The sequence below is a fragment of the Hyphomicrobium sp. NDB2Meth4 genome, assembly GCF_900117445.1.
Lineage (GTDB): Bacteria > Pseudomonadota > Alphaproteobacteria > Rhizobiales > Hyphomicrobiaceae > Hyphomicrobium_A.
Genome location: NZ_FPEJ01000001.1, coordinates 282,417 through 337,968, shown reverse-complemented (window position 1 = coordinate 337,968; position 55,552 = coordinate 282,417). Strand labels below are relative to the sequence as shown.

Here is a 55,552-nt window from a genome sequence, read left to right as displayed (position 1 = left end):
ACTGTCGCCGGAAAAGCAACAGAATCAGGGCGGTCGCGAGAAACAGGCCCGCGAGGACACCCCATGCCAGCCCGGCCTGCTCGAGGTAGACATTCTGAGAGACCGGATCAAAGCACCGGCCTTCTTCGTTGAAGCAATCGCGCCAGCGCCAATAGCTGTCGTAGTAGAGCATGGCGGACGCAAGACCCAGCCCCGCAAGGCAGAATGCGAACACGTATTTGATCCACCGCATGGGGCAAGCATTCTGCCACATGGCGGCGGAGCTAGGGCAGGGTGTCTTCACGCCTGGGCCGCAAACCTGTAAATGACCGGGCGGCGGCCTTGCCGTCTGCCACTTGTACCTCCAGCAGCCGTCAGAGCCCTTCATGCCAGCCGCCACGGGGCGCCACGACCACAGCCGCGATACCAACTGGTTCGGTCTTCTGCTGACCGGCTTGATGGTGCTGCTCGCACTAAGGCTGGTCGCCCTTTACCTCAACGGAACGGACCTGTTCTTCGACGAGGCCCAGTACTGGGCGTGGAGCGAAGAGCCGGCGCTGGGATATTTCTCGAAGCCGCCGCTGATCGCCTGGGTGATCGGTGCCGCCACAACCGTATGCGGTATTGGCGAAGCATGCGTGCGGGTGCCCTCGCCAATTCTGCATACGGCGACGGCATTGGCCGTGTTCTGGCTCGGGCGGCGGCTTTACGATGCCCGCATCGGCGCGCTTTCGGCGCTGGCGTTTGCGACGCTGCCGGGGGTGTCGCTGTCGGCGGGGCTTATCTCAACCGACGTGCCACTGCTGCTGTGCTGGGCGCTGGCGCTGGTCGGGTTCTGGGGATTGCTGGAGAGCGAGGAGGTCTGGCCGGCGCTGCTGCTCGGCGTTGCGTTCGGTGCGGGCCTCAACGCCAAGTATGCGATGGCGTGGTTCCTGATGTGCGGGGGCGTCTATCTGGCGGTGACACCGGAGCGGCGGAATATCCTGCGCGACTGGCGGCTCTATCTGGCCCTGGGTATCGGCGTGGCGATGATCGTGCCGAACCTCGTCTGGAACGCTTCGCACAAGTTCGCGACGTTCGCGCATACCGCCGACAACGCCAATTGGGGCGGCTCGTTGCTGCATCCGAACAAGGCGCTGGAGTTCTTCGGTGCGCAATTCGGCGTGTTCGGGCCGATCTTGTTCGCCACGTTCCTCGTCATCCTGTGGCGCGCCCGGCGCGAGCGCCTGCCTAACCAGGATCGCTATCTGATTGCGTTCTCCGCGCCGCTGATAGCCGTGATCATCGTGCAGGCGTTCCTTTCGCGCGCGCATGCCAATTGGGCGGCGCCAGCCTACGTCGCTGCGAGCGTGCTGGTGGTTGCGACGATGGTGCGGGACGACGCGTGGGGGTGGCTGAAGGCTTCGTTTGCGCTGCACGCGGTGATCATCGCGCTACTCTTGTTCGGCACCTCGACTGCGGGGCGCCTGGAGCTGCCGGTAAAATCCGATCCTTTCGCGCGCACCCTGGGCTGGCGCAACATTGCCGAGGCGACGCGGGCAGAGCTTGCCAAGGCTGCGGCCGCCGGCAAACCGTTCGCTGCGGTGCTGAGCGATGACCGGGCACTGACGGCGGAGCTGCTCTATTACATGCGCGATGAACCAACGCCGGTTCTTGCGTGGCGGCCGGGTGCGCCGCATGATCACTTCGAGCTGACGCGTCCGTTTACGGCCTCGACGCCATCCCCGGTGCTGCTGGTGCGCGCTGACGGCGGCGCTGGTTCGGCGGCGGGATCGTTCTCAACTGTTGAAAAGATTGCCGAGCGCACACTCCCAGCCGGCAAGAACGCCGAGCGGCATGTGACGTTCTACTCGCTCGCAGGGTACAAGGGGGAATGACCTCGCCAAAGCCGCCCCCCCCGGGCCGCGCGCATCCTGCGGAGGATGCCGCGGCGCTCTCACAGACATTCGTGCTCCTGGACAACAACTCGGGATCGGGACCGCCGTCGCTACTGTTCTCCGATCCGGTGGAGATCGTGTCGGCGTGGAACCCTGAGGACGTGCCGCAGGCGATGAAGCGCATCGAGGACGGCGTCGCCTCGGGGCTTTATGCGGCGGGCTTCTTTGCCTTCGAGCTCGGCTATGTGATGGAGCCGAAGCTGGCGCCGCTGATGCCGGAAAAGCGCAACGTGCCGTTGCTATGGATCGGCCTTTACAAAGCGCCGATCGAGATGACGAGCAGCGAGGTGGAGCACTGGCTGGCGACGCACACGCGCTCGGGCTCGTTCCGCTTCACCGATGTTTCGCTATCGTGGAGCGAGGCCGAGTACGTCGAACGCTTCAACGAGGTGATCGACAAGATCCGCGCGGGCGACATCTACCAGCTCAACCTGACGTTCAAGTCGCGGTTCAAGCTGGCGGGATCGCCGCTGACGTTCTTCCTCGATCTGCGCCAGAAGCAGCGCGTAGCTTACGGCGGCATCGTCGACACCGGCGAGATGACGGTGCTGTCGGCTTCGCCGGAGCTGTTCATCGAGCAAAACGGTCGGACGATTTTTACGCGGCCAATGAAAGGTACGGCGCCGCGCGCGGGAACCGAGGAGGCGGATGCGGAGGCGCGGCGCGAACTGGCTGCGGACGTCAAGCAGCGCGCCGAGAACCTGATGATCGTCGACCTGATGCGCAACGACATCGGGCGCATCTCGGATATCGGCAGCGTCGAGGTGACGGACCTCTTCACGGTCGAGACGTACAAGACGCTGCACCAGTTGACGTCGGGCGTGCGCGCCAGGCTGCACGAGGGCGTCGGCATCGGTGAGCTGATGCGGGCGATCTTTCCGCCGGGTTCGGTGATCGGTGCGCCGAAAATCCGGGCGCAGGAGCTCATCCGGCAACTGGAGACGGAGGCGCGGGGCGTCTATTGCGGCTCGATCGGGTATATCTCGCCCAAGGGGCAGTCGCTGTTCAACGTGGCGATCCGCACGGCCGTCGTGTTCCGTAACGGCGACGGCGAAATGGGCATCGGCTCGGGCGTCGTGTTCGATTCCCAGGGCACGAAGGAATACGAAGAGTGCCTGTTGAAGATGAAGTTCCTCACCGATCCGGTGAAGCGCTTCGATCTGATCGAGACGCTGCTGTATGATGCGCAAGAGGGCGGGTTTGCGCTACTTGAGCGACACATCGAGCGGCTGGCGACGTCGGCGCGCTATTTCGCATTCGTGTATGACGACGGGCTGGTGCGGGATGCGCTGGCTCAAGCGGTGGAAGGGAAGTCCGGGCGCCAGCGGGTACGATTGCTGCTGGCCGAGGACGGCAAGGTAACTGTTACGGCAACGCAGCTGCCGCCGGCCGATGCCAGTGCAGTGATGCGCTTTGCGCTGTCGTCGTCGCAGGTTGATAGCGCTGATCTGTTCCTGTTCCACAAGACGACGCGCCGCGAACTCTATGATCGCGAGAGACAGGAATATGCCGAGCGCCTTGGCACCGACGAGGTGATCTACACCAACGAGCGCGGCGAGCTGACCGAGGGAAGCTTCACGACGCTGTTCATCGAGCGCAATGGCGTGCTGCTGACGCCTCAACTGGAAGCCGGATTGCTGCCGGGAACGTTGCGCGCCGAATTGCTGGCCGAAGGGCGTGCGCGCGAAGCCGTGCTGACGCCTGCAGATCTGGATAACGCTGATGCGATCTATCTGGGGAATTCGGTGCGCGGTCTATTGCGCGCGGTGCGCGTCGAAGCGTCGTGAGCAAGCGCGTGGTCTGGGCCACGCGCTCGCAAATTTTCTGACTAGTTGATGATCGTCTGCTCGGAGGCGATGGAGCCGACCTTCGGGTCGGTGATCACGCCGCCGCGAACCATCGCTGCGATGAGAAACGCAAACGCGGCGACGGTCAGCACCGCCGCGATGATGATTTCGCGTGATGAACGACGCACGCGATCAGCGTAAGAATCAAATTGATCAAGTTTCCATTTCATGGCGCGGAAGATCGGGCCATCGCGGGAGACAGGCCAGAGCGCTGAGTGCCGCGCGACAGAAGCGCACACAAATGGCTGCTTCGAGAATGACTCTAAAGTCCGCGCATGATGCAGCCGAAGACGAGAATGATCTGCGCTGCGAGCAACGCCCAGAACTCGTTGCCGGTGATCAGCGGAATCTCGGCTCCGAAAAACTTAATAATCAGTACTGTGACCGTCAGGATAACGGACAACATGAAGGTCAGAATGCCAGGCGCCTTAAGTCCCATAAGGAAGTCCCCCTAGATACGCTTGCGCACATGTGCCGGGCCGCACTGCCCATAGGTCGTGCCGAGTCAGAAGCCCCGACGGCTTATAGCAGGCACAACTCGTCCTGACACTGCGGCGCCGAAAAGACTGGGGATGGAAAGCGGCTAAGAGCGGACGACTACTGTGCTGCAGTGCGGCGCGGGCGGGCAAACAGAAGTCGGCGCAGGAGGAGCAGAAGGATGAGCCCCAGCAATAGGAGTGCGACGATGACGGCGGGGTGCTTTTCCCACAGCAAGACGGGACTGACGCGTCCATCTGCAACCAAACGGACATTCTCGGCGATGGCAGCGGCGTCGAAACCGCCAGCGGTGCTCAGCATCATGCCGACTGCTGCGGATTGATCGGCGCTCGAGACGATCGCGTGCCGCACGCGCTCGGAGGAAAGGGCGTGGATGGCGGCGGGGTTGGCGGCTACTACGCGCAGCACCTGCTCGCGCGGGGCTTGCTGAAGTCCGGTAAGGTACCCCGACAGGCTCGACAGCTCGGCCTCGGTCAGGCTCCGGGCCAGTCTTTTCAGGTCGGGATTGTTGAGCTCGAAGAGCGTGTCGCGGGCACCGCGATCGATAGATGCCAATCGAACAATGGCGAGCTGATCGTCGAGGGACAGCAGGCGCTGAAGACTGGCGCGGCTGAGCTGGTCGGGCGTCGTGCGTCGATAGAGGCTCAGTTCGACAACCCGCGGGAGGTTGTTACCGGCCAGCGCTGCCCAGTTCAGGCCGGCGTCGATCGATCGCGTCTCGCGGGCGATGTCCATGGCGGGGGCGGGAAGCGTGTTAACGGCGGTGGCGAGTGTTCCGTCATCGAGGCGTCGCAACAGGCCGGCTTCCCCCTCGGCGGCAAGGGTTAGGGCGGTGACCTCGTCGAGGCGCGGTAGTGCCGACGGCGGTAACGCATCGACGAAGGCTTTGAATTTCGCGTTGCGGGCCGCGAGGTCCAGGGCTTGAGCGTGGGCGCTGCGGAAGTCTCGCCAGATCTCAATGACGCGATCGGCGGTCGCCGCGCCGATTTCTTCAATGTGGCCGGAGATTTGTTCGGCGAAAGTCTTGGCCAGCTCTTCCTGAACCTTGTCCTTGTTTTCTTTGGACTTCATCTCGGTGGCGATGATGGGCAGTACGCCGTTGCGCAGGTCCCAGATGTCCTTGGCGATGAGCACAAGGCCGACGCCGCCGGCGACTACCGAGACGAGACGGGCGAGGACGCTGCCGACGACGCGCTGGCCGACGCGGGCGGCCATGTTGGCTAGCTGCCGGCGCATAAGAAGGACGGCGGCGCCGGCTATGCCGGAGCTCGATTCACGCAGCACCGCGCTGGGGCTCATTTCAGCGGCGCCGGTGCCCGGATCGAGGCTGACGCCTTTGCCAGCGTCTCCGGCTACCGCGCGGGCGACGGTGGTGCCGTAGCGGGCGCCGACGAAAGCCTTCAGGCAGGCGACGGCTGGCTCGGCGACGTCCTGGCTGGCTAGCTCCATTTGCTTGCCGATCTCGCGGCCGACGCCAGCGGCTAGCTGCTCGAGGGCGGCTTTGATCGCATCGGAGCGATAGACGCGTTCGGCGACCGCGGTGGCGAGTTCTTCGGACTTCTGCTGGCTGGCGAGCGACTGAAGCAGGTTGGCCCAGCTGGTCTCCTTGCGGACTTCCTCGACGGCGAGGTCGACCCGCTTATCGATGATGTCGTCCATGCCGATACGCCGCCATTCATCGCTGACCGCCGCGCGATAGTCGACGTTGGCGGTGCCGGCCTTGAGGGCGCGGACCGAGATGGTCTGGATGGCGGCGCGGAAGCTCGTTTCATCGCGCGCCCGGCAGGCTTCATAGTCAGCCTTAGAGAGCGGCTGTGCGGTGGCTGGGGCGGTGTGAACCGCGGCAAGGGCGAGGATGACGAGGCCGGAAACCGGGCGGCGCAGGTAGGCAAGCAACGCGTTATTGTCCCTTGGTGAGGGCTGCGCCCCGATGGGTACGCGCCTTAACCATCTAATCACCTGTATTATAAAGTGTCGATTGCGCTTGCAGCATGACGGGGCGCTTGCGGCGGCGCGATGTGACCACCGCGAAGGCGCCTGAAAGGGTGCTCAGCGCGGGTAGAAGGGTGCTCTCGGCTACTTTAGAGCGATCACAATTTCTTTCAATGTTGCACAAATCCGAGGCGTGAGGGGCGCGCTGGCGGTGGTCAGCCGACCTCGACGAGCCCCGATACTCGCAGTTTCTGCGCCGTGTATCAGCACTCAACACTGTGGCGGTTATACAACATACGGTTGTCGTCCTTAGGGTTATTTGCAGTGCAGCAATTTCGCTGCGTGCGAGTTGAGCGTAGATTTGCGACAGATTTCCTTCGCTGACGAAAGCAGCTCTTTTTCAATGCTTTTCAGTTCATCGCAACGGTTTTGCGGCAGCCTAAGTGGCCGTTCAGAGTGGGTTTCCAGCTCTCACCCGGAGCGCGAATTAAGCGCGGGGGACCGGCCTTTTTTTCGCCTCACCTCGCGATCAGAAGGCTGCCGCTCTCCGCAGCCGAGACGGTCCACGTCGAAGCTCAGGAGCGGTCCGGTGTCACCGGAAAGGTGCGGCAAGGTGACCAATCGAACTTCCGGTCCGTTCCGGTCAGTGGAGACACCTCCAATTCATCTCGTGCAGTGCGTGTGCGAGACCTCGTCGGAAGCGATGCCCCTAGATGGGCGGCAAGTTGCTAACTGGTTGGCAACGCTGTTCATCCGAGGAAACGAAAAAGAGAGAGTTTCAGCGACAAGCTCTGAGAAGCGCGGACTGACAGCTCGCGCGGACAGGAGTCTGCTGGGGACAAACCGACTTCGTCTAGTTTGCGAGCGAGTTCAGTTAACACGATGAAGAACAGCGAGAAAATGAAGGCATCCTGGGGTAGCATCTTCGTGCCGGGCGGACGCAATGGCGTATTGCTGGTGCACAGCCTCGGGGGATCGCCGATCGAATTGAAGTTCGTTGCGCATACGCTGGCGCAGCTCGGTTACACGGTTTATTGCCCGTTGCTTCCCGGTCTTGCCGGCGGCACCGACATTTCGGGGTTGTCGAGCTGGGAGGACTGGTACGCAGCGCTGGAGAAGGCGCACGACGAACTGATGCAGCATTGCGATGCCGTCATCGTCGGTGGCATCTCGGCCGGCAGCATGCTGGCGCTTCGCCTTACCGCAATGCGCCCTGAGAAGATTCACGGCCTGATGCTGTTCTCGCCGACCTTCTGGCCGAATGGCTGGGCGATCCCGTGGTACTTCGATCTGTTCCGCCTGGTGCGGCACAAGTGGTGCGCGCGGCTGTTCCGATTCCGCGCCGGCAGCCCGCACGGCATCAAGGACGATCGCCTGCGCAGCTTCATTCTCGACAGCGTGCAGTCGGACGCCGACTCGATCGAGGACCTGTTCGCGCGTGGCGGTGGCCTCGTGTTCGAATTCCGGCGCCTGGTCGCCAACGTCAAGCCGCTGCTGGGCAAGATCAAGCAGCACGCGCTGGTGTTCCACCCGCGCCATGACGATCAGAGCGACCTGTCCAACGCGATGATCCTGCAGCGCAGGCTGGCGGGGATGGTCGAGGTCTGCGTGCTCGAGGACTGCTATCACATGGTCACGCTCGACCGGCAGCGTCCGGTCGTGATGGAGCGCGTGAAAGAGTTCGCCGGTCGCCTGACCTCGCGGCTCGACAAGGTGCGTGCCGAAGAGGCGCTGGTTACTGCTGCCGAGACGCAGCCGCGCGACAAGGGTCGTGGTGAGGGACGCGGCGCGAACAACTAATCGCGCCAGCCTGTCGGACCATCAAAACAAGAAAAGCCCGGCTCGATGGCCGGGCTTTTTCGTTTCGGAGGGCGGTGAGGCCTATTCGATCGACGGGCGAACGGCAGGAACGGGGCGCGGCACCTTCAGTGGCGCTTGCGGCTGAGCGATCTTCACGCTGGCCTTGGTGGCGCGGGCCTCTTTCGGCTGATCGCAGCGCTGCAGGTCGGCAGGGGCGCGGCGCCAAGTGAACGACTTGGAGAAGAACTTCACACCCTTGTAGCCGGTGAGAATGAGATTCTGACGTCCGGCAACGATGGCGGCATCGAATTGAGCGCCCTTCTCTGGATCATAGACCCAGCCGTTGTCCCAGCCGCGGCTGACCCTTTCCAGTGATCCAAGCACAGGCAGCCCGCAGATGGTGCGGCCGCGCTTGGACGGGTCGGGGTTATAGCCGTCGGTAAGGGGCTGGCCTTTGCTATTGTTGGGCTGTTTCAGCCAAACGATGTAGCCGCACAGCCGTCGGGCCGCGCTGCCAGTGTCTGCGCAGGGGCGGATTTCGACGGCGCCCTGGCCCGTATGGTTGATCCAAACACCAGCCTCAAGAGGCGGGTCTGCAAAGGCCGATCCCGTGCTGAGCGCAAATAAAACGGCGGTCAGTGAAGATTTAGCCCAGGCTTGTTGGGGCAACGGGAGCTGAAGATCATGACGCATGGTGGCATCACCAATATTGTGTCAGAGATCGGGATGGCATTTAGACTTTGAAAGCGGCGAAAGCGGGCCCATAGGCTCGACGCTGTCAGTCTCTGCGAAAAATGGTAAAGAAGAATTATCCTTGATCGGTCGATCTTACGTCTTTCTTGACCTCTTCGCGTTAACAGCTCGTGGGGCCGATACATCCCTGCGTTTCTAAATGAAGCGCTGACGCGTTAGACTTAGGCATCCCTTAAGCATGAGTTTGCCTTTTCGAGGCCAAGTTGGCGGATTACCCAGCGGCGCGCGCTGCGCTATAGGCTTGCGGCCGCGCTTGCCCAACCCTGTGTGGAACTGACCCTGATGATCCTGACGCTTGCCTTCCGCAATCTGTTCCACGATCGCATTCGCTTGGCGGTCACCCTCATCGGTATTCTGTTCTCCATCGTCCTCGTTGCCGTGCAGCTAGGTCTCTACCTTGGCGCCAGCAACATGATTACGGCGAACATCGATCACGCGAAGGCGGACCTCTGGATCACCGCATATGGAGCCAAGAGCTTCGAGGATGGCGGCATGCTGCTGACACCGCGCGAGCGGCATCAGGCGCTGGCGACACCGGGTGTCAAAGCTGTGATCCCTCTGGTGGTGCGGTTCGCCGAGTGGCGCAAGCCGGAAGGCGGATCGACGCGCGTGGTGCTGATCGGTACGGACGCTGAGGACGGCGGCCTGGTGCCGTTCAACCTCGTCGATGGCACCTGGGAAGACATCAAGGCGCCGGAAGCGATCGCCGTCGACAGGACTTATCTGAACGAGCTCGGCATCAAGGGGATCGGCGACACCGCCCAGATCGCCAACGGGCGCGTGCGTGTGCGCGCAATTACCGACGGCATCCGCTCGTTCACGCAGTCGCCCTATGCCTATACGACCCTGAACAGGTCGCGGTCGCTGTTCGGCGACACCGACAATACGACGTTCTATCTGGTGCAGCTGCAGCCGGGCGCGAACGTCAAGAAGGTCCAGCAGGAGCTTTCCGGGCGGCTCGAGGGCGCCGAGGTCCTGACCCAGGAAGAGTTCCGCGACCGCAGCCTGAAACAGTGGCTGTTCCGCACTGGCGCGGGTGTTGCCTTGATCGGCGGCGCTTTGCTGGGAAGCCTTGTCGGCACCGTAATCGTGGCGCAGACGCTTTATTCAAGCACTAAGGACCATCTGAGCGAGTTTGCGACGCTGCGTGCACTCGGGTCATCGTCGGGATATATTCACAAGGTAATCCTGGCTCAGGCCGGCATCAGTGCCGTTGTCGGCTATGCGCTCGGCATCTCGATCGCGCTGACGATCCTCGTACTCAGTAGGAATACGGCCTTGCCCATGGTCATGACCCCGGGCCTGGCCTTCTGGCTATTCACATTGACGGTCGGCATGTGCGCGATTTCGGCGCTATCGGCGATCGTCAAGGTCACCAAGATCGATCCTGCAACGGTATTCAACAGATGAGTGTAGAGCCCGTCCTCGAAGCCATCGAGATCGTCAAAGAGCTGGGTAGCGGCGCCGGCAAGGTGCGTGCTGTCAAAGGCGCCAATCTCAGGCTGATCCCCGGGGAGCTGACGCTGCTGATGGGGCCATCGGGCAGCGGCAAGACAACCCTGCTGTCGATCCTCGGCTGCATCCTGACGCCGACATCGGGAACCTTGAAGGTTGCCGGCGTCGATACGACGAACCTCAATCCGGAAGAGATGGCCGACCTGCGCCGCAAGCACATGGGCTTCATCTTCCAGTCCTACAATCTGTTCCCGACGCTGACGGCGCTGGAGAACGTGCGCATCGCACTCGACGTGCGCGGGCAGAAGGGCTTTGCGGCCGCCAATCGCTCAGAGGAAGTTCTGCGCGATGTCGGCCTGGCTTATCGCCTGAAGAGCTATCCCTCGAACCTGTCGGGTGGTGAGCAGCAGCGTGTTGCGGTGGCCCGCGCCATCGCATCATCGCCTTCGATCGTGCTCGCCGACGAGCCGACGGCTGCACTCGACGGCGAAAACGGACATGCGGTGATGGCGCTTCTGGCGCGCATCGCCAAGGAACAGCACCGCAGCGTCCTCGCGGTGACCCATGATCCGCGCACGCTGAGCTACGCGGATCGCGTGGTGCGCATTGAAGATGGACGCATCGTCGGCGAGGAACGCCGGCCTGAGGGGCTCGATGCCCCGGAAATTGCAGATCTTACAAAGAGACGGAAGGCCCATGCATAAAAAGGTCAACCCCACCGCGGTTATTCTTACGATCGCAGGCCTTTTGGCCGTCGGTGTCGGATTTTACGTCAACAGCGTGAGCTGGGGTCCGGTCGCCGAGCAAAAGAACACGCAGGCGAGCGCGAGCGATTCTTCGAAGCCGGCCACGGGGTCCAAGGAAGCGATCGCCATGCAGCCGACGTGGGCTGCATCCGCGACGGGGCGCGTCGAGCCCAAGAGCGGTGAAGTTCGCATCACTGCCGACGTTCCCGGCCGCATCGAAGAGATTCCTGTCGACATCAATGCTCACGTGAAGAGCGGCGATCTGCTGGTTCGTCTCGATGACGACGATGCCATGACGAAGGTCACGGCGGCGCGTGCCGAAGAGCAGGTGCGTGTGCGCGAGCGCAATGAGGAAGACGCCCGCGGCCTGCAGAAGGAGCGCCGCGACGCGGAGGATGCCGTTGCGGATGCCGAGCGCGGCGTCTTCAGTGCGCAGATGGCGTTTGACGATGCGCTGGAAGAAAAGCGCACGAAGAATGGCCCGCAGGAGACCGTCGATACGGCTCGCGCCAAGCTGGAGGACGCGCAGAAGACGCTGTCCGACAAGAAGGCGACGCTGGCTTCGGTGAATGCGAAGTCGGGCATGCCGCTGCCGACGCGGCTCGAGTCCGCTCTGACCGTGGCGCGTGCTGAACTGCTGGGTGCCGAACTCGGTGTCGAGCACACGCGGGTGCGGGCGCCGTTCGATGGCACCGTTCTGAACGTCGTCGCCAAGGAAGGCGAGGTCGCAACGCCTTCGCCGGAGAACACGCTGCTCATCCTGGGCGATGTCTCGGCCATGAAGGTGCGTGCCGAGGTGGAAGAGCGTGACGCCGCAAAGATCCATGTCGGCCAGCGCGTCGTGGTGCGGGCGGATGCTTATCCCGACCAGGATTTCGAAGGGCGCGTGAGCTCCATTGCGCAGTCGCTTTCGCAGCCGAACATCGTCTCGCGCGGGCCGCGCCGTCCGAACGATGTCGAGGTTCTGGAAGCAGTCGTCGATCTCGATGGTCTGCCCCCGCTGCTGACGGGCATGCGCGTCGACGTGTTCTTCAAGCACGACGCGACGGCTTCGACCAACTGATTTCCGCTACACACTGAAAAGACAAACGGGCGCATCGGCTGATGCGCCCGTTTTTGTTTGCGGACCAGGATTACAGCTATCTCGATCGAGAGCGCGCGGCTCTACTAGCCTTCCCGTCATCACGGTGGGGGCCGACGCTGAAGGCTCCCTGCACGTAGCGTGTCGTGCAGCTTGCGTGGGTGCCGGCCTGCGCCGGCATGACGGTGGAAGGAGGCTGCGGGCAGCACCTCCAAGGAAGTCCAGAAGTTGTCGGAGGTGATCGACAAATCGCGGCCGTGTACCGGTAGGGGCGTCACTCGGCCGGGGCGTGGCTCGCGTGCGCGGGTGCCGGGCGGGCGCGGCTGGTCTGACTTGCGGTGTACTCGGGCGGTTCATCGGTGGGGCCGATGAAGCGGCCGAAGATGCGCCAGATGAGATTGCCGACGTCGTCCATCACGGTGAAGAACGAGGGGACGAACACCAGCGACAGCACCGTCGAGACCAGCAGGCCGCCGATGACCGCGATGGCCATGGGGGCGCGGAACTCGCCGCCGTCGCCCAGAGCCATGGCGCTGGGGACCATGCCGGCGACCATGGCGAGGGTGGTCATGACGATGGGGCGGGCGCGCTTGCGTCCGGCGTCGATGACGGCGTCCATGCGCGGCACGCCGTGCGCGATCTCCTCGACAGCGAAGTCGACCAGCATGATGGCGTTCTTGGTGACGATGCCCATCAGCATGAGCAGGCCGATGTAGACCGGCATTGAGACGGGATTGTTGGTGGCGAGCAGGGCGGCCACCACGCCGCCGAACGACAACGGTAGCGACAGCAGAATGGTGATCGGCTGGGCGACGCTGCCGAACAGCAGCACGAGCACGCCGAAGACAATCATCAGGCCCGTGCCCATGGCGGTCATGAAGCCGGTGGCGACCTCATCCTGGACCTCGGCGTCGCCGGAGGGTTGAAGGCGGACACCGGGCGGCAGCTTCTGCTCGTCGACGACCTTGAGGAATTTCTCGCGCGCATCGCTGAGCGCGTAGCGGGATTCCAGATCGACGCCGATGACGGCGCGGCGCTCGCGGTCGTAGCGGCTGATGGAGCTGGGACCGCGGCCGAAGTCCACATCGGCAACGGCGGCGAGCGGAATGGGGGTGCCGTTCGCATTGGTGACGCGCAGGTTGCGGAGCAGCTGCATGTCGGTGCGGGCGTCCTCCTCGATCTGCACGCGGATGGGGACCAGGCGGTTGCCGGCATTGAACTTGGCGAGGTTGGCGTCGATGTCGCCGATGGTGGCGACGCGGATGGTCTCGGCGATCTGGCTGGGTGCGACGCCAAGGCGGGCGGCAGCATCGAATTTCGGGATCACGCGCAGCTCGGGCCGGTCGATGGCTGCGTCGGCGGCGACGTTCTTGAAACCGGGTACGGCACGCAGGGCGCCCTCGACCTTCTTGACTGCGTGGGCCAGCTCTTCGCCGTTTTGCGACAGCATCGAGAAGGACAGCTCGCGTTCGCCGCGCTCGTTGACGTACCAGAGGCGGGCGTCGGGGGCGTCGGCGAGTTTGTCGGCAATGATGATCTTGAGCTGCTTCTGGGGCAGATGGCGCTCGGTTTTAGGGACCAGGTGGATGAAGAGCGACGACTTGCGGACCTCTAGGCCTCCAGTCGGTGTCGAACCACCAAGAACGAAGACGCTTTTGACCTCCGGGATCGTTCTCAGCATCTCGGCCATACGGTCGGTCGCGATGCGCGTGTCCTCGAGGGTGGAGCCGGGCGGCAGCTCGACGGAGACGACAACGCGCGAGGTGTCCTCGTCGGGGAGGAAGCCGGTGGGAAGCAACGTGGTGGCGTAGATCGATGCGGCGAACAGGCCGAGGCCGGCAACGAGGGTGAGGTAGCGGACTTTCAGCGTTGCGCGCAGGAAGGCCACGTAGCTGCGCATGACGATGCCGTTGCCTTCGTGCTCCTCCTTCACGGGGCGCATGAGGTAGGCAGCCATCATTGGCGTGATGAGACGGGCGACGAGCAACGAGATGAGCACCGCCACCGCCACGGTGAGGCCGAACTGGCGGAAGTACTGTCCGGCGATGCCGCCCATGAACGAGACCGGAGAGAAGATCGCGACGATGGTGAGAGAGATGGCGATAACGGCGAGGCCAATCTCGTCGGCGGCTTCAATGGCGGCCCGGTAAGGAGATTTTCCGGTGCGCATGTGGCGCACGATGTTCTCGATCTCGACGATGGCGTCGTCGACCAGGATGCCGGTGACAAGGGTGATGCCGAGCAAACTGACGAGATTGAGCGAGAAGCCCATCAGCTGCATGGCCCAGAAAGTGGGAATGGCAGACAGTGGAAGGGCGATAGCGGCGATGAGGGTTGCGCGCATGTTGCGCAGGAAGACGAGCACGACGAGCACGGCGAGGACCGCGCCTTCCAGCAGCGTTTCCATCGCCGATTTGTAGTTGCCGCGCGTGTAGGCGACGGCATCGTCGATCTTGGTCAGCCGGATATCAGGATACTGCTTCTGCAGGCTTTCGAGCTTGGCCGTTACGACATCGGCAACCGACAGCTCACTCGAGCCCTTGGAGCGGAATACCGAGAAGGTAACCACGGGCTGGCCATCGAGACGGGCGAACGAACGCTGCTCGCTGGCATCGTCGATGACGCGGCCCAGATCCGAAAGGCGGACTTTGCGGCCGCCTGGGAGAAGGATTTTGGTTTCTGCCAAATCCTCAACCTTGCGTGCGCCGGCAAGGGTTCGAATGGCCTGCTCCTGCCCGCCGACTTCGCCGCGACCGCCGCCGAGGTCGACGTTGGTGGCGCGCACCTGGCTGTTCACCTCGGCTGCGGTGATGCCGAAGGCGAGCAATCGGTCGGGGTCGAGAAGGATGCGGATTTCGCGGTTGACGCCGCCGTAGCGCTCCACGCGGCCGACACCCTTGAGGCCCTGCAGCTGACGCTTGATGACATCGTCGACGTGCCAGGAGAGCTGTTCCAGCGTCATGCCGGGGGCGGAGGCGCCGTAGGTAAGGATCGACTGGCCCTCGACGTCGATGCGCTGGACGATCGGCTCGTTGATGTCGCGCGGCAGCTCAAGGCGGATCTTGTCGATCGCATCCTTGACGTCGTTGACCGCGCGGTCCTGGTTCACTTCCAGACGGAACTCGATGACGGTCTGCGACTGACCGTCGGTCACCGTCGACATGATGTGCTTGACGCCGGTGATGTTGGCGACTGCGTCCTCGACCTGCTTGGTGACCTGGGATTCGAGCTCGGCCGGCGCGGCGCCGGATTGCACCACGGTAATGGAGACGAGCGGCACGTCGATGTTAGGGAAGCGAGTGACCGGCAAGGTCATGAAGCTGATGATGCCGAGCAGGGTCAGCACGGCGAACAGCACGATGGCGGGCACCGGGCGGCGGATCGACCAAGCCGAGATGTTGATGCGCATCTAGTGTCGTCCCGAGTGTGAAGCTTGCTGGTGCTCGATCTCAGCAGTCATCGCGTTAGCGCGCCTCGCTGATCTTCGGGTCGGGCATGATGGCGCGCACGCGACCCCCGTCGCGCAGGAAGGTGCCTGCGCGTGCGACGACGATGTCACCTTCAGATAGTCCGGAGCGGATTTCGACGAGCCCGCGGGAGACGAGCCCGGTTTTGACGTCCTGGCGCTTCACGACACCATCGTGGACGACCTGCACGAATGCGCCGTCGTTCTCGAAGATCACCGCCGACGCGGGCGCTGCGAGGCCGTGGCTGGTCGCGGATTTGATTGTGCCGCGGGCATAGGTGCCGATGCGCAGGCGCGGGTCGTCGCCGAGGAAGATGCGCACGCGGCCGAGGCGGCTGAGCTTATCGACCTCTGGCGAGACGAGGCGCACCGTGCCGTCGACCTCGCCAACGCCGGCGACGTCTACGATAGCCTTCTGGCCTGCCGCGATCTTGGGGAGTTCGGTCTCGATGATCTCGGCATCGAGTTCCACCTCGCCACGGGCGATGATGCGGAACATCGGTTCGCCGGCGCCGGAAGCCATGCCGCCGATGCGTGCCGTGCGGCGGCTGATGAGGCCATCAGCGGGGGCTGTGACGTCGGTGTTGGAGCGCTTCCAGTTGAGCTCGCGGCGCTGGGCTTCGACCTGAAGCTTTTCTGCTTGAGCAAGCCGCAATCCGTCTTCCGCCGCCCTGAGCTGCGCGGCGGTGGCCTTGGCCGAAGCTTCGCGCTGATCGTAGGTGGACGTGGACAGGTAGCCGGAGTTTCGCAGCGGCTTGGCGCGCTCGAAGCTGGCATCGGCCTCGGCGAGGCGTGCCTTGGCTTCGGTGATCTGGCTCTGCGATTGCGAGATCGCGGCTTCGGCGCGGGCGAGGGAGGCGTCGTTCTGGGCAAGCTGGGCGTCGAGTGACTCCTGCACCAGCACGGCCAGCACGTCGTCCTTCTTCACGCGGTCGCCTTCATCGACTTTCAGTGCGAGCACGCGGAAGCCTTCGACCTCGGGGGCAACTAGGATCTCATCGCGCGGGATGAGCGATCCGGAAACGGCGACGACCTCGGTGAAGTCGGCTTGGGCGACCTTGGCAACAGACACGGCTGGCGGCGGGGATGCAGCCGGTTCCTTATGTCTGGCAACGCTGCCGGTCTCGGTTGTGGCAGCGGGGCCCTTTGCGGGCTGCTTTTGCCAGTCCGAGAAGGCCGTCAGGTACGGCACGAGTTGCGGCGAGACGTGCGGCAGCAGGAATACCGCGGCGGCGCCTACGGCGGCCGTTGCGACAGCGGCGAGGAGGAGCTTTCTCATCGATGCTTCTCCTTCTTGCTTGCTTCGAGGGGGGCGATGTCGGCGGTGTTCGGCTGCACGTTCAGCAATGCACCGATCAATTTCATGGCTGCGGGCACCAGTGTTTCAGCGTCAAAATTCGGATCGACAGCGCGGCGCATGAAAAGCCCATCGCCAATCATTGAGAAGAGTTTGGTGAGAGTGGGAATGTCGAACTCTGGTGCGATGCGTCCTTCTTCGGCGAGCCTGGCGAAGAGCTTTTCAAAGCTTTCCTCGATGTAGCGGTCTACAGATCGATAGATCTCGCCGACGCGCGGGTTGCGCGTCGATTCAAGGCCGATCTCGATGCACATCATCTGCTTCTGCCGAGGCTCCTCGTTGAAGTAATGCTGACCGATCTCGGAGAGGGAGCGTATGAAGTCGGACGAGGACGACAATTCGGCAAAGCGCTCGGCGAACTCGGATCGATCACGCTCGACGATGCCGGCGATCAGATCCTCCTTGGAAGCGAAGTAGACATAGAGCGCGCCGGGGCTGATGGCGGCCTCTTTGCAGATGTCCTGCATCGTTGTGCGATGAAAGCCGGCACGGGCAAAGCACGCTTCGGCGGCATCGAGAATGTGCTCGCGGCGGGCCCGTTGCGTTGCGGGTTTGAGTTTGGGCATCGATCAAGCCGTAAAGAAAGTGTCAGCTGGCGCATTGGTATGGCGCGAAAACAAAACGAACAATCGTTTTGTTTGCATGCCATAATGGCACACTGATGGCATGGCTGTTCCGCGGGGTACGAGCCTTTGCGAGTAGTCAGAGGAAGAGCACTAGAACTGCGTCAGCCAATTGACGGTGGCGTAAGGGTCGCGGATCGCATCAGCCTCGTCGAGGAAGCGGCCGGAAAAGCCGCCCGCAAGCGATACCTCGCCGGTTGTCCAGGCGTAGCGGACGAAGAGGCCGCCGCGTGCGTCCTCTCCCATCGTATTGGCGTTGATCGCGCCTTCGAGGCCGATCGAAACATCATCGAAGACGCGATAGCCGGTGCGGATATGGGCGGCGCTGGTGCTGTAAGCGCTGGTCCAGGACAGATCGACGGATGACCACGCGGAGGGGCCCATATTAAGCCAGAACTCGCCGGCCAGCTTGGGGCCAACCTTTTGTCCTTGCAGCGGATTATCTGGGTCGAACGGCGTGATGTCATGCTCGATCATGGCAACGCCGGCGAAGGCTTTCACGGTGAGGGGGCCGAAGGTCTTGAGGTAGCCGACAAGGGCTTCGGCGTAGTTCGTCGTGGCGTTGAAGCGGACTTTTTCGCCATTGCGGGTGCCGGAGTATGAGTATTGGCCGTAGCCGCCAGATGCGCGCAGGCGAAGTCCCTCGGAATAGACGTGGCCGTAGGGAGCAACCGTGACGCCTGAAAACAATAGCCAAGTTTGGCTCGAGGCGTCGGCGCCGACCCAAGTCTCGCCCCAGCCATACTCTGGTTCAGGGCCGGCCACGGCGATGCTGGGGGCGAGCAAAGGAGTGAGGCAGACGATCCTCACAACTTGCCAGCAGGCTTTGGAAAACGCCCCGCGCATACAAATCTACGCCACATCATTTTTGATACAACTCGACTAATGAACATCGTATTAACCATTCTCGCCACAACCGCAAGTGGATGCAGCGCGATTGATTTGCAGAGCGCTGGCTGTCGAGCGACCGATAACGATTGCGCGATGGCGGTGATTCGCGCCTGTGCACGAGTTTGATTTCTGTCATTCTGGCGCCGATAGCGCCTGCTAAGATAATTTTCGTAGGGTTGGTTCAAACCCTCAACGGAGACGGCCTACAGCCCGGCTCCCCCGCCGCAATCAGGGCCGTCCACAAAAGGGAGGACGTACGATGGTTGCGCACGCGCCGAATTCTCAGGTGAACGGCAAGTCACCCACGCAATCTGCTTTCCAATTCTATTTTGGCGGTCTCGATGCATTCGGGCACGCTTATGATCCGCTGCTCAAGGGCGTCGCTCGCACGCAACTTGAAATGCTTGGTTTCTTAAATCGACGGGCACAGGCTTACATGCAGATCCCCGCACGCGTTGCGCAGTGCCGGACGCCGCAGGATCTCATCAATGCGCAAGTGCAGTTCTGGCAAGCCGCCTATCAGGACTACACGGAAAGCGCCGGGCGCGTAACGAATGCAATGGCGGCCTGCTCGCTGCCAAATCTCGCTGCGATGGTGTCTGAAGACGTTCGCAACGCGCGCGATTACATCGCCTTCCCGGATACGCCGGAACCGGCAGCGCCTTCGAGATCCCGCGAGCGTAAGGCCGCGTAGTAGCGTTTGCGATTTCAGTGTTTTGCGTACGGCTGGGGCCGGTGGCCCCGGCAAAGAAAGCTCGTTGTCGAAACGAGCTGCCACTACGGCTTATTTCAGTTCGGCGAGCGCTTCCTTAAAGCCCTTGAGCGAAATGGGAATTCCGATTCCGGCTTCTTCTGCCTGGAAAATGATGAAGATGGCCGTCTTGCCATTCTTCAACTGCTCAACGAGCGGGTCTTCGACGACCACCTGCGCGTAACAAGCGAAAGAATGGCAGCGCAGAAACGGTGCGTGGCCGACGTCTTTGTCGTCGATCTTCAAACCGAGCCCTGGTGGCAGCAGAATGCCGAGCGGGGCGAACACTCGTAAAACCCGCGTCCCATTTGAGAATTTTTGGAAGTAGACGGTGAGGCCGATGTTGTCCTTGTCCTCGGCCGTCACGCTCTGCACCAACGCGCAAACCTCGTTTTTAGCGCCTGGCGGGGGATCCTTGCAGACGATCTGCCAGTCGCCGTGCTGAGCCTTGACCGTGCCCTCCTGGGCTGCGGCCGGCAGCGCTGCGAAGAGAACTGTGAGGCAGAGAGCAACAATCCAGCGCGCTGCGCGCCACGTGCTACCCGCGCCAATCCGTGACGCGCTGCGGCAGATGCTGCCAGCAGCGAAGGTGTTCTTGTGCACGTGAAGCTCCTGAAGATCGTCGGCGGAAATTGCCGAGGGTCTAGGTGTCCCGGGATTCGGGCCAAAGTTTGTAGCTGATGCAGGTCAGAACCTTTTGATGCGGGGCGAAAATTTTGCAATGCGACAACGCGTGCAAATGCCGCATCAAGCTTGACTTGAGCCATGGAAAACGTTTGTGCTTCTAGTTGACGAGGGGACGTGCGTCCTGCGTCCGGAGATTTGTCCGGCGCGATTGTCGCAGGCGAACTGCTTCGAAGAGGGCGGCGCCTGGCATTGGGGAGGTTCTCGGCCAACGGCCGAGCAGCACTTGGGAGCGGATGAATGTTGAGACGACTGCTTTGCTCGGCGCCTGCCGCAGCAGTGGCGATGCTGTTGCTCGGATCGCTTGCCTGGGCCGGAATGGGGCAGCCCTCACCCGGCGAAATGGGGATGCAGGGCGCCGCGACGCCGGTCGCCGAAAGCATCCACGAGTTCTACAATTTCGTGAACATCATCATCGTGGCCATCACGGTCTTCGTGATGCTGCTGCTGCTCTACGTGATGTACCGCTTCAACGAGCGGTCCAACCCGACCCCCTCCTCAGTCACGCACAACACCGCTCTCGAGGTTGCCTGGACGGTCATCCCGATCCTCATCCTGGTGGCGATCGCCATCCCCTCGTTCCGGCTGCTGCACCTTCAGTACAGCTACCCGAAGGCAGACCTGACGCTGAAGGCGACGGGCTATCAGTGGTACTGGGAGCACGCCTATCCCGAGCTCGGCATCTCGTTCGAGACGCGCATGCTGGATGATGCGAGCCGCGAAGAGCTGATTGCTCAGAAGATTGACGCGCCGCGCAACCTCGCTGTCGACAACGAAGTCATCGTGCCGGTGAACAAGGTGGTGAACACCCTCATCACTGCTGCTCCCGATGGCGTCATCCACGACTGGACCGTCCCGTCGTTCGGCTCGAAGGTCGACGCCGTGCCTGGACGCATCACCTCCACCTGGTTCAAGCCCACCATCGAAGGCGTGTTCTACGGCCAGTGCTCGGAGCTGTGCGGCAAGGACCATGCGTTCATGCCCATCGCCGTGCGCGTCGTGAAGGAAGAGGTCTTCAACTCCTGGGTCGATCTGCAGAAGCAGGCGATCGAAATCGGCAAGGCGGCCAGCGCCGAGAAGGACAAGGAAAAGCGCAAAGAGCTCCTGAAGCAGAAGAAGGACGTCCTGGAAAAGGCCCGGGGCGTCATTCACGAGGCTGCGCTGCAGCAGTCTGGCGTGCGCCAGTTCGCGAAGAACGAGAGCGCCGCGCCGGCGAAGTAAAACCGCTGCGCATATCGGATGAGCTTCGGGCAATGCCCGTCAACAAAACACGATCTTAAGGGCGAAACGTACCATGGGAAGCACCGCCACAGCCGCTCACGACCACGACCACACCCCAACGGGTTTGCGTCGCTGGCTGTTCTCGACGAACCACAAGGATATCGGGACGATGTACCTGATATTCGCAATCATCGCCGGTCTCATCGGTGGCGCCCTGTCGGTCGCCATGCGATTGGAGCTTCAGGAGCCGGGCCTGCAGTACTTCGCTGACGGTCACGCATTCAACGTGTTCGTCACCGGCCACGGCCTCATCATGGTGTTCTTCATGGTCATGCCGGCCATGATCGGCGGTTACGGCAACTGGTTCGTGCCGTTGATGATCGGCGCGCCGGACATGGCGTTCCCGCGCATGAACAACATCTCGTTCTGGCTGCTGCCGGCTGCGCTCGGTCTGTTGCTGATGTCGCTGTTCGTCGAAGGCCCGCCAGGCGGTCTCGGCGCTGGCACGGGCTGGACGGCGTATGCTCCGCTGTCGACCTCCGGCCATCCGGGTCCGGCTATGGACTTCGCCATCCTGGCGCTGCACATCGCCGGTGCTTCGTCGATCCTTGGTGCGATCAACTTCATCACCACCATCTTCAACATGCGCGCGCCGGGCATGACCCTGCACAAGATGCCGCTGTTCGTTTGGTCGGTGCTGGTGACGGCGTTCCTGCTGCTGCTGTCGCTGCCGGTTCTCGCCGGCGCCATCACGATGCTGCTGACGGACCGCAACTTCGGCACCTCGTTCTTCAACCCGCAGGGCGGCGGTGACCCGCTGCTGTACCAGCATCTGTTCTGGTTCTTCGGTCACCCAGAGGTCTACATTCTCATCCTGCCGGGCTTCGGCATCATCAGCCACATCGTGTCGACCTTCTCGCGCAAGCCGGTGTTCGGTTACCTCGGCATGGCGTACGCGATGGTGGCCATCGGTCTCGTCGGCTTCATCGTGTGGGCTCACCACATGTACGCCGCCGGTATCAGCGTGAACACGCAGGCCTACTTCGTGTTCGCCACGATGGTGATCGCGGTGCCCACGGGCGTGAAGATCTTCTCGTGGATCGCAACGATGTGGGGTGGATCGATCCAGTTCCGCCTGCCGATGATCTGGGCGCTGGGCTTCATCTTCCTGTTCACAGTGGGCGGCGTCACCGGCGTCATGCTGTCGAACGCCGGCGTCGATCGCGCGCTGCACGACACGTACTACGTGGTGGCGCACTTCCACTACGTGCTGTCGCTGGGTGCCGTGTTCGCGATCTTCGCGGCCTGGTACTACTGGTTCCCGAAGATGTCCGGCTACATGTACAACGAGACGCTCGGCAAGCTGCACTTCTGGCTGACCTTCATCGGCGCCAACGTGCTGTTCTTCCCGCAGCACTTCCTCGGTCTGTCGGGCATGCCGCGTCGCTACGTCGACTATCCGGACGCCTTCGCGTTCTGGAACGGCATCTCCTCGATCGGCGCGTACATCACGGCTCTGGGCACGCTCGTGTTCCTGCTGGGCGTGCTGGTTGCCTTCGTGACGCGCAAGGCTGCTGCTTCCAACCCGTGGGGACCTGGCGCCACCACGCTGGAATGGACGCTGCCGTCTCCGCCGGCCTTCCACTCCTTCGAGACGCTGCCGCGCATTGAAGCCACCGAGCATCACTGAGCGCGCGTTTGACGATCGGCAGCGGGCGAGCTTCTCGCCCGCTGTCCCAACCAGAAAAGACTGCACTCGGCTAGACCCGCAAAGGGCGTGCTGAAGAGGCGACAAGGCCAAGCAGGACCTTGCCAATGGCGGGCCGATGCGCGGCCAACATGGGGTGGAGCGGAATGCCAGGGACGCCAATGCAGAGCAACGTTGAACGCCTTGCGCCGGTTAGCGGCGGCGCGAGCGTGAGCGATTTCATTCAATTGCTGAAGCCGCGCGTGATGTCGCTGGTGGTGTTCACCGCGATCACGGGCATGGTAGCGGCGCCGGGAACGATCCATCCGGTGCTCGCGATCATCGCGCTTGCGGCGATAACGATCGGGGCCGGCGCCGCCGGCGCACTCAACATGTGGTACGACGCCGATATCGACGCGCGCATGGCGCGGACGGCGGCGCGCCCCATCCCGCGCGGGCGCATGACGCCGGACGAGGCGCTGAGCTTCGGCTCGGTGCTGTCGGTGTTCTCGGTGCTGACGCTCGGGGTGCTGGTCAACTGGACGGCGGGCGCGCTGCTCGCCATTACGATCGGCTTTTATCTCTTCATTTATACGATGTGGCTGAAGCGGCTCACGCCACAGAACATCGTCATCGGCGGTGCTGCCGGTTCGTTCCCTCCGATGATCGGCTGGGCGGCGGTGACCGGAAACGTCAGCATCGAAAGCGTGCTGATGTTCCTCATCATCTTCATGTGGACCCCGCCGCACTTCTGGGCGCTGGCGCTCTACCGCTGCCGCGATTACGAGCGCGTCGGCGTGCCGATGCTGCCGGTCGTGGCCGGGCCGACTGAGACGCGGCGGCAGATCTGGCTCTACTCGCTGCTGCTGGTGCCGACCGCGGCGCTGCCGTCGGTAATCGGCCTTGCGGGCCCCGTCTACGCGGTCACGTCCGTGATGCTGGGCGGCGTGTTTCTCTATCTCGCGTGGAAGGTGCGGAAGATTACCGAGGGGCGCGAGGCCGACGCAGCGGCCAAGAAGCTGTTCGGCTTCTCAATTCTCTATCTTTTCCTGCTCTTTGCGGTGATGCTTGGCGAGCACGCTGTCAGTAGACTGATGGCGTGAGGGTACGACAGTGGCATCGGTGATGAGCGGAATGAACGAGGAAGAAAAAGAACGCCTGAGACGGCAGCGGATGCGCTCGCTGGCGATCGCGCTGGCGCTGGGCGCCCTGGTGGCGCTGTTCTATGCGGCGACCATCGTTCGCCTCGGCGGTAACGTGTTCAACAGGCCTTACTAAGAGGACGCGCGGGAACAAGCGATGACCACACCGGGCAACCAGAATGGCGGCAAGCAGAGCGCACGGCACGGCATTGTCGCGCTGATCTGCGGCGGCCTCGTGCTGGGTATGGCCGGGCTGTCGTTCGCTGCTGTCCCGCTCTACCGGCTGTATTGCCAGGTGACGGGATACCAGGGCACCACGCAGCGCGCCGAGAAGGCTTCCGACGTTGTGCTGGACCGCGTCGTCAAAGTGCACTTTGACGCCAACGTTGCCGCCAACCTGCCATGGAAGTTCGAGCCGGTGCAGGCTTCGCTCGACGTGAAGGTGGGCGAGAACACGCTCGCTTTCTACCGCGCGACGAACACGTCCGACAAAACGACGGTCGGCAGCGCGGTATTCAACGTGACGCCGGATGCGGCGGGTCCGCACTTCAACAAGGTGCAGTGCTTCTGCTTCACGGAGCAGCGTCTCGAGCCGGGGCAGTCCGTCGAGATGCCGGTTTCATTTTTCGTCGATCCATCCTTCGTCACCGATGAAGAGACGGCGACGCTACCAGAGCTGACGCTTTCCTATTCGTTCTATCCGGTCGCCGAGCCCAAGAAAGTCGAAGGGCAGGCATCGGTCGCAGGAGCGGGTAAGGGCGGATGAGATAGCCACGGAATAAACGCTGAAGCGCCGAGGGACCGGTCCTTGGGGCGCAAGGCGAGGCAGAGACCCAAGTGGGCTGAAGCCAAAAAAAAGAGCAGGGATCGGGAGCACCAACGGGGACCACGGGAGAAGACGAAATGGCCGCTTCGCATGCCAAACACCACGACTACCACCTAGTTAATCCGAGCCCCTGGCCGCTGACCTCGTCGCTGTCAGCGTTCATCATGATGCTCGGCGCAATCGTCTGGATGCGCTCGCAGGACGGCGGCGCGGGCGTGTTCGGCCTCAGCGGACCGTGGGTGTTCGCAGTCGGCGCCGCGGGCGTCATCGCCAGCGCATTCTGCTGGTGGCGCGATGTCATCCGCGAGGGGCAGCACGGCGATCATACGCCGGTCGTGCAGCTGCACTTCCGCTACGGCATGATCCTGTTCATCGCTTCGGAAGTGATGTTCTTCGTCGCCTGGTTCTGGGCCTACTTTGACGTCGCCCTGTTCCCCAAGAGCATTCATGATCTGCTGAACAGCACCGACGTGGTCGGTCAGGTCTCGCGCGATCAGCTGCTCGGCGGCGTGTGGCCTCCGGTTCCGGCTGACGGGACGGGCGTGACGGTGCCGGCAACGGGTGCCATGACGCCTGGCGTCTTCCAGCACACGTTTGATCCGTGGGGCATTCCGCTGCTCAACACGCTCATCCTGCTGACGTCGGGCGTGACGGTGACGTGGGCGCATCATGCGCTGCTGAAGAACGACCGCCGCGGTCTCGTCTGGGGCCTCGTCCTCACCGTGCTGCTGGGCATGACGTTCTCTTACTTCCAGGCTTACGAGTACCATCACGCTGCGTTCAGCTATGCCGGCCACATCTATGGTGCCACCTTCTTCATGGCGACCGGCTTCCATGGCGCGCACGTGATCATCGGCACGATCTTCCTGCTCGTGTGCCTCATCCGCGCGCTGCGCGGGGCGTTCACGCCGAAAGCGCATTTCGGCTTCGAGGCGGCTGCCTGGTACTGGCACTTCGTCGACGTGGTCTGGCTGTTCCTGTTCGCCGCCATCTACGTTTGGGGCGCTGGTCCGAACCCGGGCGGTGCCGGTCACTGATCGGCTAAAGTTCCAAACTGATCACTTGCCAGGGCGGCCCATCGGCCGCCCTGTGCTATTATGGAAGCTAAAATCACCGCAACGGAGCCTTGCGTGTCGGAGCCCCGGCCTGTCTCACCTTTCTACGCTGCCGTCTTGGCGCGCTGTCCGCGATGCGGGGGGGCGCCGCTATTCAGGAATGTGCTCGAACTGCGCGACAAGTGCGATAAGTGCGACCTCAACTATCGCTTTATCGACACTGGCGACGGCCCTGCGGTGTTCGCCATTTTCATTCTGGGCTTCCTCGTGTGCGGCCTGGCGCTCTATGTAGAATTCACGTTCGAGCCGCCGGTGTGGGTGCACGTCGTCCTCTGGGGGCTCGGTACTCCGCTGATCGCGCTGGCGCTCTTGCGTTTCTTGAAGGCGACACTCATCGTCCTGCAATACCGCAACAAGGCAGAGGAAGGCCGCTTCAAGCATGACTGAGCCTCGGCATCGGCCGGCGCCGCCGGCCTTCTGGCACTTTTAGACGTGCTCAAAGCTCTACAGGAAAGACGCTTGCTGTGGCCGGGGCTGGCTGTGCTCGTCGGCATGGCCGTGCTGATAGCGCTGGGCACGTGGCAGATGCAGCGGCTGGCGTGGAAGGAAGGGCTGATTACGGCCATCCATGAGCGGGCCCATGCGGCGCCCGTTGCGCTCGCGGACGTGGAGGCGCGGGCCGCGCGCGGGGAGGACGTGGAATATACGCGCGTCGCCGTATCTGGCCGGTTCGACCATGCCAAGGAAATTCACCTCTACGCGCTCGATGAGGCGGGCACGCCGGGGTTTCACATCATCACGCCGCTGATCGTGACGGGAGACGGCGTGGTGCTGGTCAACCGCGGGTTCGTGCCCAACGACCTCAAGGATCCCGCTCGCCGGGCGGCCGGGCAAGTATCGGGTGAGGTGAGCATCACCGGCCTGACGCGGCACCCCGATCAGCAAGGCATGTTCATTCCTGGCAACGATCCGGCGCGCAACATCTGGTATTGGCGCGACATCGAAGGAATGACCGCAGCGGCGGTGGGGCCGGACAACCAGGCCGTGCATCGTTTCTACGTGGATGCCGAGGCCGAGCCTGCGCCTCCCGGCGGCTGGCCGCACGGCGGTGTGACGCGGCTGACGCTTCCCAACCGGCACCTCGAATATGCACTGACATGGTATGGGCTGGCGGTGGCGCTGATTGCCGTGTTCGTTGCGTTCGCGATTTCGCGGACCGCTCCGGCGCGGAGCGGCCAGGGCGCGAACGGCGCAGAGACGTGGAAGCGTGATTAACCCGACCCTCGTGCGTCTGCTCGCGTCCGGTGAGGCCGGCTGTGCGTCGCAGCTGCGTGCGGATCGCTTGTAGGGCCCTTGCCGCGGCACTACTGTCCGCCAGCAAGGCTCGCTCGACGTCGCGGCGCAGGGCCGGGACCGGCATCGCAATCATATTCGACGATAGAATCACACTAGAATCAATGCCTTGCTAGAGTGGTTCAGCCCGACCGCAGGACCGTAGCGGCCGTTTGAAGGCAACGGCGAATTGCTCGATCATTGCGTAACGGCGCAGACACGTCATCTCGCACGGAGACTTTCGAATTTGAACTACATCTCGACCCGAGGTGAAGCGCCTCCACTGGGCTTTGACGACGTGGTCCTCGCTGGGCTGGCCAGGGACGGGGGCCTCTACGTCCCTGAGACGTGGCCAACGCTGTCGCACGAGACAATTGCGGCGCTGGCGGGAAAGCCGTTTGCCGAGGTGGCGGTCGAGGTTATTCACCCGTTCACCGGCGGGGCCATCTCGCGCGAAGAGCTGCTGGCGATGACGCGCGCGGCCTATGCCCGCTTCGATCATGCCGCGGTGACGCCGCTGGCGCAGATCGGGACCAACCGCTGGGTGCTGGAGCTGTTCCACGGGCCGACGCTGGCGTTCAAGGACGTGGCGATGCAGCTGCTGGCGCGACTGATGGACCGCGTGCTGGCGGAGCGCAACGCGCGGGCGACGATCGTCGGCGCCACGTCCGGTGACACGGGCGGTGCGGCGATCGAAGCATTCCGCGGCTCACCGCATGTCGACATCGCCATCCTGTTCCCGGAAGGGCGTGTTTCGGATGTGCAGCGGCGGATGATGACCACGCCGACCGAAGACAACGTGCACGCCATCTCGGTGCGCGGCAACTTCGATGACTGCCAGGCGCTCGTGAAGGCAATGTTCAACGATCACGGGTTCCGCGATCGCGTGGCGCTGGCGGGTGTCAACTCGATCAATTGGGCGCGTATTGCCGGGCAGGTGACTTACTACTTCGTCGCCGCGGTGGCGCTGGGTGCGCCGTACCGGGCAGTGTCGTTCGTCGTGCCGACGGGCAACTTCGGCGACATCTTCGCCGGCTACGTCGCCAAGCGCATGGGCCTACCGATCGACAAGCTGGTGATCGCGTCGAACGTCAACGATATCCTGCCGCGGACGCTGCATGAGGGCAGCTATGAGATGCGCGAGGTGGTAGCGACCAGCTCGCCGTCGATGGACATTCAGATTTCTTCGAACTTCGAGCGCTATCTGTTCGAGGCTTCCGGGCGCGATGCCCCTCTGATCCGCGCGAAGATGAGCGCTTTGCGCGAGACGAAGAGCTTCGATCTGGGGCCGCTGAGCGAGGCGATGCGGCGCGATTTTGCAGCGGCAGCGGCGAGCGAAGCGGACGTTGTGGAAGCGATCCGGCGCACGGCTGGCGAAAGCGGATACCTCGCCGACCCGCATACCGCATGTGCGATCGTTGCGGCGGAGCGGGAGCTTGGTTCCGCGGGGCGCGTGCCGCAGGTTATCTTGTCGACGGCGCATCCGGCGAAGTTCCCCGATGCGATGGAGGCGATTACGGGTGCGCGGCCGCCGCTGCCGGAACGGCTTTCCGACCTGATGACGGCAAAAGAGCGCTTCACCACTATCGACAACGATATCGGTGTCGCGGAAGGGCATGTCGAAGCGCTTACGCGCGCCGTACTGGAGCAGCGCCAATGGCGGTGAAGCTGACGAAACTTCCCAACGGACTGAGGGTGGTGACCGACAATATGCCCCACCTGGAGACGGTCTCGCTGGGGTTGTGGGTCGGCACCGGGGCGCGTCACGAGACGGATCGCGAGCACGGCATTTCGCATTTCCTCGAGCACATGGCCTTCAAGGGCACGCGGCGGCGCACGGCGCAGCAGATCGCCGAGGAGATCGAAGGCGTGGGCGGTGATCTCAACGCTGCTACCAGCATGGAGTCGACCGCTTATTACGCGCGCGTGCTGAAGGGCGATGAAGGCGTTGCGCTGGAGCTGATCGCCGACATCCTGCAGAACTCGGCGTTCGGCAGGCCGGAGCTGGAAGGGGAGCGGCAGGTGATCCTGCAGGAGATCGCCTCCACGCTCGATAGCCCCGATGACATCGGCTACGACCTGCTGCACGACGCGGCTTTTCCACTGCAGGCTGTGGGGCGTCCGATTCTCGGGACGCCAAAGAGCGTCTCGGCGTTCACCTCGGGCGATCTGAAGCGCTTCCTCGGGCGCCGCTACGGGCCTGGAAACATGGTGATCGCGGCGGCCGGCGCTATCCGCCACGAAAAGGTGGTCCGCCACGCTGAAGCCCTATTCGGAGGGCTGACTGACGACAAGCGAACAACCGGAGAACGGGTGGCCAAGTACGTTGGTGGAGTGCGCGTTTCAGAGAAGCCTTTCGAGCAGAGCCATCTACTGATCGGGTTCCCCAGTCCATCCTACAAGAGCGATGGCTTTTTCGCCGCTCAGGTGTTTTCCGGGCTGTTCGGCGGAGGCATGTCGTCGCGACTGTTTCAGGAGGTGCGCGAAAAGCGAGGGCTCTGCTACGCGATCTATTCGACGGCCTGGGGGTTGCGTGATGCGGGATTGTTCGGAATTCACGCGGCAACGGGGACTGCGTTGATGGGGCAACTTATCGACGTCATCGGGGCGGAGTTGAAGCGCGCTGCGGAAACTCTGCCGGATGCTGCGGAACTTGCCCGTTCGAAGGCGCAGCTCAAAGCCGGGCTGTTGATGAGTCTGGAGAGTAGCTCTGCGCGGGCTGAGCAACTGGCACGTAACGTACTGACGCACAACCGGGTGCTCGAAAACGACGAACTTATGGAAAAGGTCGAAGCGGTGACGGCCGACAATGTGCGTGATTTTGCGGCCGAACTCATCGATGGTGGTGTTTCGGTCTCGGTGGTTGGCAGCGGGCGGCGCTCGCGCAAGTTTGCAGAGCGGGCGGCGGAGTTGATCCGCAACTAGCGCCCCGGGGGACAGCGGCCGATGGCATTCCTGCGATCCTCGTCCGGATTTGAGAGCTCGATGATTCTGCGCGGGCGCAGCGTATGGCTGCGCGCGCCGATGCTCGGCGATTACTCGGATTGGGCCGAGCTGCGCGCCATGAGCCGGGATCACCTGACGCCGTGGGAGCCGCAATGGCAGCGCGATGAGCTATCGCGCGGGGCTTACCGCCGCCGCGTGCGGCACTATCAGCGCGAGGCGCGTGACGATCTCGGCTATGCCTACCTGATCTTCTCGGAGGCGGACGATCGCCTCGTCGGCGGCTTGACGCTGTCCAACGTGCGCCGCGGCGTCACGCAGACGAGTGTGCTGGGGTACTGGATCGGCAAGCCCCACGTGGGGCGCGGCTACATGACCGAGGCGGTACGGGCAGCGATAGGCTTTGCCTTCGATACGCTGCATCTGCATCGCGTCGAAGCAGCGACGATGCCGAGCAATGCTGCGTCGATCCGCGTGCTGGAGCGCAACGGCTTCCGGCGCGAGGGCTTCGCGCGCCAGCTGCTGAAGATCAACGGCGTCTGGGAAGATCATCTGCTGCATGCGCTGCTGAGCACCGATGCGCGCGGCGACGGCGACGCGGAGGTTTCTGCGGAATGATCGCACGCGGGAGAGCAACCGGATTCGTGCGCGGCTCCCGCGTCGGCGCCAGCGCCTATTTGCTGCTCGCCGTGCTGGTGATGCTGATCGCCCTGCCCGGGCGTGCGTTCGCACTGAAGCCGATCGTGATCGAGCCGGATCAGGATCGCGTCGAGGTGACGACGCTGGGCGAGTTTTACGATTCGCGCGGTGACAGCCTGCAGGTGGAAACGGCGCCGGCCGCGGACGGCATGACGGGCCGTATCTCGGTGACAGCGAAAACGCCGGGCACGAGCCCCAACTGGCTGGTGTTCGCGCTCACCAATCCGACTGACAAGCCGGTCGAACGCTGGCTGACCGCGCAGCGTTACAGCATCGTCGGCTCGGGGGCGGTGTGGCCGGACCTCGATGCGCAGCGCATCGAGGCGGTGACGCCGTCGATGGGCTTCGTGCCAGAGCGCATCAAGAGCGATCGCGCCGACATTTTCCGCATCACGATCGAGCCGGGGCAGACGGTGACCTACGTGGTCGAGCTGTCGTCGGATCGGCTGGCGCGGCTCTATCTGTGGAAGCCGGTTGAGTACGAGCTCTACTCGCGCGACCGGCTGCTGATGAACGGCGTGCTGATCGGCTTGACCGGTCTTCTGGCGATCTTCCTCACGGCAATTTTCGCGGCGAACCACAAGGCGATCTTCCCGAGTGCGGCTCTGGTCGCGTGGTGCGTGCTCGCCTACCTGTGCGTCGACTTCGGCTTCTTCCATAAGTTGTTCCAGCTCAAACCGGAGGACAATGCCGTCTACCGGGCGGCGGCCGAGTCCGCGGTGGCGGCAAGTCTCGTCATATTCATATCCGTGTTCCTGCGCATCGCGTTCTGGCATGGCCTGATACGCATGCTGTTCACGGTGTGGATCATTGCGCAGCTGACGCTCGTTGCGGTGGCGGTCATCGACCCGCGCCTGGCGTCGACGTTCGCCCGCATGTCGTTCCTGGTGATCGGTGGCGTCGGCGGGGCATTCGCGCTGTTCTTAGCGCTGCGCGGGCAGGATCGCGCTTTGTCGCTGATCCCGCCGTGGATCCCGTTCCTGATCTGGATATTCGGCGCAGCCATGGTGCTGACGGGCCGGCTGCAGGGCGATGCCGCGGTGCAGGGCCTCGTTGCGGGCCTGGTGCTGATCCTCATCCTGATCGGCTTTACGGTGACGCAGTTCGCGTTCCGCTCGCTGGAGCCGCTGTTCGGCGCCGCGCCGAGCGAACTGCAATTGCGGGCGCTGGCAGTCGACGGTGCGGGCTCGGCGGTGTGGGAATGGAGCGCGCGGCGCGACGAAATCAAGGTGAGCCCGGCGATCGAGGCGTCGCTGGGACTCAATCCGGGCGAGCTGTGCACCAAGGTCGAGGACTTCGCCAAGCATCTGCATCCGGCGGATCGCGAACGATTCCGCATGATCTTGTGGTCGGTGCAGGAACGTACCTGGGCGCGCATTCGCACTGAGTTCCGCATGCGCCACACGGACAACAGCTATCGCTGGTTCGAGCTGGAAGCGGCCAGCGTGCCGAACGAGGATGCGCGGGCGATGCGTTGCGTCGGCCTGGTGCGCGACGTGACCGATGCCAAGCGTGCGCATGAGCGGCTGCTGCACGATGCCGTGCACGATAGTCTGACGGGGCTGCCGAACCGAGAATTGCTGCTGGACCGTCTGGGTGTGGCAGCCAACCGTGCCGCCAGCGAGAACGGGGTGCGGCCGAGCGTCATCTTCATCGACATCGACAAGTTCAAGAGCGTGAACGTGTCATTCGGGCTGGTGGTGGGTGACAGCCTGTTGCTGACGGTGGCGCGGCGCCTGCAAAGCCACCTTGGGCCGCAGGATACGCTGGCGCGTGTCGGTGGCGATCAGTTCGCGATCCTTTTGGTGTCGGAGCAGAGCCCGCAGGATCTTGCCGGTCTTGCCGAGCGGGTGCGCCGCTCGCTGCGGGCGCCGATCAAGATCGCGGGCCAGGAGATCGTGCTGACGGGCTCGATTGGCATCGCAGTTTATGACGGGCAGACGCCGAGCCACCTCGACCTCTACAAGGAAGCCGAGATCGCGATGTACCGCGCCAAGCGCGGCGGCGCGGACCGGATCGAGATATTCCGGCCCGAGATGCGCGCGGACCGCGATGATCGGGTTACGATGGAGAGCGATCTGCGCAAGGCGCTCGCGAAGAACCAGATCAAAGTCTTCTATCAGCCGATCATCTATTTGCCGACCGAGGAGCTTGCCGGCTTCGAGGCGCTGGTGCGCTGGGAGCATCCCAAGCGCGGCCTGATGAGCCCGGTCGAGTTCATTCCAATCGCCGAGCAGTCGGACCTCATCGTGCGGCTTGGATCGCACGTGCTCTTGCGCGCGGCGCACGAGGCGGCGCGGTGGCAGCGCGAGTTGCCGCGCGAAGAGCGGCCGCTGTTCGTGTCGGTGAACATTTCCAGCCGGCAGATATTCCGCCAGAACCTGATCCAGGAGATCCGGCACATCCTCGGGCGCAACATCGTGCCGAAGGGGTCGCTGCGGCTGGAGATCACCGAGAGTCTGGTGATGGAGAATCCCGAGCAGGCGACGGAAATTCTGGAGTGGCTGCGCGGGGCAGGTGCGGAGCTGGCGCTGGACGACTTCGGAACGGGGTACTCCTCGTTGGCTTACCTGCAGCGGTTCCCGTTCGACACCATCAAGATCGACAGGGCACTGGTGCAGGCCAGCGGCGAAAGCGGCGGCGCCGGGTCGGCGATCGTGCGCTCGATCGTGGCGCTGGCGCACGAGCTCGGGAAGAACGTCGTGGCCGAGGGCGTCGAATCTCCGGAAGACGTCGGGTTTCTGCGGTCGATCAACTGCCAATATGCGCAGGGCTTCTACTACGGCGAGCCGATGACGGATCGCGACGTGCTGCAGCTTCTGAAGATGGTGCGCACCGCGGAGCACAAGCTGCGGCCGCGCGGCCTGTTCCGGGCGAAGACGAAGCGTTCGAAGAAGTCGGCCGACGATGTGGTGGCAACGAATGGTGCCGCAGCAGCGCCGGAGGGTGCCCCACATGTGAACGGGCATGCTCCGGCCGTTCAGCCGGAGCAGAGTCCGGTTCGCGCGCGGTTGCGCAATGGCGTGCTCGGGCGGATGGCGCCATCGGCGGCTGGAGATGGTAACGGACAACTTCAACTGCCGCGGATCGTGTCGGGCGGTCCGCCCCCACCGCTGCAGCCAGCGCCTAACGGAAATGGTGCGGGGATCGATTTCTCACCGCCGCCGATGTCCGATCATATGATGTCCGATCAGATGGGCGAGCATCCGCCGATGCCGCCGCCGATGCAGCCACAGCACCATGCGCCGCCGCTGCCGCCGATGCACGATCACATGGGTGATGTCGAGCAGCAGCCGCCATTTGCAGCGCAGCCCGCTTCGTTCGAGTTCGACGGCACACCGCAACAAGCTGATTTCGGCGTGCCACCGCCTCAGCACTTGGAGCAGTTCAATACGCCGCCTCCGCTCGAGCCGACGGCGCCGCCGATGCATGACAACAGCGGCCCGCCGATCATGCCGCCGATGAATGGCGCACCGCCGTTGCCCGACGATTTCGCGCACGACCAGCGGCCGCCCATGCCGCCTCCGCCGGGCATGCCGGGCGGCATGCCACATGAGCTGTCACACGACTTGGGACACCCGATGCCGCCGCAGGGTGAGGTGCCGCCTCCAATGGCCGCGGCAGCCGGACGGGCCGCACCGCCGCACGAGCCGCCGCCATCGCACGCTGCACGACCGGAGCCGACGACGCGGCCGGTGCGGAACGCGCCGCGCAGTGGCCAGGCCGCCAAGCCGCGGCTCGGTCCGGCGGCAAACCGCATCTCCGGCGCAAGCAAGTCAACAAAGCCAGATTTCTCTGGATTGCCTCCGGCGATGGCGGAAAGTCTCGCCAAGCTTGCGGGCGTGCCGTGGCCTCCGCCCGCCGAGGGCGCCGGCCAGCGTGAGCTCGAGAAGCATGGTGCGGGCGCACCGCCACCCGGCAAGCCGCGCAAAGAGGGCTAATCGATCGACAGCTCGGTCACGGGTGATGATTGCGCCGCATCGCGCAAGGGTCAGGCGTGCCCGGCGTCGCTGACGAGGTGCGAAGGATCGATGCCGATCTTTGCCAAGGCGCGGGCATACTTGCCTTCCAAATCGGGATCGAAAATCAGATCGGGATCGGCGGGACAGTTGAGCCAGCCGTTGGCCTGTATCTCGCTTTCGAGCTGGCCGGGCGACCAGCCTGCGTAGCCGAGCGCGAGCAGCGCACGGTTGGGGCCGTGGCCGGAAGCGATGGCCTTGAGGATGTCGATCGTGGCGGTGAGGCAGACGCCGTCTTCGATCGGCAGAGTGGATTCATCGACGAAGTAGTCTGCGCTGTGCAGCACGAAGCCGCGCCCGGTTTCAACCGGGCCGCCAACGTGAATAGACATCCTGTCGACGCCGCCACCTTCCCCATCGGCGGGAATGATGTCGAGGCGTTCGAGCAGGTCGGGGAACGAAATGTGCGAGGCGCGCTGATTGATGATCAAGCCCATAGCGCCTTCTTCGGAGTGTGCGCACATGTAGATGACAGAACGTGCGAACCTCGGGTCAGACATGACGGGCATGGCGACCAGAAGCTGGCCGTCGAGGTATCCCTCGGCAGCTGAAGGGTGCTTCTCTGAGCGTGTTGTCTTCATGGGGGAAGATTAGCTTGGCTGGTGCCGCGGGTGAAGCGGTCAATTACAGCGATGGGGCGCCCGCATATTGGGCAGTTCAGCTAATTTGTTAGGACAGCGGCGTATGCGAGCGCACGGTGAGGCGCTACAACGCTGCTCCGGACGGACTTAGATAGCAGTCAAGAGGTAACTCTTTCATGCGCCGACTTCTGATCGTGTTGACCGCTGCACTGGGGTGCCTTGGTGGTTTTCGTGCGAGCGATGCTGCAGCCGAGATTGCGTCGCCCTGGGTCGATGGACACAGCTCGCGAGTCCGACTGGTCGGCGGTGCGAGCCTCGTCGGAATTGAGATCGAGCTGCCGGAGGGATGGAAGACCTACTGGCGCACACCGGGTGAGGCGGGCGGCGTGCCCCCGGCGTTCGATTGGTCTGGTTCGAAAAACCTCGCTTCGGCGCAAGTTCTTTACCCTGCTCCGAAACGGTTCAGCGATTCATCGGGCGACACCGTCGGGTACAAGGGAACCATCGTGCTGCCGGTGCGCTTGAAGGCAGAGGATCCGGCGAAGCCGATCGAGGTGCAACTCGGCATCGACTATGGAGTTTGCAAGGATATCTGCATTCCGGCGCAGGCCAAGCTGGAGCTGACGCTGCCGCCGGGCACGCCAATGCCAGAAGAGCTGATCGACGCGATGACGAAAATCCCGGCGCCAGCGGAAGCGCGGCGGGAGGCCGATCCGATCGTGAAAAAGGTTGCTGCGGAGCTGAGCGGTCCCAAGCCGCACATTACTTTGGATGTGGAGCTGCCGGGCGGAGCTGAGCACGTCGATGCGTTTGTAGAAGCGCCCGATGGTGTCTACGTTCCGCTGCCGAAGAAGACGAGCGATGACGGCAAGGGCCAGGTGACGTTCGAGGTCGATCTCAGCCGCGATGTCGATATTCCGGCGCTCAAGGGCAAAGAGATGACGGCGACCGTCGTTTCGGACAAAGGGCAGTCGGAAGAGAAGTTTCCATTGCAGTGAGCGCAGGCCGTGCGTTCAAGGACATCAACAAAAGCTGAAAGACAAAGGTGAGTGATGACGATCAAGGTTGGCGATAAATTGCCGGAGGCGAGCTTCGCCGTGATGACGAGCGAGGGCCCGGCCGAGAAGACGACGGCAGAAATTTTCGCCGGCAAGAAGGTGGCGATGTTCGCGGTGCCGGGTGCGTTCACGCCGACATGCCAGCAGCAGCACGTTCCGGGGTTTGTTGCGCGCGTCGATGAACTGAAGGCCAAGGGCATCGATACGATCGCGTGCACGGCGGTGAACGACATCTTCGTGCTGACGCAGTTCGCGAAGGAAACCGGCGCCGAAGGCAAGATCCTCATGCTTGCCGACGGCAGTGCGGACTTCGCCAAGAAAGTTGGGCTCGATATCGATCTGTCGAGCCGCGGCTTCGGCGTGCGCTCGAAGCGCTACTCAATGCTCGTCGAGGACGGCGTGGTGAAGTCTCTCAACGTCGAAGACATTCCGCCAAATCACGACAAGTCGAGCGCGGAAACGCTGTGCTCGATCATCGATCATACGCTGTAAGAGGGCTTTACGCGGGGTCCCGGGTCTTGCTCGCGTTGCTCGCTGCGCCCCTGGATCACAAGCTCAGCCGCGTTTGCTGCGCTTGAATTCTTCCATGCCGAGGCGAGCGAGCTCATCGGCGCGCTCGTTCTCGGGGTGGCCGGCGTGGCCCTTGACCCAACGCCAGTCGATCTCGTGCACGCGGCGGGCTTCATCCAGACGCTGCCATAGCTCGGCGTTCTTCACCGGCTTCTTGTCGGCGGTGCGCCAGCCGTTGCGCTTCCAGCCGTGAATCCAGCTGGTGATGCCGTTCTTCACGTAGACGCTGTCGGTATGAAGCTCGACGCGGCTCGGGCGCTTCAGGGCCTCGAGTGCGGAGATGGCGGCCATCAACTCCATGCGGTTGTTGGTGGTGAGCGCCTCGCCGCCGGAGATTTCCTTGCACTTGTCGCCGTAGGTGAGGATCGCGCCCCAGCCGCCCGGTCCCGGATTTCCCGAGCAGGCGCCGTCCGTGTAGATGATGACGGGCGTTTCGACGCTCATTTGTCGGTTCCGTTGAGGCCGTAGTCGGCGATTGAGCTGACGCCCTGGTGGAAGCGCAAGCGGCGAATGTAATCAGCCGGGTTCTTCGGCGTGACGAGCGCGTCCTTGGGCGTGTTCAGCCAGTCGTAGGCGCGCGTCAGCAGGAACCGCATGGCGCTTCCGCGCGCCAGGATAGGCATCGCGGCGCGTTCGGCGAGCGTCAGCTTGCGCACCTCCTCATAGCCGCGCAGGAAGGCGCGACCCTTGGTGATGTTGAAGGAGAGGTCCTTCTCGAAGCACCAGGCATTGAGGCTGACGGCGACGTCGTAAGCGAAAGCGTCGTTGCAGGCGAAGTAGAAATCGATGAGGCCGCTCAGCTCGTCGCCGATGAAGAAGACGTTATCGGGGAAAAGGTCGGCGTGGATGATGCCCTCGGGCAAGTCGCGCGGCCAGTTGGCTTCGAGGAATGCGAGTTCCGTCTCGACGAGGCCCGACAGGTCGGCGCTGATCTCGGGAGCGCGTGCCTTGAAGCGGTCGTAGAGCGGGCGCCAGCCGTCGAGGCCGAGGGCGTTGGCGCGGCGCATGGTGAAGCCCTCACCGCCCAAATGCATCGTCGCCATCGCGCGACCGACTGCGGCGCAATGGTCGGCAGTCGGTCGGCGCGGCCAGACGCCTTCGAGGAAGGTGACGAGCGCGGCGGGGCGGCCCGAGAGCGTCGAAAGGTTTTCACCGGCCGCGTTGCGCACGGGCGTGGGGCAGGAGACGCCGTGGGCGGCGAGATGCTCCATGAGGCCGAGATAGAATGGCAGGTCGGCGACCTCGACGCGCTTCTCGTAGAGCGTGAGGATGAACGGCCCCTTTGACGTGTGCACGATATAGTTCGTGTTCTCCACGCCTTCGGCGATGCCCTTGAAGGACAGCAGGTCCCCCAGGTCATAGCTGGTGATGAAGCTCGCCAGCTCCTCGTCACTGACTTCAGTGTAGACGGCCATGGGTCGCGTTCGATTTTTGGGGCTAGGCGGCGGAGGATGGGGTGGGACGCAACTCGCGCGGGACGTTGAAGGCGATACGCTCCTGCGCCGTCGTGACTGTCTCCAGCTTGACGTCGAAGCGCTCACGGAAGGCTTCGATCACCTGCTCGACCAGCGTTTCGGGCGCGGACGCACCGGCGGTGATGCCGACGCTTTCAATATTCTCGATTTCGCCCCAGGGGATGTCACCCGCGCCGTCGATAAGCCGGGCGGTGGCGCAACCGGCGCGCTGGGCCACTTCGACCAGACGCAGGGAATTGGAGCTTTGCGGGCTGCCAACGACCAGCAGGCAGCCGATTTTGGGCGCGATCGCCTTGACCGCAGCCTGGCGGTTGGTGGTGGCGTAGCAGATGTCTTCCTTGTGCGGGCCGACGATGTCGGGGAAGCGGCGGCGTAGCACAGCGACGATCGAAGCCGTGTCGTCGACCGACAGGGTCGTCTGAGTGACGAAGGATAGCTTCTTGGGGTCGCGCGGCTCGATACGCTCGGCGTCCTCAGCGGTTTCGACCAGCGTCACCGCACCCTCCGGAAGTTGGCCCATCGTGCCGATGACCTCGGGGTGGCCAGCATGGCCGATGAGGAGGATTTCCAGACCTTCCTCGTGGTGGCGGGCGGCTTCGATATGAACTTTGGATACCAAGGGACAGGTTGCGTCGAGGACGAACATCCGGCGGTGCCTGGCGGCGGCGGGCACCGACTTGGCGACCCCGTGTGCCGAAAAGATCACGGGCTGGTCGGTGTCTGGAATGTCGTCGAGCTCCTCCACAAAAACGGCACCTTTGGCCCGCAGGGAATCGACGACAAATCGATTGTGCACAATCTCGTGCCGCACGTAGACGGGAGCACCGTACTTGGCCAAAGCCAGTTCTACGATCTGGATGGCTCGGTCTACGCCGGCGCAGAATCCACGCGGTGCCGCCAGATAAATGGTTAGCGGCGGCCGGGATTGGGGCATTGCGGTTTTAGAGGGAGCGGACATCGCTTTCTCTGTCTACCTAAGTGCGCTGCGATGCAAGGCGCTTGGTTGGGGTGGTTGGGGGTGCTAGGCTTGAGTGGCAACAATACAGGAAGCCTCCACCGTCGGCCTAGGGGCTTTGAGACCGGCGTGGATGAAGGGGGCGGCGAGGGGTCGAGTCGCAGCACCATGAAGGATTCCGCAACCACAGTTGCGCGTTTCAGCGCGTCTTTATGCGCTTGCGGGATGTTAACGCTGCTGGTCAGCGGGTGTGGCCTTTCGTCCTTAACCTCCGGTCTTGGCGGCGGCATCTTTGGCAGCTCGTCGACGCAGTCGACGTCGGCACCAGGTGTCAGCGAAGAACAGCTCCTTTCGGCAGCGAAGCAAGACGTCGGGCCAAGCGCACCCGTGGGTGAGGTGGCTGCGGGCTGTCCGCGTCTCACCGTGTCGCCGCACGGCGGACATCTGACCATCTATGAGGACGGTCGCGCCGGGGATGGCCTCGCCATCATGCATCGCGGTGAGATCACCAAGACGGCGCGCGAGTGCCAGATCGAGCCTGGCCGCGTGACGGTACGCTACGGGTTCTCGGGCCGAGTGCTGCTGGGGCCGCGCGGGCATGCCGGTACGGTGCGCCTGCCCATCACTGTGAATGTCACGGATGCCAAGCGGGCGCGTATCACGGGGGACACTGTGACGGTCGATGCGACGGTCGCGGTGGACAATCCGATCGCCTATTTCTCGACGGTGCGCTCGATCACGTTCGACATCCCCGAAGGCACGCGCCCGGGTGAGTTCGAGGTGTTCGTCGGCTTCGACCAGAACGCGCAGGGCGCGGGTTAAGTTTTTTTGGTTTCCTCAGTGACATAAGTGGCGCGAAGCTCTGCATGCGGTTGGCCGTGCGCAAGCTGATGGCCGCGCCACTGGGCGCGGGGGCCTTTGGCCCCTTGCCGCTTCGCGGCTGAGAGAGGGTTCGGTCCGCCGCCTTCCCACTACCGTCATCCCGGCTCTGGCCGGGACCCAGTCGCGCTGCCTCGACCGCGACGGAAGAACGAGTTCGCACCAGCTGAAAGCGCTGTCCGCCTCCGCACCTGACGAGTGTGCTGAAGCTAACGCAGGCCCCGACCGGCGTCGGGGTGACGTTGAGTGTGCCGCCTCCCTTGATCGATGAAACCGGGGCTATGGCGAACAGCAGAACGCCCCGGCAAGCGATGCTTGGCCGGGGCGTTGCGTAGTGCCCGAAGTTGTCTCGGTTGCCGTAAGCTCAGTTCAGCTTGCCGGCCAAATCCTTGATGCTCTGCTCGACGAGGCCAGCAGCGGTTGCGGCCTGCGAAGCCCTGTTCTTGAGGATCTTCTCGGCGGCGGCGATGGCGCTGTCGACGGCAGAAGAGCGAACCTCGGCGAGGGCCTGGGCCTCGGCGCGGGCGATCTTCTCCTCGGCCGACTTGGTGCGGCGCTCAACCGATTCCTGCATCGCCTTGCGGGTCTGGGCGGTGAACGCCTCGGCCTCGCGCTTGGCCTGTTCGAGGATTTCCTTAGCCTCGTTCTCGGCTTCGCGGCTCTTGCGCTTGTAGTCGTTCAAGAGCGACTGGGCCTCGTCGCGAAGGCGGCGGGCTTCGTCCAGCTCGCGGCGGATCGCATCGGCGCGGTTGTCGAGCGCGTTACCGATCGTGGCCGGAACCTTGTAGTAGAGGATCAGGGCAACGAAGGCGAAGAACGCGATCATCACCCAGAAGGCGGGATCGCTCAGATCGAAATGCATCGCGTCCTCACTCGGCTGCTGGCTGGATCGCTTTTTTGACTTCGGCGGGGCTTACTTCCTCGCCGAGCAGCTTACCAACCACTGCGCTGGCGGTCTCAGCAGCGATCTCATCGACGCTGGCGAGAGCCTTGTTCTTCGTGGCGGCGATGCGGGTTTCCGCATCAGCCAGCTTGGTGGCCAGCTCGCCTTCAATTTTTGAGCGCTCGCTCTCGGTGTCCGCGGAGAGACGATCACGAACCTCCTTCGCCATCGAGGAGGCCTTCTGGCGAGCATCGCTCAGGGCCTTCTCGTAGGCGGCGAGGGCGGCGTCCGTCTCACCCTTGAAGCGCTCGGCGGCATCGAGATCGCGCTGCACACGATCACGACGTTCCTCGAGGACTTCGCCGATGCGCGGGAGCGTCACCCGCGACAGCACCAGATAAAGCAGGACGAAGGTGACCGCGAGCCATGCGAGCTGCGGGGCGAAGTCTGCCGGGTTTAGCTGTGGCAGACCCCCAGCCTTTTCCTCGTGCGCACCCGCGGCGGCTGCCGCCACGAGCAACGCTGAGATAGCTGCGATCATCGTATCCTCCTCGCGCCGTCGCGTTCCTGTCCGATTAGGCGAACAGGATCATGAGCGCGATCAACAGACCGAACAGACCGGTCGCTTCGCAAAGCGCGAAGCCGATCAGCAGGTTGGTGAACTGGCCCGGAGCGGCCGACGGATTGCGCAGCGCACCCGACAGGTAGTTGCCGAAGATGTTGCCGATGCCGACACCGGCGCCGATGAGCGCGAAGCAGGCGAGGCCGGCGCCGATGAACTTTGCTGCCTGAGGATCCATAGTGGTCGTCTCCATTCGGGTTTTGGTTTGAACTTGTTCGTTACGATGAAGTCCGGACCAGGAGTGAAGCCTCAAGCCCGGCCTTCATAGCGTTTAGTGGTGGTGCATGTTCACCGCATCGTTGAGGTAGATGCAGGTCAGCACCGTGAAGATGAATGCTTGCAGGAAGGCCACGACCAGCTCGAGGCCGGTGAAGCCGACAAGGAACACCAGCGGAGCCCAGCCGCCGAGGACGCCGAGGCCGATAACGAAGCCGGCGAAGACCTTCAGCATGGCGTGGCCGGCCATCATGTTCGCGAACAGACGGACCGAGTGGCTGATGGGGCGGATGAGGTAGGAGATCAGCTCGATCACGACGATGATCGGCAGCAGCCACCACGGCACGCCATCAGGCACGAACAGCTTCAGGAAGCCGACGCCGTGGTTCATGAAGCCGATGGCGGTGATGATCAGCCAGACCATGGCCGCGAGGGCGAAGGTGACGATGATGTGGCTCGTGACAGTGAACGAATAGGGCAGAAGACCCAGAAGGTTCAACACGAGGATGAACATGAAGATCGTGAAGATCCAGGGGAAGTACTTCATCCCCTTCTCGCCGACGATGTCACGCACCATGTTGGCGATGAATTCGTAGCTGAGCTCGGCCGTGGACTGCAGGCGGCCCGGAACGAGGGCGCGGCGGTTCATGGCGATGAGATAGAAGAGGGGAATGATCGCCAGCGCGATCACCATGAAGAGCGAAGCGTTGGTGAACGAGACATCGTAGCCAAACAGCTCAATCGGGATGAGCCGCTTGATTTCGAACTGTTGCATGGGGCCGTGTGCCGCTCCATGCGCGCCTTCTGCAGCCAAGGTCAGCTCCCTACCTGTCGTCCTCGTCGTCGTCATCTTTGACGGACGGCGATGCAAGCTGTGCGGCTTGCTGCTTTCTCTGTTCTTCCTGAGCCGACCGGATCACGTTCGTAATGCCGGCGGCAAAGCCGAGCATGACAAACAAGACCAGGAGCCAGGGCCCCGTGCCGAGTTGGCGATCGATCGCCCACCCGATAAACCCGCCGACGCCAACACCGACCAGCAGCTCGGCGGCGAAGCGGAATGCCTTCGCGAAGGCTGCGCCGTTCACTGCACCGGCAGCCGAGCGTTCCGCTGGCTCGCGGCGGGTCTTCACCGCATCGAGCCGCTTTCCGATCGCCTCTGATCGCTGTCGAAAGGCCTCGCGCTCCTGGGGGCTAAGCTCGCCATGCCCCGGGGTTTCGTTCTTCCCTGCGGACATGGTTTTGACCGGCCTTGTTGCGCTTTTCGAGGCTTACGAAAACGGCAGGTTTTATCAACGGCGCGCACCATAGTGACGGCCCCATGGGGTGTCAAGAAAGGGCCGGAAACGTTGAGGGTATGGCGAAACCGCGCAGGTTTTCTCGAGGGCCTCCAGACTAGCGGGGAGGGCGTTTGCGCAGCTGGAACACGGCCTTTTCGCCGAGAAGGTTCTGCAACGATAGCGAATGACGGATCGGCAGCTTCTGGCCGGAGGTGTTGAAAGCGACCGCTTCCTCGACCTCGGCGTCGACGACGGCGGCCAGATCGACGAAGTCCTTAATCGTGCACAGGTGGCCGTTTGGGCTCTCATACCAGGAATCGGGCAGGCTTTCGGTTCGCGGCATGCGGCCGGTGAACATCAGGTCGAATCTTACGCGCCAGTGCCCGAAATTCGGGAACGAAACGATGGCCCGACGCCCGATGCGCAGGAGATTCTCTAGAACGGTCTTGGGGTAGCGCGTGGCCTGGATGGTGAGGCTGAGGATGGCGTAGTCGAAGGCTTGGTCGGGGTAATCGGCCAGATCGCGGTCGGCGTCACCCTGAATGACCGACAGGCCGCGCATCACACAGGCGTTCACCCGCTCGCGCGACAGCTCGACGCCGCGGCCGTCGGTATTCCTCGATTCAGCCAGGAGTTGCAGAAGGGCGCCGTCGCCGCAGCCGACATCGAGGACGCGCGAGCCCGGCTCGACCATTTCGGCGATGAACAGGTGGTCGGCGCGGTGCGGTCCGGCGAGGGGGGCATTGGGCTTCAGCATCGGATCCTACACTTTCAAGCCGCGCTTAGTGCCGGCAGAGCTGAGGAAGCCGTGCACGGTGGCGAAGAATTCGGGTTCCTCAAGCAGGAAGGCGTCATGGCCCTTGTTGCTGTCGATCTCGACGAAGGAGACGTTGGCGGCGACGGCATTGAGGGCGTGGACAATCTCGCGGCTTTCGCGCGTCGGATAGAGCCAATCGGATGTGAATGAGACGACGCAGAAGCGGGTCTTGGTGCCGCGGAATGCGTTGGCCAGCACGTCGCCGCGCTCGGCGGCGAGATCGAAGTAGTCCATTGCGCGGGTAATATAGAGGTAGCTGTTGGCGTCGAAGCGGTCGACGAAGGTCGAGCCCTGGTGGCGCAGATAGCTCTCCACCTGGAAATCGGCGTTGAACGAGAAGGTGACCTTCGAGCGCTCCTGCAGGCTACGGCCGAATTTGCGGTGCAGCGCATCCTCGGAGAGATAGGTGATATGCGCGGCCATGCGCGCGACGGAAAGGCCGTTGCGCGGGACTTTGCCGTGGCTGTGATAGTCGCCGCCGCACCAGTCGGGGTCGGCCATGACGGCCTGGCGGCCGACTTCGTGGAAGGCGATGTTCTGTGAGGAATGCCAGGCGGCGGTGGCTATGGGCACGGCTGAGAAAACGCGCTCAGGATGGCTCGCGGCCCACTCCAGCACCTGCATGCCGCCCATCGAGCCGCCTATGACGCAGAAGAGCTGATCGATGCCGAGGTGATCGATGAGGCGCACCTGCGCATTCACCATGTCGCCGATGGTGATGACGGGGAAACTCAGCCCGTAAGGCTTGCCGGTCTTGGGGTCGATCGAGGCCGGGCCGGTTGAGCCCATGCAGCCGCCGAGGATATTGGGGCAGATGACGAAAAAGCGATCGGTATCGATCGGCTTGCCAGGGCCGACCATGATGCTCCACCAGCCGGGTTTCTTGGTCACCGGGTTTTCGCTGGCGACGTACTGATCGAGCGTCAGAGCGTGGCAGATGAGAATGGCGTTGGATTTGTCGGCGTTGAGTTCGCCATAGGTCTCGTAGGCGATAGTGATGGGCGCGAGGAACTGGTCGCAGGCGAGGCGCAGCGGCTCGCTCTCGGGCAGGCGGAGCACCTTGCTCGACGGGTTGTTGGCCTCGGCGAGGCGCAAGGAGTGCCCTGCGTTGGGTTCAACGTCGGCAATTGTCGGGTGCACTGCCATTGCGGTTGCGCGCTCCTTGGCCCACGCACAACGCGAGGGCACAAACAGAAAACCCGGCCGGATTCGCGGGCCTCTAAGGCCGCTCATCCATCACCGGGTGCGCGCGGCCTTTTTTAGCGACTTATTTAACGTGGTTGCAAGCCGGCCGGCCAAATCACCACGAGTTCCAGCATCGAAATATCGGGATGGAAGCGGCGGCGTCAAGTGGTGCCCGTTCGGGCTGCATCGAATTCGGGTGCGCGTGCGGGCCGCGAGGTTATCCGGGGCGTTAGGCTTTGCGTTCCGGGGCCCGTCTCTGTATCACTGCCGCGCCTTATAAAGTCAGGCCTTGCACATCCGGAAAAAGCCCCATGGCGACCGCCCTTCCCCAGCCGAAAGCCGGCATTCTCGACATCGATCCCTACGTTCCCGGCGAGAGCAAGCTGCCGGCGGGGCTGAAGCCGATCAAGCTGTCGTCGAACGAGACACCGCTGGGGCCGAGCCCGAAGGCGCTCGATGCGGTGCGCGAAGCGATTGGGGAGCTGGAGCGCTATCCCGATGGCGCGGCGACTGCGCTGCGGGCGGCGATTGCCTCGCGCTATGGGCTCAATCCGTCGCGGATCGTGTGCGGGGCGGGCTCGGACGAATTGCTGACGATGCTGGCTCACGCGTACCTTGGTCCCGGCGATGAGGCGATATTCACCGAGCACGGCTTCCTGCTCTACCGCATCATCGTGCTGGCGAATGGCGCTACTCCCGTGGTGGCGCCCGAGACCAACTATCAGACAGATACGGCCGAGATTCTGAAGCGCGTTACGCCACGCACGAAGATGGTGTTTCTCGCCAACCCGAATAACCCGACGGGGACATACATCTCGTTCGACGAGGTGCGCTCGCTGCGCGCACAGCTTCCTTCCAACGTGCTGCTGGTGCTCGATGCGGCCTATGCCGAATACGTGCGGCGCAACGACTACGAGGCAGGGATCGAGCTGGTTGCGACGACGCCGAACACGGTGATGACGCGCACGTTCTCGAAGATCCACGGGCTCGCTGGCTTGCGGCTCGGCTGGGCGTATTGCCCGGAAGAGGTTGCGGACGTGCTGAACCGCATTCGCGGACCGTTCAATATTTCGGTGCCGGCGATGGCTGCGGGCGCGGCATCAATCACCGACAAGACGCACGAGGAGGCGTCCGCACTGCACAATGAACGCTGGCTACCCTGGCTCAGCGGTGAGCTGGAAAAGCTGGGCCTGAAGGTGACGCCGAGCGTTGCCAACTTCATCCTGGTGCACTTTGCCAAGGACGGCGGCAAGACCGCGAATGCGGCGGACGCGTTCCTCAAGCAGCGGGCGATCATCGTGCGCAAGGTCGGCGCGTATGGTCTGCCGGACTGCCTGCGCATTACCATCGGCACGGAAGCCGACAATCGCGCTGTCGTCGATGCTTTGTCGGCGTTCCTTGGAGGGCGCGGGGCATGAGCCGGCCGATGTTCGAACGCGTGGCGCTGATCGGCGTCGGTCTGATCGGCTCATCGATCAGTCATGCGGCGCGGCGCGGCGGTCTTGCCAAGGAGATCGTCGGGAGTGCGCGCACGCGATCGACGGTCGATACGGCGTTGAAGCTGGGGCTGATCAGCAAGGGATATGACAGCGCGGTCGAGGCCGTCGCCGGGGCCGATCTCGTCATCTTGAGCGTGCCGGTTGGCGCGTGCGGGGCGATCACGGCGGAGATCGCGCCGCATCTGAAGCCCGGGGCTATTCTCACCGATGTGGGTTCGGTGAAAGCGCAAGTGGTGCGGGATATGGCACCGCACGTGCCCGAGGGCGTGCATTTCGTGCCGGGGCATCCGATCGCGGGCACAGAGCAGTCGGGTCCCGAAGCCGGCTTTGCCGAGTTGTTCGATGGGCGCTGGACGATTTTGACCCCGGAGAAAGGCACCGATGGCGCGGCAGTCGAGAAGCTGCGCGCGTTCTGGGAAGCACTGGGCGCCAAGGTCGAAGTGATGGATCCGCAGCACCACGACATGGTGCTGGCGATCACCAGTCATCTGCCGCATCTCATCGCCTTCAACATCGTCAACACGGCCGAGCACCTGGAGCGCGTCACCGACAAAGAGGTGATCAAGTTCTCCGCTGGCGGATTTCGCGACTTCACGCGTATCGCCGCCTCCGATCCGACGATGTGGCGCGACATCTTCCTCGGCAACAAGGAAGGCGTGATGGAAATGCTGCGGCGGTTCTCCGCCGATCTCGACGAGCTGAAAGCTGCAATCGAGGCCGACGACGGCGAGACGCTCTATCGGCGCTTCGCCGAAGCGCGCGCGATCCGGCGCGGCATCGTGGCGGCCGGGCAGGATACGTCGGCGCCCGACTTCGGCCGCGGTGCGACTGCGAGCGCTGAGAAGTCCGAAGGCGGGGCAAAAAAATAGCCATGGGCGGGGCGCGCGATCTTTGGGTGTTCGCCTACGGGTCGTTGATGTGGCGGCCGGGGTTCGAGGCCGAGGAGACGCATCATGCGCGCCTCGACGGCTGGCGGCGCAGCTTCTGCATCTATTCGCGTTTTCATCGCGGCTCGCCGAAGCGGCCGGGGCTGGTGCTCGGGCTCGACCGGGGCGGTGTGTGCGAGGGTATCGCGTTCAAGGTGGGAGCCGGCAGTGCGCGCGAGACACTGCGCTATCTGCGCGAGCGCGAGCAGGTGGGCAGCGTCTATCGCGAAGCGCTGGTGCCGGTGACGCTGCTATCAGGGGACCACGCCGAGGTTTTGGCGCTGGCGTTTCTGGTCGAGCGCGCGCATCCCAGTTATGCGGGGCGGCTATCGCTGGCGCAGCAGGCGCATTTCGTGCGCGGTGGTCTTGGACGGTCTGGAAACAACATCGATTATCTGGCGTCGACGCTGGCGCACCTCAATCAGCTCGGCATCCGCGAGCGCGAGCTGGAGCGGCTGCAGGCGATGGTTGGAACGCTGGCGGCGCGGGGGCCGGGGGATCGGCATACGCGGGCGAGCGCGGCGGCGATGGTGCGGGTGTTCGGGCGGCAGCGGGCGGTGGCGCCGCCGCTCGATGCGCAGCACGCGCATCGCTTCGCGTTCCGCACGATCCTGACACGGGAAGAGGATTAGCCCCGGTTGGTTCGCCGGGGCTGGGGCTCAGTGAGCCTGGCCGGCGAAGCGCGACATGGCCGTATCGACCTGGCCGGTGCGCAGATCGAACTCGATCAGCTTGCCGACCTTGGCGTTCTCGGCGAGCAGATGGACGTGGACCTCGTTGGCACCGAGCTCGGCGCCGCGATGGCGCAGCTCAGCGAGATTGAGCGAGGGCACGCTCGAGGTGACGCGGCCGATGGAAAGCGCGTGCGGGCGACCGTTGGAGTCGCGCCGGACGAGCACGTAGTTGGCGGCGGGGAGCGGCGGGCACTCGACGAGATCGTAGACGGAGTGGACGTAGCGCTTGCCGGAAGCGCCGGTCCAGAAGTGGAAACGGGTGGCCTCGTGCGCTTGCGCTGCACGGCGGGCCGTCTCTTCGTGGGCGAGGGTGCGCTGCGCCCTATACACGGCGAGCTCGATGATACGCGCGACCATTACTGCAGATCCCTTCGCGGCCTTTCGGCCTACGCTACGTTCGACACCTTTATCGTTTTTTGCCAGCCTATGCCCCATTGCTTAACGTTGCCCCTGGTTTCGAGCCGAATTGTGGCTCCATCTCAGTGTTTTTGCGGCAAAGTGAATGCATTGTTGAGGCCTGTCGCATGCATGCAACGCGCGCCGTTTTGGCGTTGAAAGGGTTTGCGGAAAGCTCATCCGCAGCGGGAAAATCCACAGGTGTTGCACACCCAGCAGCCTTCCTGCTGGACATAATCGGCTGATGAACAGCGTGGACAGAGCTTGAGGCGCGCGGCGCTGTGCGTGCTGCCCCGGGAGCGATCGGCGGCGTGCGCGGTGTCGTCCTGTCGCTGCACGGCTGCGATCTCGAGCCGAGCTTCGCCGGCCGAAAGGAAGCCGGTGCGGCGCATGTGCGTTTCGATCACCTCGCCGATGGCAGCGAGCAAGCTCGGCACATATCGACCCGACATCCAGTGGCCGCCCTGCGGGTCGAACACGGCTTTCAGCTCTTCGGCGACGAAGGTCACATCGCCGCCGCGGCGGAACACGGCGCTGATCATGCGTGTGAGCGCCACCGTCCAGGCATAGTGCTCGAGGTTGCGCGTGTTGATGAAGATTTCGAATGGCCGGCGGCGCCCGCCTTGCTCGATGTCGTTGATGGTGACGTAGATGGCGTGGTCGCTGGCGGGCCACTTGATCTTGTAGGTGAAGCCGGCGAGCACGCCTTCGCGCTCTAAGGGTTGCGTCATATAGACGACGCCGTCGCGCTCGGTTGGCGCGTGCGGCGGAGCCGTGGCGAGGGTGACGACCGGGGTTGCCAGCGCGGGCGGTGTAACGTCGGCGGCCTTCGCCTCGGGTGCGGACTGCAGCACGGAGCCGGTGACGGGATTGGGCCGGAACGTGGTGCAGCCTTTGAGCCCGAGCGCGTGCGCTTCGAGGTAGACGTTCTTGAAGTCGTCGAAGGAGATGCCCTCGGGGCAGTTGATGGTTTTGGAAATGGCGCTGTCGACGTAGGGCTGCAGCGCTGCCTGCATGGCGAGATGCTGGGCGGGCGTCAGGTCACTCGTGCGCACGAACGTTTCGGGGAGGGGTGCTGCCGGGCCAAAGCTGCGGCGGAACTTGGCGTGCGCGAAATCCTCGACGGTCTCCTCGTGCGTGGTGCCGTCGCGCGCGAGCAGGCGCCGCGTGTAGCGGTAGTCGAATACGGGTTCGATGCCGGACGAAACATTGCCCGCCAACAGCGAGATGGTGCCTGTGGGGGCTATGGAGGTGAGGCAGCCGTTGCGGATGCCGTGCTTGCGGATTGCATCGCGCACACTCTCGTCGAGCCGCGCGACGTTGGGGCTGGCGAGAAACTTCTCGGCGTCAAAGAGCGGGAAGGCGCCCTTCTCGGCGGCGAGCTCGGCACTTGCCGAATAGGCAGCGTTCTGGATTGCCGCCATCCACGTGGCGGCGAGGGCGGCCGCCTCGGGCGTGCCGTAACGCACGCCGCAGAAGATGAGTGCGTCGGCAAGTCCGGTGATGCCGAGGCCGATACGGCGCTTGGCAAGTGCCTCTGCCCGTTGCTCGGGAAGCGGGTAGTTGGAAATGTCGATGACGTTGTCGAGGAAGCGAACGGCGATCTTCACGCGTTCGGCGAGCTTGGCCATATCGATACGTGCGCCGTTGGTGAACGGGGCTTCGATGAGGCGCGCAAGATTGATCGAGCCGAGCAGGCAGGCGCCGAACGGGGGCAACGGCTGCTCGCCGCAGGGGTTAGTGGCGTGAATTTCCTCGCAGTAGGCGAGGTTGTTGCGGGCGTTGATGCGGTCGATGAAGACGACGCCGGGCTCGGCATAATCATAGGTCGCGCGCACGATACGCTCCCAGAGCGCGCGCGCAGGCAGGGTGCGGTAGACCTTGCCGCCGAATTTCAAATCCCAGGGCTGGTCGGCGCGCACGGCGGCGAGGAAGTCGTCTGTGACGAGCACGGACAGGTTGAAGTTGCGCAAGCGGCCGGGATCGGACTTGGCGTCAACGAAGGCTTCGATGTCGGGGTGGTCACAGCGCAGCGTGCCCATCATGGCGCCGCGTCGGCTGCCGGCCGACATAATGGTGCGGCACATGGCGTCCCACACGTCCATGAAGCTAACCGGGCCAGATGCATCAGCGCCGATGGATGCGACGCGGGCGCCCTTGGGGCGAAGGGTGGAGAAGTCGTGACCGATGCCGCCCCCCTGCTGCATGGTCAGCGCGGCGTCCTTGACGCCGTTGAAGATGGCACCCAGGTCATCCTCGATGGTGCCAAGCACGAAGCAGTTGAAGAGCGTCACTGCGCGGCCGGTTCCGGCGCCGGCGAGGATGCGTCCTGCGGGCAGGAAGCCAAAGTCGGCGATGACGCCGTGGAAGGCTGAGGCCCACTTCTCGCGGGTACGCTTGCCGCCCTTCTCGTTCGCGGCGGCGGCGCGAGCGACGCGCCATACCGTGGCGTCGAGATTCGAATCAATCGCGGTGCCGTCCGGACCCCAAAATCGATACTTGAGGTCCCAGATCTGACGGGAAATCGGTGCGTCGAACTCGGATGTGTCAGGCATAGCGCTCACCCAGCATGAGGCCCCTCAATATGGGGTGGATGCGCGCTGATGTCAATCAAATGTTCTGCTTATATTCTCTTTGTGTTCTTGACTGCAGGGGCAGGTCAGCCTTTTCGCTGCGTGTCACCTTGATGGCAGCGAGGGAAGCTCAAATCCGTTCTGCACAACTTTGCAAGCTGCACACTGAATAGCGCCCGTCGACCATTGATAGAATGTGATACAGCCGCATTCGCAGCACCACATTTCGGGTTCGTGCTGCTCTTGTGTCTGCGCGTGGTTGCGACGCTTGCGTTCGAAATCCAGATCGATGAGGTTCGACATGGCCAAAGCTTCCACCAAGAGCGCCCCAAAGGCCCGCTCTACGGGTAAATTCGTTGCTCCTGCCTCCGCCAAGACGAAGACTGCCGTCGTTGAACGGGCCAAGCCCGCCAAGGCGACTGCTGCGAAGGCTAAGGCACCTGCCAAAAAGAAGTAGTTGTCGAATTAGATTCAGTTTTCTGCATCTGCGCATAATTGCAGGGCTAGAAGTGAATGCGCCGCCTGTCAGGGCGGCGCTTTTACTTTTTAGGAAGGCTTGTTGCCGACATTTTTACGAAATGAATGCGCAACCATTTAAGTTAATTAATGTGTTAAAATTCAATACTTAAATTTGCTGGGCTCAAGTTCTTTCTGATGGGCGAGCGATCAGCCGGCAGGGGCCGCTGCGCTCCTGGCGTGCTCAAGTGCTGCGGCGGGTATCGGCGGCGGGTTCGCGGACTGCGAGGCCTCGATGATCAGCCGGTTCGACGCAGCTTCGATGCGCTGCTCCATCTGGCGCTTGAACTCACGGCGCGGGAGCCCGGCGGGCAGTGGGTCGAGGATTTCGACAATGATGGTGCCGGGGTAGCGCATCAGCGCGCGGCGCGGCCAGTAGAGCCCGGAGTTGAGGGCGACGGGGACGCACGGAAGCTCCAGGCCCTCATAGAGGGCGACTGCGCCAGACTTATAGTCGGGCTCGGCGCCGGGCGGGCGACGTGTGCCCTCCGGGAAGATGACGATCTCGCGGCCGGCATCGGCGCGGTCCTTGGCGTCCCGCACGAGGTTGCGAAGGGCCACTGGCCCGCGCTCGCGCTTGACGAACACATGCTCGAACTTGCGGGAGAACCAGCCGTAGAACGGGATCAAGGTCAGCTCCCACTTCATGACCATCGCGGGGTCGGAAAAGATGGGAATGAGAGCGAACGTGTCCCAGGCAGACTGATGCTTCGAGGCGACCAGGTAGGGTGCTTTGGGGAGCTTGTCGCGCCCGCGGACTTCCATGCGCGTGCCGACGATCCAGCGCAGCAGCCAGAGCGAGACGATGGCATGGGCTTTGAGGCCTGCCATGGCCCAACGGCGGGGACCGAAAAGCAGGAACGAACCCCCGACAACGAATATCGCCGTCGAAAGGTAGAACAGCAGCGCGAAAAGGAGCGAGCGGAGCAGCAGCACGGCGGTACTCAGAAGATCTTCGGCGTTGCTGACTTTTCTTCCGGCATCTCGGCAACCGAGCTTTGTGGCCGCGGATGCAACATGCGGGCGATGGTCAGGTGGGCGACGGTCGGCAGGTACTTGACGTACTCCGATAGCAGCCGGCGGGTGGCGGCGCTACTCATCCACCAATGGGTTGGGGCGAAGCTCGCCGGCACGATGGGATGGGGGATCAGCTCGGCTTCCGGCATGGCGAGAGACAACTCGGCTAGACTGCGCGGCATGTGATAGCTGGCGGTAACGACGATGAGGCTGCCGTAGCCGCGGGACTTGACCCAATCGCGCGTTTCGCTGGCGTTGCCGATGGTGTCGAGGGCGGCATAGCCGATGTCGACGCAGCAGTCGAACTTGTCGGCGGGCAAACCGGAGATCTCGATCAGCTCCTTCTTGCCGGTGCGATGGTAGACGCCGGAGATGAGCATACGCTGGGCTCTGCCCTCGTCGAGCAGACGCGCGCCCTCGGCGATACGCTGGCTCTCGCCGGTGAGGACGACAATGCCATCGGCGTGGGGGTTGTTGTCGTCGGGAGTGCGGGTGACGAGGTAAGCGAACAGGAAGAATCCGAGGACGAGCAGCGATCCCGCTGCGCCCAACCCGAGAATTATGGCTCGCCGCAAGCTTCTCATCGCAAGGCTGCCGTCTAGACTCTCGTCCCCAGTCGTTTGCCCGGTCGCCGGGGCGTTCGGGCTCACTTGCGTCCTGACCGCGAAATTCGTCACCTTGAGCGGTAGATACAGCGCGAATTTCACAATCTGGAGGACACTCGGGCCGCCCCGTCAGGCAAGAGTGGCTCAGATTGCGAAGCCCGTCCTCGACCCTGCCGCAAAGAGGAGGGCGGACTTCTCCGGCTCACACTAGCCGATTTGACCGGCGTTGCCACAGGTTCTTCTGCCGCTGCAGCCGGGTGTAGAACGCTGAAAATGCTGGCCGTGTGGCGCGAAGGTCAGGCCTTCGAATTGAGGATGCGGAACACCCCGAAGCGCGATGTGAGCATGCACAGGGCGGAAATCGTGACGACGACTGCGCCGAGCAAGGCATAGCCCATCACGTCGAGGCCGCCGGTGCCGATCAGGCGGTGCATTTCGGCCGCGGCGGATGGTCCACCGCCCAGAATCTGCATCACCGTAGGCATGGCGACGAACACGGCCATGGCGCACAGGGCACCGACGACGCCGGCGCGGATGCCAAGGCGAAGGAAGTGGCGCTCGAACTCGCGGGCGATGTAGCGGTCGGTGGCGCCGACGAAGTGCAGCACCTCGACGATCTCTCGGTTGGAGGCGAGGGCGGAGCGTGTCGCAGAGACGATGATGGCGATCGAGGCGATCGCGACCAGCATCAGGATGGCGAGGCCGCCGAGGGCGAATGAGCGCGTCACTGTGCGGATCTGGCGTTGCCAGCGGCGATGATCGTCCAGGGTGGCGGCGGGGAATTTCTTGGTCAGGTCCGCGCGCAGTGCATCGATATCGGGCGGGGCATCGCGATCGATCTCGACGGCGACGAGGCGTGGAACGGGAAGGGCTGCGAGCAGCTCGGACTGGCCGAGCCAGGGTTCGAGCAGCTTGGAGGAGGTGTCGAGGCTGAGGGCGTTGGCGCGGGTGACGCCACGGCTCGAGCGCAGGAAGTTCTCTAAGTCGCGCAGCGTTTTTTCCATGTCGACGCCGTCGCGCGGCTCGACCTGGACGGTGACCTCGCTGGCAATGTCCTTCAGCCAGGCGCTGGCGGATTCGTTGATCATGTAAACGGAGCCGACGGTGAGGCAGGCGAGGAAGCACATGATCGAGATAACGAGAGTGAGCGAGCGGCCCGTGACGGAGTCGGGTGGTACGACGGGCGTGCTGGTCGGCTCCGCCTTCGGCTTGCGTCCACGGGGGGGTGCGAATTTGCGCGCAGGCGTGTCCTCCTGCGCTCTGGCTGGCTCGGTGCCGTAGCCATAGCGGTCAGTGGGGCCAGAGGGGCCCGTCAGCACGGTGTCGTAGAGATCGAAGTTGCCTTGAGCGGCAGGATCCCGACGGCCCGTTGGTCTGTCATACGATCCGGACATGACCGTCGTGCAGCTCCAAACGCGGCGCCTTGAACTGCCGCATGAGTTGATGATCGTGGGTGGCGATCAGCACCGATGTGCCGAGGCGGTTGAGTTCAATGAAGAGGCGCAGCAGGCGCCGCGCCATTTGCGGGTCGACGTTGCCGGTCGGCTCGTCGGCAAGCAGCAGCTCGGGTTTGCCGATGACGGCGCGGGCGATGGCTGCGCGCTGCTTCTCTCCGCCCGAAAGAACAGAAGGATAAGCGTGCATACGGTCGCCGAGGCCGACCCACTGCAACAAATCCGTGACATCCTCGCGATAGTCGGTGAGGCGCTTGCCCAGCACGCGAAGCGGAAGTGCGACGTTCTCCCAGGTGGTGAGATGATCAAGAAGGCGGAAGTCCTGGAAGACGATGCCGATGCGGCGGCGCAGGTGCGCGCGCTTCGACGTCGAGATGCGGCTGACGTCCTGATTAAAGAGGAAGATCTGGCCGCGTGTGGGGTGGCGCGACATAAACAGCAATCGCAGCAGCGACGACTTTCCGGCGCCCGATGGGCCGGTGAGAAAGTGGAACGATCCAGGGCGCAGATGGAAGTTCACATCTGCAAGGACGTCCTGCCCGGGGTCGTAGGCGAGCGCTATGTTGGAGAGGCGAATCACAAATCCTGGC

The 55,552-nt window shown here is 63.5% G+C and carries 53 protein-coding genes and 1 riboswitch (1 of these 54 running past the window's edge); of the genes, 26 read left to right on the top strand and 27 right to left on the bottom strand.

The window, feature by feature from the left end; translation table 11 throughout:
- A protein-coding gene (locus NDB2M4_RS01605) for a hypothetical protein (RefSeq protein WP_072369229.1) crosses the window boundary here: on the bottom strand, positions 1–232 show its 5' portion. It extends 2 nt beyond the left edge of the window; the window shows 232 of its 234 coding nt (coding positions 1–232); its start codon is at positions 230–232; its stop codon straddles the left edge of the window (only 1 of its three bases is visible, at position 1).
- 133 nt (positions 233–365) lie between these two features.
- Here NDB2M4_RS01605 and NDB2M4_RS01600 point away from each other — a divergent pair, with 133 nt between their 5' ends.
- Entirely contained in the window at positions 366–1,856 is a 1,491-nt protein-coding gene (locus NDB2M4_RS01600; RefSeq protein WP_139247049.1) for an ArnT family glycosyltransferase, read from the top strand.
- Entirely contained in the window at positions 1,853–3,703 is a 1,851-nt protein-coding gene (pabB, locus tag NDB2M4_RS01595; RefSeq protein WP_072369226.1) for an aminodeoxychorismate synthase component I, read from the top strand. The genes NDB2M4_RS01600 and pabB overlap by 4 nt, the downstream gene beginning before the upstream one ends.
- A 41-nt stretch (positions 3,704–3,744) precedes the next feature.
- Here pabB and NDB2M4_RS01590 read toward each other — a convergent pair whose 3' ends face one another.
- From NDB2M4_RS01590 to NDB2M4_RS01585, 3 genes are all read right to left on the bottom strand, one after another.
- Entirely contained in the window at positions 3,745–3,933 is a 189-nt protein-coding gene (locus NDB2M4_RS01590; protein WP_139247048.1) for a hypothetical protein, read from the bottom strand.
- A 92-nt stretch (positions 3,934–4,025) separates the two neighbouring features.
- Positions 4,026–4,202: a hypothetical protein gene (locus tag NDB2M4_RS20135; protein WP_171987999.1), complete on the bottom strand. Its 177-nt coding sequence runs from the start codon at positions 4,200–4,202 to the stop codon at positions 4,026–4,028.
- Between the two features lie 158 nt (positions 4,203–4,360).
- On the bottom strand, positions 4,361–6,157 hold the full coding sequence (locus NDB2M4_RS01585; protein WP_072369222.1) for a hypothetical protein: 1,797 nt from the start codon (positions 6,155–6,157) through the stop codon (positions 4,361–4,363).
- A gap of 918 nt (positions 6,158–7,075) precedes the next feature.
- Between NDB2M4_RS01585 and NDB2M4_RS01580 the strand changes: the two genes are divergently transcribed.
- Positions 7,076–7,993, top strand: coding sequence for an alpha/beta hydrolase (locus tag NDB2M4_RS01580; RefSeq protein ID WP_083555620.1), 918 nt, complete (start codon positions 7,076–7,078; stop codon positions 7,991–7,993).
- Between the two features lie 81 nt (positions 7,994–8,074).
- Here NDB2M4_RS01580 and NDB2M4_RS01575 read toward each other — a convergent pair whose 3' ends face one another.
- Positions 8,075–8,686 carry a DUF2147 domain-containing protein gene (locus tag NDB2M4_RS01575; RefSeq protein ID WP_072369220.1) on the bottom strand — a complete coding sequence of 204 codons (612 nt, stop codon included), beginning with the start codon at positions 8,684–8,686 and terminating at the stop codon, positions 8,075–8,077.
- 342 nt (positions 8,687–9,028) lie between these two features.
- Between NDB2M4_RS01575 and NDB2M4_RS01570 the strand changes: the two genes are divergently transcribed.
- The 3 genes from NDB2M4_RS01570 to NDB2M4_RS01560 are packed head-to-tail and all read left to right on the top strand — an operon-like array spanning position 9,029 to position 12,010.
- Positions 9,029–10,156, top strand: a complete 1,128-nt coding sequence (locus NDB2M4_RS01570) for an ABC transporter permease (protein ID WP_072371624.1) — start codon at positions 9,029–9,031, stop codon at positions 10,154–10,156.
- Positions 10,153–10,905: an ABC transporter ATP-binding protein gene (locus NDB2M4_RS01565; protein ID WP_072369218.1), complete on the top strand. Its 753-nt coding sequence runs from the start codon at positions 10,153–10,155 to the stop codon at positions 10,903–10,905. Before NDB2M4_RS01570 ends, NDB2M4_RS01565 begins: the two co-directional genes overlap by 4 nt.
- Positions 10,898–12,010, top strand: coding sequence for an HlyD family secretion protein (locus NDB2M4_RS01560; protein ID WP_072369217.1), 1,113 nt, complete (start codon positions 10,898–10,900; stop codon positions 12,008–12,010). The genes NDB2M4_RS01565 and NDB2M4_RS01560 overlap by 8 nt, the downstream gene beginning before the upstream one ends.
- Before the next feature lie 292 nt (positions 12,011–12,302).
- On the opposite strand, the gene NDB2M4_RS01555 is transcribed toward NDB2M4_RS01560, so the two are convergent.
- The 4 genes from NDB2M4_RS01555 to bcsS all read right to left on the bottom strand — a co-directional run bounded on the left by NDB2M4_RS01555 (position 12,303) and on the right by bcsS (position 18,239).
- The gene (locus tag NDB2M4_RS01555; protein WP_072369215.1) at positions 12,303–15,437 is read right to left on the bottom strand and encodes an efflux RND transporter permease subunit; all 3,135 of its coding nucleotides are present in this window, start codon (positions 15,435–15,437) and stop codon (positions 12,303–12,305) included.
- 55 nt (positions 15,438–15,492) lie between these two features.
- On the bottom strand, positions 15,493–16,773 hold the full coding sequence (locus NDB2M4_RS01550; protein ID WP_083555617.1) for an efflux RND transporter periplasmic adaptor subunit: 1,281 nt from the start codon (positions 16,771–16,773) through the stop codon (positions 15,493–15,495).
- Positions 16,770–17,417: a TetR/AcrR family transcriptional regulator gene (locus NDB2M4_RS01545; protein WP_072369213.1), complete on the bottom strand. Its 648-nt coding sequence runs from the start codon at positions 17,415–17,417 to the stop codon at positions 16,770–16,772. Before NDB2M4_RS01545 ends, NDB2M4_RS01550 begins: the two co-directional genes overlap by 4 nt.
- Before the next feature lie 150 nt (positions 17,418–17,567).
- Positions 17,568–18,239 carry a cellulose biosynthesis protein BcsS gene (bcsS, locus tag NDB2M4_RS01540; protein WP_171987998.1) on the bottom strand — a complete coding sequence of 224 codons (672 nt, stop codon included), beginning with the start codon at positions 18,237–18,239 and terminating at the stop codon, positions 17,568–17,570.
- A 385-nt stretch (positions 18,240–18,624) separates the two neighbouring features.
- Here bcsS and NDB2M4_RS01535 point away from each other — a divergent pair, with 385 nt between their 5' ends.
- Positions 18,625–19,059, top strand: a complete 435-nt coding sequence (locus NDB2M4_RS01535) for a phasin family protein (RefSeq protein ID WP_072369210.1) — start codon at positions 18,625–18,627, stop codon at positions 19,057–19,059.
- A 90-nt stretch (positions 19,060–19,149) separates the two neighbouring features.
- On the opposite strand, the gene NDB2M4_RS01530 is transcribed toward NDB2M4_RS01535, so the two are convergent.
- Positions 19,150–19,719: an invasion associated locus B family protein gene (locus tag NDB2M4_RS01530; RefSeq protein ID WP_244536021.1), complete on the bottom strand. Its 570-nt coding sequence runs from the start codon at positions 19,717–19,719 to the stop codon at positions 19,150–19,152.
- 321 nt (positions 19,720–20,040) lie between these two features.
- Between NDB2M4_RS01530 and coxB the strand changes: the two genes are divergently transcribed.
- The 12 genes from coxB (at position 20,041) to NDB2M4_RS01475 (ending at position 34,646) form a co-directional block, all read left to right on the top strand.
- Positions 20,041–21,021 carry a cytochrome c oxidase subunit II gene (gene coxB / locus NDB2M4_RS01525; protein ID WP_139247047.1) on the top strand — a complete coding sequence of 327 codons (981 nt, stop codon included), beginning with the start codon at positions 20,041–20,043 and terminating at the stop codon, positions 21,019–21,021.
- Positions 21,022–21,094: 73 nt separating this feature from the next.
- Positions 21,095–22,711 (top strand): cytochrome c oxidase subunit I, encoded by a 1,617-nt coding sequence (gene ctaD / locus NDB2M4_RS01520; protein ID WP_072369209.1) that lies wholly within the window; start codon positions 21,095–21,097, stop codon positions 22,709–22,711.
- A gap of 179 nt (positions 22,712–22,890) precedes the next feature.
- The gene (locus NDB2M4_RS01515; RefSeq protein WP_072369208.1) at positions 22,891–23,811 is read left to right on the top strand and encodes a heme o synthase; all 921 of its coding nucleotides are present in this window, start codon (positions 22,891–22,893) and stop codon (positions 23,809–23,811) included.
- A gap of 10 nt (positions 23,812–23,821) precedes the next feature.
- On the top strand, positions 23,822–23,986 hold the full coding sequence (locus NDB2M4_RS20130) for a hypothetical protein (protein ID WP_171987986.1): 165 nt from the start codon (positions 23,822–23,824) through the stop codon (positions 23,984–23,986).
- 21 nt (positions 23,987–24,007) lie between these two features.
- A complete protein-coding gene (locus NDB2M4_RS01510) occupies positions 24,008–24,616 on the top strand; it encodes a cytochrome c oxidase assembly protein (RefSeq protein ID WP_072369207.1) in 609 nt (202 codons plus the stop codon).
- Positions 24,617–24,753: 137 nt separating this feature from the next.
- A complete protein-coding gene (locus NDB2M4_RS01505; RefSeq protein WP_072369206.1) occupies positions 24,754–25,713 on the top strand; it encodes a cytochrome c oxidase subunit 3 in 960 nt (319 codons plus the stop codon).
- A 93-nt stretch (positions 25,714–25,806) separates the two neighbouring features.
- The gene (locus NDB2M4_RS01500) at positions 25,807–26,178 is read left to right on the top strand and encodes a DUF983 domain-containing protein (RefSeq protein WP_244536020.1); all 372 of its coding nucleotides are present in this window, start codon (positions 25,807–25,809) and stop codon (positions 26,176–26,178) included.
- Between the two features lie 72 nt (positions 26,179–26,250).
- A complete protein-coding gene (locus NDB2M4_RS01495) occupies positions 26,251–27,006 on the top strand; it encodes an SURF1 family protein (RefSeq protein ID WP_244536019.1) in 756 nt (251 codons plus the stop codon).
- 304 nt (positions 27,007–27,310) lie between these two features.
- On the top strand, positions 27,311–28,729 hold the full coding sequence (gene thrC / locus NDB2M4_RS01490; protein WP_072369203.1) for a threonine synthase: 1,419 nt from the start codon (positions 27,311–27,313) through the stop codon (positions 28,727–28,729).
- A complete protein-coding gene (locus tag NDB2M4_RS01485) occupies positions 28,720–29,988 on the top strand; it encodes a M16 family metallopeptidase (RefSeq protein ID WP_072369202.1) in 1,269 nt (422 codons plus the stop codon). Before thrC ends, NDB2M4_RS01485 begins: the two co-directional genes overlap by 10 nt.
- Positions 29,989–30,009: 21 nt before the next feature.
- Positions 30,010–30,624 (top strand): GNAT family N-acetyltransferase, encoded by a 615-nt coding sequence (locus tag NDB2M4_RS01480; RefSeq protein ID WP_072369201.1) that lies wholly within the window; start codon positions 30,010–30,012, stop codon positions 30,622–30,624.
- Positions 30,621–34,646 carry an EAL domain-containing protein gene (locus tag NDB2M4_RS01475; RefSeq protein ID WP_072369200.1) on the top strand — a complete coding sequence of 1,342 codons (4,026 nt, stop codon included), beginning with the start codon at positions 30,621–30,623 and terminating at the stop codon, positions 34,644–34,646. The genes NDB2M4_RS01480 and NDB2M4_RS01475 overlap by 4 nt, the downstream gene beginning before the upstream one ends.
- A gap of 50 nt (positions 34,647–34,696) precedes the next feature.
- Here the strand turns inward: NDB2M4_RS01475 and NDB2M4_RS01470 are convergent, their stop codons facing one another.
- Complete coding sequence (locus NDB2M4_RS01470; RefSeq protein ID WP_072369199.1) at positions 34,697–35,305, bottom strand: YqgE/AlgH family protein; 609 nt, start codon at positions 35,303–35,305, stop codon at positions 34,697–34,699.
- Positions 35,306–35,481: 176 nt separating this feature from the next.
- Between NDB2M4_RS01470 and NDB2M4_RS01465 the strand changes: the two genes are divergently transcribed.
- Positions 35,482–36,303 carry a protein-disulfide reductase DsbD domain-containing protein gene (locus tag NDB2M4_RS01465; protein WP_072369198.1) on the top strand — a complete coding sequence of 274 codons (822 nt, stop codon included), beginning with the start codon at positions 35,482–35,484 and terminating at the stop codon, positions 36,301–36,303.
- A 54-nt stretch (positions 36,304–36,357) separates the two neighbouring features.
- Entirely contained in the window at positions 36,358–36,855 is a 498-nt protein-coding gene (locus NDB2M4_RS01460) for a peroxiredoxin (protein ID WP_072369197.1), read from the top strand.
- A gap of 63 nt (positions 36,856–36,918) precedes the next feature.
- On the opposite strand, the gene rnhA is transcribed toward NDB2M4_RS01460, so the two are convergent.
- Genes rnhA through ispH form a run of 3 tightly spaced genes read right to left on the bottom strand, consistent with a single transcriptional unit; the run spans position 36,919 to position 39,342 of the window.
- Complete coding sequence (gene rnhA / locus NDB2M4_RS01455) at positions 36,919–37,377, bottom strand: ribonuclease HI (protein ID WP_072369196.1); 459 nt, start codon at positions 37,375–37,377, stop codon at positions 36,919–36,921.
- On the bottom strand, positions 37,374–38,348 hold the full coding sequence (thrB, locus tag NDB2M4_RS01450; protein ID WP_072369195.1) for a homoserine kinase: 975 nt from the start codon (positions 38,346–38,348) through the stop codon (positions 37,374–37,376). Before thrB ends, rnhA begins: the two co-directional genes overlap by 4 nt.
- Positions 38,349–38,370: 22 nt before the next feature.
- On the bottom strand, positions 38,371–39,342 hold the full coding sequence (ispH, locus tag NDB2M4_RS01445; protein WP_072369194.1) for a 4-hydroxy-3-methylbut-2-enyl diphosphate reductase: 972 nt from the start codon (positions 39,340–39,342) through the stop codon (positions 38,371–38,373).
- Between the two features lie 246 nt (positions 39,343–39,588).
- On the opposite strand from ispH, the gene NDB2M4_RS01440 reads away from it, so the two are divergent.
- A complete protein-coding gene (locus tag NDB2M4_RS01440; protein ID WP_139247046.1) occupies positions 39,589–40,185 on the top strand; it encodes a hypothetical protein in 597 nt (198 codons plus the stop codon).
- A gap of 421 nt (positions 40,186–40,606) precedes the next feature.
- Here NDB2M4_RS01440 and NDB2M4_RS01435 read toward each other — a convergent pair whose 3' ends face one another.
- The 7 genes from NDB2M4_RS01435 to NDB2M4_RS01405 all read right to left on the bottom strand — a co-directional run bounded on the left by NDB2M4_RS01435 (position 40,607) and on the right by NDB2M4_RS01405 (position 45,203).
- Complete coding sequence (locus tag NDB2M4_RS01435) at positions 40,607–41,104, bottom strand: F0F1 ATP synthase subunit B family protein (RefSeq protein ID WP_072369192.1); 498 nt, start codon at positions 41,102–41,104, stop codon at positions 40,607–40,609.
- A 7-nt stretch (positions 41,105–41,111) separates the two neighbouring features.
- Complete coding sequence (locus tag NDB2M4_RS01430) at positions 41,112–41,666, bottom strand: F0F1 ATP synthase subunit B family protein (RefSeq protein WP_072369191.1); 555 nt, start codon at positions 41,664–41,666, stop codon at positions 41,112–41,114.
- 34 nt (positions 41,667–41,700) lie between these two features.
- Positions 41,701–41,925 carry a F0F1 ATP synthase subunit C gene (locus tag NDB2M4_RS01425; protein WP_072371615.1) on the bottom strand — a complete coding sequence of 75 codons (225 nt, stop codon included), beginning with the start codon at positions 41,923–41,925 and terminating at the stop codon, positions 41,701–41,703.
- Positions 41,926–42,018: 93 nt separating this feature from the next.
- A complete protein-coding gene (locus tag NDB2M4_RS01420) occupies positions 42,019–42,738 on the bottom strand; it encodes a F0F1 ATP synthase subunit A (protein ID WP_072369190.1) in 720 nt (239 codons plus the stop codon).
- A 49-nt stretch (positions 42,739–42,787) separates the two neighbouring features.
- A complete protein-coding gene (locus NDB2M4_RS01415; RefSeq protein WP_072369189.1) occupies positions 42,788–43,198 on the bottom strand; it encodes an AtpZ/AtpI family protein in 411 nt (136 codons plus the stop codon).
- 157 nt (positions 43,199–43,355) lie between these two features.
- Positions 43,356–43,997: a methionine biosynthesis protein MetW gene (gene metW, locus NDB2M4_RS01410; RefSeq protein ID WP_072369188.1), complete on the bottom strand. Its 642-nt coding sequence runs from the start codon at positions 43,995–43,997 to the stop codon at positions 43,356–43,358.
- 6 nt (positions 43,998–44,003) lie between these two features.
- Positions 44,004–45,203 (bottom strand): homoserine O-acetyltransferase MetX, encoded by a 1,200-nt coding sequence (locus NDB2M4_RS01405; protein ID WP_072369187.1) that lies wholly within the window; start codon positions 45,201–45,203, stop codon positions 44,004–44,006.
- Between the two features lie 91 nt (positions 45,204–45,294).
- Positions 45,295–45,374: riboswitch (SAM riboswitch) on the bottom strand.
- Positions 45,375–45,553: 179 nt separating this feature from the next.
- On the opposite strand from NDB2M4_RS01405, the gene hisC reads away from it, so the two are divergent.
- Genes hisC through NDB2M4_RS01390 form a run of 3 tightly spaced genes read left to right on the top strand, consistent with a single transcriptional unit; the run spans position 45,554 to position 48,299 of the window.
- Positions 45,554–46,660 carry a histidinol-phosphate transaminase gene (hisC, locus tag NDB2M4_RS01400; RefSeq protein WP_072369186.1) on the top strand — a complete coding sequence of 369 codons (1,107 nt, stop codon included), beginning with the start codon at positions 45,554–45,556 and terminating at the stop codon, positions 46,658–46,660.
- Entirely contained in the window at positions 46,657–47,610 is a 954-nt protein-coding gene (locus NDB2M4_RS01395) for a prephenate/arogenate dehydrogenase family protein (RefSeq protein ID WP_072369185.1), read from the top strand. The genes hisC and NDB2M4_RS01395 overlap by 4 nt, the downstream gene beginning before the upstream one ends.
- A gap of 2 nt (positions 47,611–47,612) precedes the next feature.
- Positions 47,613–48,299 (top strand): gamma-glutamylcyclotransferase, encoded by a 687-nt coding sequence (locus NDB2M4_RS01390; protein ID WP_072369184.1) that lies wholly within the window; start codon positions 47,613–47,615, stop codon positions 48,297–48,299.
- Positions 48,300–48,326: 27 nt separating this feature from the next.
- Here NDB2M4_RS01390 and NDB2M4_RS01385 read toward each other — a convergent pair whose 3' ends face one another.
- Positions 48,327–48,758: a hypothetical protein gene (locus NDB2M4_RS01385; RefSeq protein ID WP_072369183.1), complete on the bottom strand. Its 432-nt coding sequence runs from the start codon at positions 48,756–48,758 to the stop codon at positions 48,327–48,329.
- A gap of 215 nt (positions 48,759–48,973) precedes the next feature.
- A complete protein-coding gene (locus NDB2M4_RS01380; protein ID WP_072369182.1) occupies positions 48,974–51,352 on the bottom strand; it encodes an adenosylcobalamin-dependent ribonucleoside-diphosphate reductase in 2,379 nt (792 codons plus the stop codon).
- Between the two features lie 319 nt (positions 51,353–51,671).
- Here NDB2M4_RS01380 and NDB2M4_RS20125 point away from each other — a divergent pair, with 319 nt between their 5' ends.
- On the top strand, positions 51,672–51,827 hold the full coding sequence (locus NDB2M4_RS20125; RefSeq protein ID WP_171987997.1) for a hypothetical protein: 156 nt from the start codon (positions 51,672–51,674) through the stop codon (positions 51,825–51,827).
- A gap of 209 nt (positions 51,828–52,036) precedes the next feature.
- On the opposite strand, the gene NDB2M4_RS01375 is transcribed toward NDB2M4_RS20125, so the two are convergent.
- From NDB2M4_RS01375 to ftsE, 4 genes are all read right to left on the bottom strand, one after another.
- Positions 52,037–52,822: a lysophospholipid acyltransferase family protein gene (locus NDB2M4_RS01375; protein ID WP_072369181.1), complete on the bottom strand. Its 786-nt coding sequence runs from the start codon at positions 52,820–52,822 to the stop codon at positions 52,037–52,039.
- Between the two features lie 8 nt (positions 52,823–52,830).
- Complete coding sequence (locus NDB2M4_RS01370; protein WP_072371612.1) at positions 52,831–53,487, bottom strand: YdcF family protein; 657 nt, start codon at positions 53,485–53,487, stop codon at positions 52,831–52,833.
- Between the two features lie 317 nt (positions 53,488–53,804).
- Entirely contained in the window at positions 53,805–54,902 is a 1,098-nt protein-coding gene (locus tag NDB2M4_RS01365) for a cell division protein FtsX (RefSeq protein ID WP_072369180.1), read from the bottom strand.
- Entirely contained in the window at positions 54,886–55,542 is a 657-nt protein-coding gene (gene ftsE / locus NDB2M4_RS01360) for a cell division ATP-binding protein FtsE (protein ID WP_072371609.1), read from the bottom strand. The genes NDB2M4_RS01365 and ftsE overlap by 17 nt, the downstream gene beginning before the upstream one ends.
- Positions 55,543–55,552 lie beyond the last annotated feature (10 nt).

What these genes read in the sequence shown, in the direction of transcription:
- NDB2M4_RS01600 (WP_139247049.1), top strand. Translation starts at nt 366, where the DNA reads ATGCCAGCCGCCACGGGGCGCCACGACCACAGCCGCGATACCAACTGG.
- pabB (WP_072369226.1), top strand. Translation starts at nt 1,853, where the DNA reads ATGACCTCGCCAAAGCCGCCCCCCCCGGGCCGCGCGCATCCTGCGGAG.
- NDB2M4_RS01590 (WP_139247048.1), bottom strand. Translation starts at nt 3,933, where the DNA reads ATGAAATGGAAACTTGATCAATTTGATTCTTACGCTGATCGCGTGCGT.
- NDB2M4_RS20135 (WP_171987999.1), bottom strand. Translation starts at nt 4,202, where the DNA reads ATGGGACTTAAGGCGCCTGGCATTCTGACCTTCATGTTGTCCGTTATC.
- NDB2M4_RS01580 (WP_083555620.1), top strand. Translation starts at nt 7,076, where the DNA reads ATGAAGAACAGCGAGAAAATGAAGGCATCCTGGGGTAGCATCTTCGTG.
- NDB2M4_RS01575 (WP_072369220.1), bottom strand. Translation starts at nt 8,686, where the DNA reads ATGCGTCATGATCTTCAGCTCCCGTTGCCCCAACAAGCCTGGGCTAAA.
- NDB2M4_RS01570 (WP_072371624.1), top strand. Translation starts at nt 9,029, where the DNA reads ATGATCCTGACGCTTGCCTTCCGCAATCTGTTCCACGATCGCATTCGC.
- NDB2M4_RS01565 (WP_072369218.1), top strand. Translation starts at nt 10,153, where the DNA reads ATGAGTGTAGAGCCCGTCCTCGAAGCCATCGAGATCGTCAAAGAGCTG.
- NDB2M4_RS01560 (WP_072369217.1), top strand. Translation starts at nt 10,898, where the DNA reads ATGCATAAAAAGGTCAACCCCACCGCGGTTATTCTTACGATCGCAGGC.
- NDB2M4_RS01555 (WP_072369215.1), bottom strand. Translation starts at nt 15,437, where the DNA reads ATGCGCATCAACATCTCGGCTTGGTCGATCCGCCGCCCGGTGCCCGCC.
- NDB2M4_RS01550 (WP_083555617.1), bottom strand. Translation starts at nt 16,773, where the DNA reads ATGAGAAAGCTCCTCCTCGCCGCTGTCGCAACGGCCGCCGTAGGCGCC.
- NDB2M4_RS01545 (WP_072369213.1), bottom strand. Translation starts at nt 17,417, where the DNA reads ATGCCCAAACTCAAACCCGCAACGCAACGGGCCCGCCGCGAGCACATT.
- NDB2M4_RS01535 (WP_072369210.1), top strand. Translation starts at nt 18,625, where the DNA reads ATGGTTGCGCACGCGCCGAATTCTCAGGTGAACGGCAAGTCACCCACG.
- coxB (WP_139247047.1), top strand. Translation starts at nt 20,041, where the DNA reads ATGTTGAGACGACTGCTTTGCTCGGCGCCTGCCGCAGCAGTGGCGATG.
- ctaD (WP_072369209.1), top strand. Translation starts at nt 21,095, where the DNA reads ATGGGAAGCACCGCCACAGCCGCTCACGACCACGACCACACCCCAACG.
- NDB2M4_RS01515 (WP_072369208.1), top strand. Translation starts at nt 22,891, where the DNA reads ATGCAGAGCAACGTTGAACGCCTTGCGCCGGTTAGCGGCGGCGCGAGC.
- NDB2M4_RS01510 (WP_072369207.1), top strand. Translation starts at nt 24,008, where the DNA reads ATGACCACACCGGGCAACCAGAATGGCGGCAAGCAGAGCGCACGGCAC.
- NDB2M4_RS01505 (WP_072369206.1), top strand. Translation starts at nt 24,754, where the DNA reads ATGGCCGCTTCGCATGCCAAACACCACGACTACCACCTAGTTAATCCG.
- NDB2M4_RS01485 (WP_072369202.1), top strand. Translation starts at nt 28,720, where the DNA reads ATGGCGGTGAAGCTGACGAAACTTCCCAACGGACTGAGGGTGGTGACC.
- NDB2M4_RS01480 (WP_072369201.1), top strand. Translation starts at nt 30,010, where the DNA reads ATGGCATTCCTGCGATCCTCGTCCGGATTTGAGAGCTCGATGATTCTG.
- NDB2M4_RS01475 (WP_072369200.1), top strand. Translation starts at nt 30,621, where the DNA reads ATGATCGCACGCGGGAGAGCAACCGGATTCGTGCGCGGCTCCCGCGTC.
- NDB2M4_RS01470 (WP_072369199.1), bottom strand. Translation starts at nt 35,305, where the DNA reads ATGAAGACAACACGCTCAGAGAAGCACCCTTCAGCTGCCGAGGGATAC.
- NDB2M4_RS01465 (WP_072369198.1), top strand. Translation starts at nt 35,482, where the DNA reads ATGCGCCGACTTCTGATCGTGTTGACCGCTGCACTGGGGTGCCTTGGT.
- NDB2M4_RS01460 (WP_072369197.1), top strand. Translation starts at nt 36,358, where the DNA reads ATGACGATCAAGGTTGGCGATAAATTGCCGGAGGCGAGCTTCGCCGTG.
- rnhA (WP_072369196.1), bottom strand. Translation starts at nt 37,377, where the DNA reads ATGAGCGTCGAAACGCCCGTCATCATCTACACGGACGGCGCCTGCTCG.
- thrB (WP_072369195.1), bottom strand. Translation starts at nt 38,348, where the DNA reads ATGGCCGTCTACACTGAAGTCAGTGACGAGGAGCTGGCGAGCTTCATC.
- ispH (WP_072369194.1), bottom strand. Translation starts at nt 39,342, where the DNA reads ATGCCCCAATCCCGGCCGCCGCTAACCATTTATCTGGCGGCACCGCGT.
- NDB2M4_RS01440 (WP_139247046.1), top strand. Translation starts at nt 39,589, where the DNA reads ATGTTAACGCTGCTGGTCAGCGGGTGTGGCCTTTCGTCCTTAACCTCC.
- NDB2M4_RS01435 (WP_072369192.1), bottom strand. Translation starts at nt 41,104, where the DNA reads ATGCATTTCGATCTGAGCGATCCCGCCTTCTGGGTGATGATCGCGTTC.
- NDB2M4_RS01430 (WP_072369191.1), bottom strand. Translation starts at nt 41,666, where the DNA reads ATGATCGCAGCTATCTCAGCGTTGCTCGTGGCGGCAGCCGCCGCGGGT.
- NDB2M4_RS01425 (WP_072371615.1), bottom strand. Translation starts at nt 41,925, where the DNA reads ATGGATCCTCAGGCAGCAAAGTTCATCGGCGCCGGCCTCGCCTGCTTC.
- NDB2M4_RS01420 (WP_072369190.1), bottom strand. Translation starts at nt 42,738, where the DNA reads ATGCAACAGTTCGAAATCAAGCGGCTCATCCCGATTGAGCTGTTTGGC.
- NDB2M4_RS01415 (WP_072369189.1), bottom strand. Translation starts at nt 43,198, where the DNA reads ATGTCCGCAGGGAAGAACGAAACCCCGGGGCATGGCGAGCTTAGCCCC.
- metW (WP_072369188.1), bottom strand. Translation starts at nt 43,997, where the DNA reads ATGCTGAAGCCCAATGCCCCCCTCGCCGGACCGCACCGCGCCGACCAC.
- NDB2M4_RS01405 (WP_072369187.1), bottom strand. Translation starts at nt 45,203, where the DNA reads ATGGCAGTGCACCCGACAATTGCCGACGTTGAACCCAACGCAGGGCAC.
- hisC (WP_072369186.1), top strand. Translation starts at nt 45,554, where the DNA reads ATGGCGACCGCCCTTCCCCAGCCGAAAGCCGGCATTCTCGACATCGAT.
- NDB2M4_RS01395 (WP_072369185.1), top strand. Translation starts at nt 46,657, where the DNA reads ATGAGCCGGCCGATGTTCGAACGCGTGGCGCTGATCGGCGTCGGTCTG.
- NDB2M4_RS01390 (WP_072369184.1), top strand. Translation starts at nt 47,613, where the DNA reads ATGGGCGGGGCGCGCGATCTTTGGGTGTTCGCCTACGGGTCGTTGATG.
- NDB2M4_RS01385 (WP_072369183.1), bottom strand. Translation starts at nt 48,758, where the DNA reads ATGGTCGCGCGTATCATCGAGCTCGCCGTGTATAGGGCGCAGCGCACC.
- NDB2M4_RS01380 (WP_072369182.1), bottom strand. Translation starts at nt 51,352, where the DNA reads ATGCCTGACACATCCGAGTTCGACGCACCGATTTCCCGTCAGATCTGG.
- NDB2M4_RS20125 (WP_171987997.1), top strand. Translation starts at nt 51,672, where the DNA reads ATGGCCAAAGCTTCCACCAAGAGCGCCCCAAAGGCCCGCTCTACGGGT.
- NDB2M4_RS01370 (WP_072371612.1), bottom strand. Translation starts at nt 53,487, where the DNA reads ATGAGAAGCTTGCGGCGAGCCATAATTCTCGGGTTGGGCGCAGCGGGA.
- NDB2M4_RS01365 (WP_072369180.1), bottom strand. Translation starts at nt 54,902, where the DNA reads ATGTCCGGATCGTATGACAGACCAACGGGCCGTCGGGATCCTGCCGCT.